This is a genomic window from Streptomyces sp. NPDC048248 (assembly GCF_043201875.1).
GTDB lineage: Bacteria > Actinomycetota > Actinomycetes > Streptomycetales > Streptomycetaceae > Streptomyces.
Genome location: NZ_JBICZL010000001.1, coordinates 280,706 through 337,515, shown reverse-complemented (window position 1 = coordinate 337,515; position 56,810 = coordinate 280,706). Strand labels below are relative to the sequence as shown.

Below are 56,810 nucleotides of genomic sequence, written 5' to 3'. Positions count from 1 at the left end.
CGGCCCACCCTGCATGGCTGAATCCGTCCATTGTCCGCCCTGGTCACGCGGCTCGCTGATCGCCTCCGGACTCGCCGGTCGTTCGACGAGCCGGCCGCCCTCGAACAATGCGCCGGCGCGGACCAGGGCGGCGAGGTGGGTGCGTTGACCGCGCCCGACGGGCCTGGCGGACTCAATGATCGTGAAGGCCACGGCGATGCCTGCGGCGCGGGAGCCGGGTCCCTTGGGTCGGCGAAATTTTCACGTGAGGCCTTCACTTCGCGCGGGTCATGCAGGACGAGGGGCGCGAGCTGCCGATGAACTCCGAGCGCTCGCACGTCTGTGGGTTCCTGGCGACAGAGGATCCGCGTGGGACAGGCGACGAGGAGAACCCTTCAGCGCCCGTTCATACGTGGCGGCAGCATGCGCGTGGGTCGCCTGATGCCCGTGTTTGATGGGCCATCAACTCAAGTTGGTGGTGGTGAAGGTGGGGGCGGGGTGGGTGATTGAGCCACGCGTAAACGTACTCGCGAGCGCGGTGTCCGAATGCCGTTGGTTGTTCGGATAAACACGGCGCAGAGCAAGATCACTGCATCGAAGTAACTCCAATGGCCCACGGGGCGAGCAGGACGTTTCGGCCGTTACTGTTCCCGTTATCCGAATGGATTCCCGGAGATTCGTACTGCTTCCTGCTCCCTCTTTCATCGGTTGGCACCGTGTAGCCGACCAGCACCCTCGCGAAGGAGAGCTCGCTCGATGACCGTTGAGACCAGCCCGGAGGCGCAATTGGCGCCGCCTCGGCAGCCCAGTTCGAGCACCGCTGCCGGCTGCAACCTCGCTACGGCGACCAAGGTTGTACGAGCTGAGCATCAACCGGGATTTCGCCCTTCTCCCCAGGCCCGTCGCCATGCAACGGTTTTGGCCCCACTCCAGCCTGCCCGCGCCCGGGGCAGACGAGCCAGACGAGCTGCACTGCCGCCGACACGGCATCGAGCTCTTCCTCGCCCCTCCCAGGGCGGCGGCTGCGGCCACCGAGCCTGAGATCGACGTCCGGGGCTGGACGGGAGCCACGTCGACCACGGCGGGTGGCAGGAGCGGGTGCCGCCCTCGCATGCGACCGGCGACCCGGCTCACCGGAGTAACACGCATCAGTCCTTGCGGAGGGCCTCACGGGCGTAGGTGAGTAGGCGATCGTCTCGGGCCTGGTCACCACTTGCTACACCGCGTCGCCATCTTCGTCTCCAACGCGTTCGGCGTACTGGAGAACGTGCAGGTCGCCCGCAGGCGCGACTGGAGAACCCGTCCGACGGCCGCGACGGCCCGGACCCAACCGGGTCCATTCCCGGGCGAGCCCGCGATGGACCCGGGACAGCCCACCCACCTCACCAAGGAGCTACGGATGCCCGATCCTGGGTCTTCCCCTCTGCAGTCGAGTCTGCCTGCCACTGCGGCCCGCGGGGCCCACACCCCCCACGCCGACGGCGCCGAAGCCGACGGTGTCGCCCGGCCCGCCCTGCCTTCCTTTCCCGGCCCGCCCTCCATCCCCGCCCCCGTGCCTGCCGCAAATACCGTTCCTGTGGACGCATCCGTGCCCGACGAAGGACCCGGTGGTGACCTGATCGCTGAACACGTGGAGGAGAGCGCTGCCGCGGTGAGGCAGCCGAACCCTGCACTGGAGCGGATCTTGCGAGGCCCCAGTGGTCTGGGCACGACGGGCCTGCACCTGGCCCGGCTCGACGAGCTGCCGGTCTCTCCGGAGCCCGCGACGCCGGTCGAGGGCACGCCGATCCCCGGTCTCTACCACCACCCGGTGCCGGAGCCGGACCCGGCACGGGTGGAGGAGGTCAGCCGCAGGATCAAGGCATGGGCGGTGGACGAGGTCCAGGCGTACCCGGCGGAGTGGGAGGACCAGTTCGACGGCTTCTCCGTCGGCCGCTACATGGTCGCCTGCCACCCGGACGCTCCCACCATCGACCACCTCATGATCGCCACACGGCTGATGGTCGCCGAGAACGCGGTCGATGACTGCTACTGCGAGGACCACGGCGGCTCACCCATCGGCCTCGGCAGCCGCCTCCTGCTGGCGCACACTGCTCTCGACCCGCTGCACACCACGAAGGAATACGAGCCCGGCTGGATTGCCTCGCTCCAGTCGGATGCCCCTCGGCGTGCCTACCACTCCGCCATGGATTACTTCTGCCGGCAGGCCACCCCCTCCCAGGCAGACCGGTATCGGCACGACATGGCTCGTCTGCACCTGGGCTACCTCGCCGAGGCCGCCTGGGCTCAGACGGACCACGTGCCCGAGGTGTGGGAGTACCTGGCGATGCGCCAGTTCAACAACTTCCGCCCCTGCCCCACCATCACTGACACCGTCGGCGGTTACGAACTGCCGGCGGACCTGCACGCGCAGCCCGCCATGCAGCGGGTCATCGCGCTCGCGAGCAATGCCACCACCATCGTCAACGACCTGTACTCCTACACCAAGGAACTCAAGAGCCCCGGCCGGCACCTGAACCTGCCCGTGGTGATCGCCGAGAGCGAGGGCATCTCCGACCGGGAGGCCTACCTCAAGGCGGTCGAGGTCCACAACGACCTCATGCACGACTTCGAAGCCGAAGCCGCCGCTTTGGCCGCCGCCTGCCCCGCCCCGAGCGTGCTGCGCTTCCTGCGGGGAGTGGCCGTATGGGTCGACGGCAACCACTACTGGCACCAGACCAACACCTACCGATACAGCCTGCCCGACTTCTGGTAAGGACGGAAATTTACTGTGACCAGCACCAACACCACCACCCGCAACACTTCTGCCTTCGTCCCCTCCCAGACCTCCCCCTACCAGGGTGATATCGCCCGCTACTGGGACCAGGAGGCCAGGCCCGTCAACTTGCGCCTCGGCGACGTCGACGGGCTCTACCACCACCACTACGGCATCGGCGACATCGACCACGCCGCCCTCGGGGACGCCGCCGACAGCGAGTACGAGAAGAGGCTGATCGCCGAACTTCACCGCCTGGAGTCGGCGCAGGCCGAAGTGCTCCTGGACCACCTCGGCGACATCGGACGTGACGACACACTCGTGGACGCCGGCTGCGGCCGGGGCGGTTCGATGGTCATGGCCCACCAGCGATTCGGATGCAACGTCGAGGGAGTCACCCTGTCGGCCAAGCAGGCCGATTTCGCCAACCGTCGCGCCCACGAGCTCGGCATCGACGACCACGTCCACGCCCGCGTGTGCAACATGCTCGATACGCCGTTCGCCACGGGGCAGGCCGCGGCTTCGTGGAACAACGAGTCGAGTATGTACGTCGACCTGCACGACCTCTTCTCCGAGCACTCCCGTGTCCTCGAGGTCGGCGGACGCTACGTGACCATCACCGGTTGCTGGAACCCGCGTTACGGCCAGCCCTCGAAGTGGGTCTCCCAGATCAACGCACACTTCGAGTGCAACATCCACTCCCGCCGCGAGTACATGCGCGCCATGGCCGACAACCGACTCGTACCGCAGACGGTCATCGACCTGACGGCTGCGACGCTGCCCTACTGGGAGCTGCGTGCGACCTCGTCTCTGGTCACCGGGATCGAAGAGGCGTTCATCAACTCGTACAAGGACGGCTCCTTCCAGTACCTCCTGATCGCAGCCGACCGCGTCTGAGCGACCAGCGACGGGCATAGCCCGACGAGGAACCGCCAGTTGCCGGGCTGAAGCTCGGCGGGCGCCGTCCCACCGGAGACAGCAGGAACCCGGTGGGACGGCGCACGCTGGTTTTTCGGCATGTCGGCCGGGCACCTCAGACCGCCACCTGACCCCCTGTGATTCCCCGGTCGGCAGCGGCACAGGCTCAGCGAGCGACAGTCGGATCGCCACTCGGGAGGCTCGATCGGTTGAGGGGTGGCGATTTCTCCCGCGAGGCGCCCCGACTCGGCCGGCGAGGGAGCCCCGCACCGCTGAGCTGACCGAGCGGTGGCAGCTGGTCCGGTGGGCTGAGGTTTTCGCGGCGATGTGAGGCGGGGCAGTTCGGCGAGCGCGTTCAGTCGATGACGGCGCCGCCGGTGACATTGACCTCTGTGGCGGTCATGGTCGGCGCGCGGTCGGAGGCGAGAAAGGCTGCGGCGTAGGCGACGTCTTCGAGACGGGGCCGGCGGCGGAGCAGAGTCGCGGCCGCCTCAGGGTCATCCTCGGGCGGGTTGGATGGATCGGGCGAGCCGGGAGAGAGCAGCCAGGCTGCCCGGATGCCGTGCGGGCCGAGTTCGCCGGCGAGCTGGCGGCACAGACCGGAGAGGGCGGACCAGGCGATATGGGAGCCGCCGAGGCCAGGGATGGCTTCTCGGCCGCCACCCATGGCCAGGATCACGCCGGTGCGGCGGGGGATCATATGGCGGGCGACGGCGGTGGCCAGAGTCAAGTGGGTGGTGACTGCCTTGGTGACGGGGCGCAGCACGTCTTCGTCGGCCATCTCGACCAGCGGGGTGCCGTGCAGGTCGTCGTTGGAAGTGGCGTTGAAGGCGATATCGATCCCCCCGGAGTGCCGGGCGACGGCGTCGGCGTGCTGCTCGACCGCGGCGCGGTCAGTCGCGTCGAGTGTGGCGACCTCGACGCGAGCTCCGGATGCGGCGATGGTGCCGGCCAGGTCCTCCAGAGGTGGGTGGGTGCGCCCGACCAAGTGGATCGTGGCGCCTTCGGCGGCAAAGACGCGGGCGACCGCGGAGCCAATCGCTCCAGCACCGCCGTAGACGATGGCGGTCTTGTTCTCCAGCAGCATGGCATTCCCTACTTCATCGAAGTTCGATCACCTGGACGACCCCGCGCTCGCACGCCAGTACCCATCAACCGCGTGAACAACCCTCGGGCTCAATTCATCTAGTTGGTCCGATCCCGCCACGCCTCCATCCGCTTTTGGAGCGGTGCGCCCGCCCAGCCCCGGCGTCGACGCAGTCGCTCGACACGTCACGGAAGCGTCACACCGATACGTGCTGTGTACCCGTCGGGGTCGAGCAAGTTTCAAAAACAGGCTCTGGAGGCCCGGATCGTCGTATTGAGCCGCTACGGGCGCAGGGCTGGAGGAAAGGCGCCAGGATCGCGCACCGGGCGGCGGCCTTCCTTGCAGGTGTACTCACGTCGGGCAGATGACGGGGTACCAGGGGAGCTCGGCCGTGCGCGTCGTCGGTCGACCGCGCGATGGTCTCAAGTGTGGCCGGCGGGCGCTGCCGACGGGCCGCCCGCTGCCGGCCCGCACCGCTACTTCTGGCCTGCGCTGTTCGCATGGTCGGCGCGGTGACTCACTCGCGTTGCCGTTCCAGCGTGCATCTTCTCTGGCAATGAAGCCGTCACCCATGGACACGATGAGGTCTACCGGGGATGCAACTGCTTCGGTGAGCAGACGGTTGAATTGGGTTCTGGTGTTGTCGCGGTCGGCTCCCGGAAGCGTGGGCGCGCCCCACGGGAGGCCGCGGGGCGCGCTGACGCATGGCCGGCGGGTGGGGGCGAGACGCCCAGAGGGTCACCTGTCTCCATTGCCGACGGAGGGACGATGCGAGCACGTGCCCAGTGGCGGCGGGCGGGGCCCGGGCCTGCCACCCAGCTCGCGCCCTGGGGCCTGCGGGTCGATGTCCCGCGCAGGCTCTGGTGCCGAGAAGGCCGGGACCGTCACCCGCTCGCTTGGTTCACGACGTGGATCGGCGTGGACGACGCCGTCCGGTCACCGACTTGGAAGTTGAGGCTGGTGTCTCCCGCGGGGGCGCTGTCGGTGGCCGTGACCGCTACCCACGCCCTGGACGTCGCGTCCCTTCCCGCAAGGGCCAGGTCGACATTGGCGAAGGTGAGGGTCTGGCCGTCCGCGGACGACGTCCCAGGGTAGACCTTCATGATCCCTTGAGCGCTCTGGACCGTCAGCTGGTAGCCGGGGTTGCCCTCGGCGACGAACCTGAGCCCCGCTCCCCGGGGGAGGCTGACGCGGACGTTCTGCCGCGGGACCGTGCCGTCCGCGGCCGCGTCCAGTCGCACACCCGGGTAGCCGATGCTGCCGGCGGGCGTGAGCGTCACATCCGGCGGCCCTCCCGGTGACACCGTGAAGGCGGCGCTGCGGGGTGCGGTGTAGCGGTAGTAGACACTGCCGAGCTGGAACGCGTCCTCGGCGTTGGCAGGGTCCCAGCTCAGCTTGCTCACCTTGTCGTCGGCGTCCACCGACTGCGGCCAGACAAGGAAGCGGTAGTACCCCGGGCTGTCGCCCGTCTCCCGCAGATTGATGCGGCCGAGCAGCACCTTGTGCTCTGTGCCGCTGCCCTTGTGACCCACCATGTTTTCCAGCTTCTTCGGAGTGGGGGTGTACGAGGAGGCGGTGCCGTCCTCGTGCACCAGCTGGTAATAGACACAGTCGCTGTGGTTGCTTTCGACGCCCGACTCGCCCTGGCGCGGGTTGACGAGGTCGATGATGAACCTGTCCTCGATGAGGCCGGTGTCCGAGACGCAGCCGAAGCCGGCCTGGCTGTTGGGTTTTCCGCCCCAGCCGGTGTCGTAGGGCAGTCGGACGAAGGGGCGCCCCACCATCCGGCCGTCCCCCTCCCGCCGCCAGTTCGGTACGAGCACCTCGATCTTCGGGTAGGCGTTGCGGACCGTTCCGTCGTCGAGGGTGACCTCCACACGGATGGTGTACGTGCGGCTGTAGGCGGGGCGGGGGTCGGTGTCGACGTTGAGGTCGCCGCGGAGGGTGAAGGTGATGACGTCGGTGTCGGCGAGGAAGGTGGTGTCGATGACCTCGTACTCCTGGTCGATGCCGCCGCGCCCGCGCTCGACCCTGGAGGCGGCGATCATGTCGGGCTTGTCAGTGCCGAAGTACGAGTACTTGACAGCCTTGATCCGTACGCCCATCGGGACGCGGATCCGGCCGTCGTAGCGGAACTCGGAGTCCCATGTGGCGAAGCGGTTCGCGTGGCCGAGGGTCTCGATTCCCGTCTCTTCGTCGGAATCCGCATGGCTGTCGTTTTGGTCTGCGACGGTGGTCGTCATACCTGTCTCCTTCGTACCGAGAGATTCCGGGCGAGCGTGGAAGCCCGATGCCTTCCGTGGTCGTCCGGTGCCGGGCCCAGGCCGGGGCCGATGGCACAGAGGTGGCCCGCACATGGAGGAGCGGCCCTTGCCTGGGGAACTTGCCAAGAGAAAGGCTTGCCGCGGTCCGAACCGTGAACCGATATACCGCTCATGTGAGTTACAAAATGTGATGAGTTCGCCTCACTGGAGGGGCGCGTGTTCCGCCAGGAGGTCAAAGAGCCTGCGCAAGCGTCTTGCCCGGGACCGCGCGAAGGGGCTCGTGAGCTCCACGGGCCTTGCTGTCCTGGACGCCGCGGGGTGCAGCGTTCGGCGCTGAGGGCTGAGTGGAGGGAGCCGCCAGGGTGCGGTTTGCGCATCGCCGGCTACGCCGAAGGCTTCATTGATCCGGGGGCTCACCCAGGCTCGGCCACGAGGGCCAAAAAATCTTGGTCGGCGATGTCGAAAACGCGTGACCGGCTCCGTCCCCGGGGTGAACGTGACCAAAATAGGTCGCACCAGCACCGAGGAGAACCACCATGGCCAAGTACTTGCTGCTCAAGCACTACCGCGGCGCTCCGGCTCCGGTCAACGACGTGCCGATGGACAAGTGGACGCCGGAGGAGATCTCGGCGCACATGCAATACATGCAGAACTTCGCGGACCGGCTGGAGAAGACCGGCGAGTTCGTCGACGGTCAGGCGCTGGCTCCCGAGGGGGCGTGGGTCCGGTACGACGGTGAGGGGCGCCCGCCGGTCACCGACGGCCCGTTCGCCGAGACCAAGGACGTCATCGCCGGCTGGATGGTGATCGACGTCGACAGCTACGAGCGGGCCGTCGAGCTGGCCGGGGAGCTGTCGGCCGCCCCCGGGGCGGGCGGGAAGCCGATCCACGAGTGGCTGGAGCTGCGCCCGTTCCTGACCGCGCCGCCCACCATCACGGAGTGACCTCTCAGGTGACTCAGCTGAACGAGGCCCTGCTGAGGAGCCTCACGCCGAGCGTGCTCGGGATCCTCGTCCGCCGCGGAGCCGACTTCGCGGCGGCCGAGGACGCCGTGCAGGACGCGCTGGTCGAGGCGGTCCGCGTCTGGCCGGCCGACCCTCCGCGGGATCCGAAGGGCTGGCTGGTCACCGTGGCCTGGCGCCGGTTCCTCGACGCGACCCGGGCGGACGCCGCCCGGCGCCGGCGTGAGGACCGGATCGACGAGGAGCCGGCGCCCGGGCCCGCGCCCGCGGTCGACGACACGCTCCAGCTCTACTTCCTGTGCGCCCACCCGTCGCTCACACCTTCGTCCGCGGTCGCGCTCACGCTGCGCGCCGTCGGCGGCCTGACCACCCGGCAGATCGCCCAGGCCTACCTGGTGCCGGAGGCCACCATGGCGCAGCGCATCAGCCGTGCCAAGCGCACCGTTTCCGAGGTGAGGTTCGACCAGCCCGGCAATGTCGCCACCGTGCTGCGCGTCCTCTACCTGGTCTTCAACGAGGGGTACTCCGGCGATGTCGACCTCGCCGCCGAGGCCATCCGGCTCACCCGGCAGCTCGCGGCCGCGATCGACCACCCCGAAGTGGCTGGGCTGCTCGCCCTGATGCTGCTCCACCACGCCCGGCGCGCGTCCCGGACAGCCCCCGACGGCAGCCTGGTGGCGCTCGCCGAGCAGGACCGCGGTCAGTGGGACACCGAGGCGATCGCCGAGGGCGTCGAAATCCTGCAGAGGGCCCTCGCCCGCGACCGGCTGGGCGAGTTCCAGGCGCAGGCTGCCATCGCGGCCCTCCACGCCGACGCGCCGACCGCCGAGGAGACCGACTGGGTGCAGATCGTCGAGTGGTACGACGAGCTCGCGCGCCTGACCGACAGCCCGGTCGTCCGGCTCAACCGCGTGGTGGCCGTCGGTGAGGCCGACGGTCCCCGTGCCGGGCTGGCGGCGCTCGCGGAGCTGAACGACTCCGCGAGCTCTTCGGGCAGGGGAGTCCCCGTCCCCCGCCAGGCCGCGGTGGCGGCATACCTCCACGAGCGCGACGGCGACCTGGCGACGGCGGCACGGTTGTACGCCGAGGCGGCCCAAGCGGCACCCAACCTCGCCGAGCGCGATTACTTGACGCGCCAGGCCGCCCGGCTCAACGCCCGCCGTGGCTCCTGACGGGCCGCGGCCGGGTGCGCGACGCGTTGCCCACGGGGAGCTCGGTGACGGCCGGTACGGCCTCGGCCCTGGCAGCCAACTGGACTGCCGGGGCCGGAAGTTGCCGTAGTGAGAGGAGTGGGTTGATGGCCTGCGCGTCGCCTTCCCCGGGCACCTGCGCATAGGACGCAACCGCGTCACCGGGAGCTGTGGCGGAGTGGCTTCTGCCCGTGTCCCGCAGGTCGCGACGGAAGGTCTCGGGGGACATCCACACCGCGACCTCCAGTCCGCCGCGGAAGCCCACGCGGACCTGTTGCGCGCCATTCGTTCCCGCGACGTCGACGAGGCCACCAGCCTCCTCAGCAGCCACCTGCTGGGAGCCGGCAACCGGCTGCGGACCAGGATGCAACAGGTACGCCAGGCATAGGCGCTCCGGTGTCGCCGAGGGAGGGGTGCGGCAGTTCGGGTGATCACGCAGCCATGACACAGCATCAGTTCGCTGTGCTGCGGGCTCAGTCGGAGCAGCAGCCGCCCTTCGGTTCCGCGGTGTCGAGGCGGCAGAAGCACGACGCCTCGACGGGGACGTCCGCGAGCGCGGTGGCCACGGTGAGTTGCTGGGCGACGATGCGAGCCTCTCCTGTCCTGCCGAGCCGCACGAGGCATTCGTGGAAGCCGTGAAGTGCCCAGACGTTTCCCGGATGCTGCAACGGCCTGGGCAGGGTGTCGTCGAGCCCGAGGTCGGCCCGGTAGACGGCCTCGGCCTCCTCGACCCGGCCCTGTTCCAGCAGGAGCGCCCCGTAGGCGTGGCGGGTCGGCTGCATCCAGCCCCACGGTTCGTCGTAGGGCAGGTTGTCGTCCAGCTCGATGGAGCGCTCCAGGGCAGCGAACGCTTCGTCGTACTCGCCCTTGCGGTAGGCAAGTTCGCCGTCGAGCATGGCGGAGGCGATCGCCAGGATGTCCCGGCACGTGTTGTTGAACAGCATCCGCGTCTCGGGAACCCGTCCGGCTGAACGCCGGAAGAGTTCTCGTTCGGCCTCGGCCTCGGCGATCACGCCAGTGGCGGAGTACGCCACTGCGCGCGCGTAGTGCAGCATCGCCGAGGTGACGCAGTACAGCTCCGGATCGGAGGGCATCGGCTGCGCGAGGACGTCTGCCCACCGGCCGAAGCGGATCAGCACGTGCACCCGCATGGCGAGGAAGCCCTCAAGCCAGTCGGCCATGGGCGGGCTCTCCACGCGCAGCAGATCCTCAGGGATGGAAGCTTCGAGCTGCGTGGCAGTCTCCAGCGCCGTCCTGGCCTGGCCCAGGAACATCGCACCGTAGATCTTGAAGTGGTAATTGTGCGAGCGGTAAAGCGTGTAGAAGTTCATCGCGCCGGCCCGCCGCAGGTACTTCTCATCGGCCCTGATCGCGTCGCTGTTGCCCGACACGACCCGTCGGTAGTCCCCGCACAGCACATCGAGATGCGAGGGCATGTGGTGCAGGTGGCCCGCGTCCGGGACCAGCCCTCGCAGCCGATCGGCGATCGAAAGGGCCTTCTCCGGCGTCGGAGACATCTCCATCAGGTGGGTGTACATGTGCAGTACGCCCGGGTGATCGGAGCCCGTCCCGGCCGCCAACGCACGGTCGAGGACGTCCTTCGCCTCCAGTGTGCGCGCGCCGACGGCGGGCTCGCCCGTGCGCAGGTCCCACAACTGCCACGGGGTGAGGTTCATCAACGCGTCCGCGTAGAGCGTGGCGATGTCCAGATCATCGGGTGCGAGCTCGTAAACGGTGCGCATGGCCTCGGCGTAGGGCGCGTTCCAGACGGAGCAGTCCTCTGCGGCCTGCGAGGCCGGGTAGCGCTCGCGCAACGCCTCGATGAGCGCGCGCTCCGTCGGCGTGACCCCGTCGCACAGCGCGTGGGCCCGTTCGACGGCGGCATGCGTCCGTTCCACTGTGCGCTGCAGATCGGTGTCGTCGAAGAACTCCCAGGGCTTGTTGTAGTTGGGGCCCAGGGCGTACGCGACACCCCAGTACGCCATGGCGCAGTCCGGATCGGCTGCCGCCGCCGCTTCGAAGCAGGTGACCGCCTCTTCGTGGTTGAACGCGTAGCTCCATACCAGGCCACGGTCGAACCAGAGCTGCGCTTCCGCCGAACGGGTCGATACGGGCCGGGTAAAGGACCCGAGGTCGAAGTAGTCCATGAGGATCTCCTGCAGAGGGATGCGACTCGACGACGGCCGGCACCCGGCGCGCAGGTGCCGATCGATGCTTTTGCGGTTGGTCTCCGCGTTGACGAACAGAGCGAACCCGCAGCGGCCTCCGCCTGCTTTCAGGGGGCGCAGACCAGTGACCTCCAGCCTATTTCCGTGATCTCTGCCGGCCTAGCACCACATGCGCCCGGTTCTGTGATGTCAGCACGTGCGAACCGCTGCGGCCACGGCCCTCAGCAGTGCGCTATGGCGATGAGGACGAGGAAGCGCTGCGTTCGTGGTGACCCGCAACCAAGGGGGAGCCGGCCGGTCGGGACCTCGGGCGCTCGACCACCCAGCGGCGGCACCCAGCCGATGGGAGGGCGCGGATGGAGGTCACCTCTTGACCTCTGTGGCCTCAGCCAATACTTTACGGTGGACGCTGATCCATGAATACCGAAAGGAGGCGGCCAGCGGATGAACATCCACTCTGATCTGAGTCGCCTCGCCCACCACACGGTCTGGGTTCCGGGTCGGATCGCGCACGGCTGCTGAGTACGCCGTTCTGATGTGCCCGTTCGTGGCACATTCCAGGTTTCCTGTCACCTTTTTCCGGTACGTCGCTATCGCGTGCCGTTTTGCGCCTGTTTATTTACGTGGCGCGCCTGAACACAGAAAGCTGCCTGAAATTGGCGAACAACATGAATCGACCGATCGCGCCCCGAAACGAAGGCCCGACATGGTAGCGGCACGGATCACGGTCAACGGGAAAGAAACACCGATTTCACCGGCTGCGCCCCACACCACGACGCTGGATTTTCTGCGCGAGCGTGGCCTCACCGGCACCAAGGAGGGCTGCGCCGAGGGTGAATGCGGCGCCTGTTCGGTCTTGGTGGCCCGTCCGGGGGTGGACAAGCCCACCGACTGGGTGGCGGTCAACGCCTGCCTGGTCCCGGCAGCGGCCCTCGACGGTCAGGAGATCATCACCTCGGAAGGTCTTGCCACCGCTGGCGCACCCGGTACGCCGCCCACGCTGCACCCGGTGCAGGAGGAGATGGCGGTCCGCGGCGGATCCCAATGCGGTTACTGCACGCCGGGATTCATCTGCAGCATGGCTGCCGAGTACTACCGCCCCGACCGCTGCGCTCACGCCGACTCGGCCGAAATCACTGACGCCGAGCACGGTCCGAACGGTTTTGATCTGCACGCGCTGAGCGGAAACCTGTGCCGCTGCACCGGCTATCGCCCCATTCGCGATGCCGCGTTCGCCGTCGGCACGCCCACCGACGAGGACCCGCTGGCGCAGCGTCGCGAGCAGTCCGCGCCCGCACCGATTGCCACCGAATACACCCAGGACGACAGCACCTTCCTGCGGAAGAACACGCTGGCCGAAACGCTGCAGATCCTGCGCGACCGGCCCGACGCCGTGGTGGTCGCCGGTTCCACCGACTGGGGCGTGGAAGCGAACATCCGCTCCCGCAGGGCGGATTGCGTCGTCGCCATCGACCGACTGCCGGAACTGCGCGCGCTGCGCGTCGAATCCGACCACATCGAGATCGGGGCGGCGCTGACCCTCACCGAGATCGAACGCCGCCTCGACGGCGAAGTCCCGCTGCTGGCGGAGCTGTTCCCGCAGTTCGCCTCCCGGCTCATCCGCAACGGTGCGACCCTCGGTGGAAACCTGGGCACCGGTTCCCCCATCGGTGACAGCCCGCCGGCGCTGCTCGCCCTGGAGGCGTCGGTGGTGCTCGCCGACGCCGACGGTGAGCGCGAGGTCCCGCTGGCGGACTACTTCACCGGCTACCGGCAGAGCGTGCGTCGTCCCGGCGAGCTGATCCGCGCGGTGCGCATCCCGCTGCCGCTGTCGCCGGTCGTGGCCTTCCACAAGATCGCCAAGCGACGCTTCGACGACATCTCCAGCGTGGCAGTCGCTTTCGCGCTCGACATCGAGGACGGGATCGTCCGCAAGGCACGCATCGGCCTCGGAGGCGTGGCCGCCACCCCGATCCGCTCCCTCGCCACCGAGGCTGCCCTGGAGGGCAAGCCGTGGGCGGCGGAGACGATCGAGGCCGCGGCCCGGGTGCTGCAGGTCGAGGGCACACCGATGAACGATCATCGCGCCAGCGCCGAATACCGCTCCGCGATGCTCGGCCAGAGCCTGCTCAAGCTGTACGCGCAAACCACCGAGGCGGTGTCGTCATGAGTCAACTGTCCGAGCGCCCCGAGAAGCCCGTCGTCGGCGTCTCGATGCCGCACGAGAGTGCCACCCTGCACGTCACGGGCACCGCGCTCTACACCGACGACCTGGTTCATCGCACCAAGGACGTGCTGCACGCCTACCCCGTCCAGGTCATGAAGGCCCACGGCAGGATCACCGCGCTGCGCACCGAGCCCGCGCTCGCCGTGCGCGGTGTGGTCCGTGTGTTGACCGGTGCCGACGTGCCCGGCGTCAATGATGCCGGGATGAAGCACGACGAACCGCTGTTCCCCGACACGGTCATGTTCCACGGCCATGCGGTCGCCTGGGTGCTCGCCGAGACCCTGGAGGCGGCCCGACTCGGTGCGGCGGCCGTCGAGGTGGAACTCGACGAACAGCCCTCCGTGATCACGCTGCAGGACGCCATCGCGGCCGACAGTTTTCACGGTGCTCGGCCCGTGATGCTGACGGGCGACCCCGACGCCGGCTTCGCCGACTCCGCGCACGTGTTCACCGGCGAGTTCCAGTTCTCCGACCAGGAACACTTCTACCTGGAGACGCACGCGGCGCTGGCCTACGTCGACGAGGGCGAGCAGGTGTTCGTCCAGAGCAGCACCCAGCACCCTTCGGAGACCCAGGAAATCGTCGCGCACGTCCTCGGTCTGCACAGCCACGAGGTGACCGTGCAGTGTCTGCGGATGGGTGGCGGCTTCGGCGGCAAGGAGATGCAGCCGCACGGCTTCGCCGCCGTCGCCGCGCTCGGCGCCAAGCTGACCGGCCGGCCCGTTCGGCTGCGCCTCAACCGGACTCAGGACCTGACCATGTCCGGCAAGCGGCACGGGTTCCACGCCGAGTGGAAGATCGGCTTCGACGCCGACGGCCGCATCCGGGCACTGGACGCCACCTTGACCGCCGACGGCGGCTGGAGCCTGGATCTGTCCGAGCCGGTGGTGGCCCGAGCGCTGTGCCACATCGACAACATCTACTGGATCCCCAACGCGCGTATCGCCGGCCGCATCGCCAAGACCAACAAGGTCTCCAACACCGCCTTCCGCGGCTTCGGCGGGCCGCAGGGCATGCTGGTGATCGAGGACATCATGGGCCGGTGCGCGCCGCTGCTGGGCCTGGACCCGATGGAACTGCGTGAGCGCAACTTCTACCGGCAGGGCCAGTCGACGCCGTACGGACAGCCGATCGTTCACCCCGAACGCATCTCCACGGTCTGGCAGCAGGTTCGGGACAACGCCGGCATCGCCGATCGCGCGCGCGAGATCGCTGCCTTCAACGCCGCGCACCCGAACACCAAGCGGGCACTTGCGATCACCGGCATCAAGTTCGGCATCTCGTTCAACCTCACCGCCTTCAACCAGGGCGGTGCGCTGGTGCTGATCTACAAGGACGGCTCGGTCCTGATCAACCACGGCGGCACCGAGATGGGCCAGGGCCTGCACACCAAGATGCTGCAGGTGGCCGCGACGACGCTGGGTATCCCGCTGCACAAGGTGCGGCTGGCCCCCACGCGAACCGACAAGGTGCCCAACACCTCTGCCACCGCCGCCAGTGCCGGGGCCGATCTCAACGGTGCGGCGGTGAAGAACGCCTGCGAGCAGTTGCGAGAGCGGCTGCTGCAGGTGGCCGCCACCCAGCTGGGTGCGAACGCCTCCGACGTGCGCATCGTCGAGGGCATCGCGCGCAGCCTGGGCAGCGACAAGGAACTGGCCTGGGACGACCTGGTGCGCACCGCGTACTTCCAGCGAGTTCAGCTGTCGGCGGCCGGTTTCTACCGGACCGAGGGGCTGCACTGGGACGCGAAGACGTTCAGGGGCTCGCCGTTCAAGTACTTCGCCCATGGCGCCGCCGCGACCGAGGTGGAGGTTGACGGCTTCACCGGCGCGTACCGCATCCGGCGGGTGGACATCGTGCACGATGTCGGCGACAGCCTTTCCCCGATGATCGACATCGGTCAGGTCGAGGGTGGTTTCGTGCAGGGCGCGGGATGGCTGACACTGGAGGACATGCGCTGGGATGCCGGTGAAGGGCCGAACCGTGGCCGGCTGCTGACGCAGGCCGCGAGCACCTACAAGCTGCCGAGCTTCTCGGAAATGCCCGAGGAGTTCCACGTCACTCTTCTGGAGAATGCCACCGAAGAGGGCGCGGTATACGGGTCCAAGGCGGTGGGTGAGCCTCCACTGATGCTGGCGTTCTCGGTGCGAGAAGCGTTGCGGCAGGCCGCCGCCGCGTTCGGGCCGAGCGGCATCAGCGTCGAGTTGGCCTCGCCCGCAACGCCGGAGGCGGTGTACTGGGCGATCCAGGCGGCTCGCCAGGGCGATGCCTCCCACAACGGTCACGTCCGCAGCGGGTTCGCCACCAACGGCCACGTCGCCAACGGCAGGAACCGAAGCGACGCCGCAGCGTTGAGCGGTGCCTGACATGACGTGGGTCGCCGCGGTCGCACGGTTGAGAGCACGCCGGGAGCCCGGGGTGTTGGTGACCGTCGCGACCGTGCGCGGCCATGCCCCGCGCGACGCCGGTGCGAAGCTCGTCGTTGGGCAGAGCGAGACATGGGGCTCGATCGGTGGCGGCAATGTCGAGGCCGTCGTGATCGATCGGGCCCGGGAGATGATCACCGTGTCCAAGCCGGAACCGGAGCTGATTGATTTCGCCCTGAACGACAAGGTCACCAACCAGCACGGCGTGCAGTGTTGCGGCGGCACGGTCTCGGTGCTGCTCGAACCGCTGCCGGTGGTACGGGCGGTCGCGATCTTCGGCGTCGGACACGTCGGGCTGGAACTGGCCCGCATCCTGGCCCGCCAGGACATCGACCTCCATCTGATCGACTCCCGCGCCGACATCCTCACCGACAAGCGGCTCGACGTGCTGGGGGACGCGGTGGCGCAGGTGCACGTGCATCACACGCCGCTGCTGCCCGAGGAGGTGCTGGCAGAGCTGCCGCACGGCACCCACATCCTGATCATGACCCATGATCACGCCGAGGACGCCGCCCTGTGCGACGCCGCCTTGCGCACAACCCATCTCGGCTCCATCGGGCTGATCGGGTCGGCGGCCAAGTGGGTGCGGTTCCACAAACGCCTTGCCACCGAGGGCGGTCATGACAAGGCCACCATCGATCGGATCAAGACCCCGATCGGACTGGCGGACATGACCGGCAAGGAACCCGCGACCATCGCCGTGAGTGTCGCAGCCGATCTGCTGCGCACTTTCGAAACCGACGGGGACTGACGCACCAACTGGTCGACAGGGTGCCCCGCGCTCGTGCGCACAGCACACGTGGGGCACCCTGCCATGCCTGCCACTTCAACAGGCCGGCCCCACTGAGGAGAACTGCGGTTGCGCCAGTTCCGTCCCGCTGACTTCAGGCGCGACAGCGCAGCATCTCCATCGGCGGGTTGGCGCGGAAGTCCGCCCAGAAGTCCGCACCGAACTCGCGCACGCCGACCTCGGACACGTCCAGCGGGAGCCAGGCCAGCTCGCTGAATCCGGCCGCCCGCAGACACTCTTCGTAGACCTCGCGGCGCGGGCGGGTGGTGACGAACCCGATCGGGGGGTCGAGCAGCGCCGTGATCCGGACACGCGGTCCGGTCTCGGCCTCCTCGCCGGTCAGCTCGCTGAGAAAGCCGTACTTGCCCATGGGCGGCCCGTCGAAGCGGTAGTCGGGCGACTGGTTGAGTACGAAGAATTCGCCGCCGGGCGCCAGGCTCCGGTGCACGTTGCGGCACATCCGCTCCATGGTGGCGACATCCTCTGCGTAGTTGAGCAGTTGGACCCCGGTGGCTATGTCGAAGCGCCGCCCGAGGGACCGTAGTTCAGCTACATCACCCTGCTCATACCGCACACCCAGCGGGTTCTGATCCTCCAACTCAGCCGCCACTGCGACCATTTCACCGGAGATCTCAACGCCGAGTACATCCGAGGCACCGCGTCGCTTGAACTCCCTGCTGTAGAAGCCGGTGCCGGAGGCCAGGTCGAGGACCGACTTGCCGCGTACGTCCCCGACCATGGCCAGGAAGCCGGGCACCACCGCGTAGTGCTCCAGCGGCAGGGACTTGAAGCCCTCGTACGCCTCACCGATCTCGTCGTACTGCTGCACGCCCATCGTGCTGTCCTCCCCTGCGCTTCGCCATGTCCTGGGCGCAGGCCCCCGGCTCCCGGGCACTCCGCAGCCACTGGTGGGCAGTCTCCCCGCGCCTCGGCAGACCGTCGTACTGGCAGAAGCCACAAAGATGAGGGCATCGCCCCGTGACCTGTTTCACGGCGGACGTGCGGGCGTGCAAGGTTCGAACGGATCACGGACAACACGGTCCGATCGTCGGCCGGCTCCTCGCAACGGTCCGGTCACCCGGCTCGGCGTGCAGTGGACCATTGGACTTTCTCACAATCACCGGTCCACGGCGCAGGTAGCGGTCGGCTGCCGGAGATTGTGGGGGAGTCCCGAAAGGGGGCGAGCATGACAGCGGCCGCCGCCCGTGGGTGGGCGACGGCCAGTGGGCTGCGAGGGTCACACCTTGGTGAGGCACCAGGTGGTAGTGACACGGTGGTCGTACGAGGACACGAGGCTGCGCACGTACTGCGGCCCGCACTGCTCATTGCCCCCGATCACGTCGCCCGTCTTGTACTGGGCCTCGGACGAGTCACAGTCGACGATGGTCATCTCCACGGCGTCGCCGGAGCCAGTGATCTTGACGCAGTCGCCGACTTTCGCGTTGTGCTTCTCGTCGTATGCCTTGGCCGACGCGGACGCCGAGGCCTCTTTCGCGGCCTTACCGCCATTGGGATCGGTGTTGTAGTCCACCACGTACCAGACCACGCCGCCGATGACGGCCAGGACGATGGCGACACTGAGCAGCCGCTGCAACGCACTTGGCTGCTGCCGCTGCGGGCCGCGTGGCGGCTGCTGTTGACCGTACGGCTGCTTCGGCGCCTGCGGGTGACCGTACTGCTGAGGGGGCTGCTGATACCCGTACGGCTGCTGCTGCTGCGGCGGCGGCTGCTGTTGGTATCCGTACGGCTGTTGCGGGGGCTGCTGGTGTCCGTACGGCTGCTGCGGCTGGTTCTGGTAGGGCGGCGGTGCGGACACGACTTTGTCCCCCATGGTTGACGGCATGAATGATGGTCAACGTGATGTTGACCGGTGCAGGTTACCCTCCAGCGTTTGTCCGTCGGTCAGGGGTACCGGTGGGCACAGCCTCACCCGTTCGCTGCCCGGGCCGTGCCGCGAGGGCGAAGCCCAGCGAGGTCCTCACACTCATGCTCAGCGCCCACCAACGGGCAGCTCCGCGCAAACCGAAGGGGGAAGATTTATGGCGTCCCCGGTGGACGGGGGAGGGGCCCACCTCCTCAGACACCTCAGGACTCGATCGTTTGAGCTAAGGGCCCTCAACGTCTCTACAGCCCGTCGTCGATCGGCGGCAGGACGTGCCCGGGACACGCTGGCCGGGGGCACACTCGGATGCTCGCGGGCGGAGAGGGCAAGGGCCAGGTCCAGGACGCGGGCCGTGGCGTATCAGGGCACTGGGCGCTCCCTACGACGTTCGGTCACAGGCTCGCGAGTAGGTCGTCGAGCGGGGCCGGTACCTGTTCAGGGTCAAGGACCTCCACGAGGAGACGGCCGTAGCGGATCTTGCGGCCCTTCTTCGTGCCGAGGAAGCGCCGCAACTGCTGCTGCCGGGGGCGACCGTGATGCGCCGGCTGGCGCAGGAAGATCTGCCAGGCCCGCAGGTCGCCCTCGGCCCGGAGGATCTCCTCGACCCGCTCTGCGCCCAGCGCACGAATCAGCTCGTCCTCCAGGTCCGCCACGCAGACGAAGAAGTCCTGGTGAGGCGCCCCGGCACGCTTCAGGCCTCGGTCGTAGAAGCGCTGCTCGCCCTCGTCACACAGTCCCTTCAGGTGCAGGCCGAGACCGGGTGGCCCCAGAAGACCGGCGTAGCGGCCGATGCTCATCGCCCCGCCCATCGGTACGACGCACACCCCTTCCGCGGCCAGGTCCCGGCCACGCAGTGCGGCCAGCGCCTCGACGGCCGCGAGGTCGCTCGGCCCTTCCAGCAGCACCGCTGTCCGCACCCCTAGTTGCACAGCCAGATCACTCGCCGGATCGCCGGGGCCGCCGGCCGCCCAGCGACTGACCGCGTCCCGGAATGCTTGCATGTCCGCCATGGAGTGAGTCTGCCCTTCCACCGACCCGCACGGCACGGAATATTCGGGGGAATTGCTGGGGCACGAGCCTGAAGACGTCCCTCCACCACAACCAGGGGACACAGGTCCCGGTAGTCCACTCGGGCGTGTTTGAGGTGTGGCTGATGAGCAGCGTGTTGGCCATCACCGGGGGCGGCGTACGGTGACCGCATGGAGCAGCGCATCACTTTGGTCACGCTGGGGGTTTCCGATCTGGCCCGTGCCAAGGGCTTTTACGAGGCTCTTGGCTGGCGGGGGCAGGAAGTCGAGGAGACCGTCTTCTTCCAGGCGGGTGGCCTGGGGCTGCTCCTGTGGAGCCGCGAGAAGCTGGCGGAGGACTGCGGCCTGGAGCCCGGGCAGGCGGTCGGATTCGGCGGGATCGTGCTGGCGCACAACGTCCGGTCCGATGCGGAGGTCGACACTCTGCTCGCGGCAGTGGAGGCGGCCGGTGGGACCATCACCAAGCCGGCGGCCGTCAACGCCATCGGCTTCTACTCCAGTGCGTTCGTCGACCCGGACGGCCACGCCTGGGAGGTCGCGCACAACCCCGGGTTCCCCCTCGCCGAGGACGGCTCGGTCACCCTTCCCGATTTCGGCACTCTCTAGCCGCGCGGCACCGTGCGGTTACAGCGCGCGGGCGGAAACGGCGATGTGGATGGTGGCTCCGTTGCCGACGGCGAAGTGTCGTACCGCGCCCAGTCGCGTTGTCGGTGGTCGTCGGTAGCGTGACCGCTGTGATGGTGGGCACTGAAGAAACCCGACTCGTGGTCCTGCGCGGCAACAGCGCGTCGGGCAAGTCGAGCGTCGCCGCCGGTCTCCGTGAGCGGTTCGGTCGCGGTCTGGCGCTGGTCGGGCAGGACAACCTACGCCGGATCGTGCTGCGTGAACGGGACCGGCCGGGAGCTGCGAACATCGGCCTGATCGACCTGACCGCCCGCTACGCGCTGGAGGCCGGGTTTCACGTCGTGGTCGAAGGCATCCTTTACGCCGACCGGTACGGCGAGATGCTCGCCAAGCTGCGCGCCGACCACCGCGGCCCCACCCACGCCTACTACCTGCACGTGCCACTCGAGCAGACCCTCGCCCGTCACGCCACCAAGCCGGTCGCCGCCGAGGTGGGTGAGCCGCAGTTGCGGGACTGGTACCGACCGCTGGATCTCCTGCCCGGCGGCATCGAGACCGTCATCGGCGCCGACAGCACGCTGAAGGAGACGGTCGACCGCATCATGTTCGACACCGGCCTGACCGACCTTCCCGCGCTGGAGCGCTGACAGATGATGACTGACTTGCTGGACCCACAAGCTGACGGAGACACACGTTGGTACGGCCCCGGAGAATTGTTGGCCCAGGACATGGCCCCGCCCGGTGGCCAGGCTCCAGCTCAGCCCGTTCAGTCCTTGGCCGTGTCATTGCCCAGGCACGGCCGGCGCTTCGTCCGGACCCTGGCTGACCGTTCCCCGAGGACTGCCGTTGACGCACCGTCATGAAGCCGTCATGTCCACGGAGAACAGCCGGCCGTAGCCGCTGACCTCGGTCGTGGTCGTACCCGCCGCGTGCAGGGCCGCCCACAGCAGGACCTGATTGGCCGTGAGTACGGGGCGCTCCAGTGCGGCCTCAAGTCGCTCGATCGCGCCGACGGCGCGGAAGCCGTTGCCACCGATGACGACGGCCTCGGCGCTGTCCGGCACATGATTCACCGTCCAGTCGTACAGATCGCCCGGCTGGATGAGCGTTTGTCCGCTGGGCAGTGCGCAGGGAGCCGAGAACGGTACGTCGAATCCGGCGTCCTCGTAGTAGACCCGGCCAAGGGCGTTCAGCTCGGCGTCGAACCACGGCGGATCAACCAGGCAGAGGCGACCCACACCCAGGAGACGCAGGGCTCTGACCGTCGCGGCACAGGTGGCGACGACGGGGAGCCCCGCGACGCGGCCCTCAAGCCGGTGCAACATTGCTTCCTCACCTCGGGCGCCGATGACGTACGCGGAGCTGGTGAAGGCGAAGCCGATCGCGCTCACGGGCGCGGCGGCGAGCTGTTCGGCGGCATCGTCGACGTACGGCGGCTCGGCGAAGGCCTTCACCGGTGCGAGCGGGATGGTGGCGTCCATGGCACCGCCGGGCTTCATCGCGCCGAACGGAACCCGGGCCGCATGAATGCCGATGTCGGACGGCGCCATCGCGCGCAGCTCCGACTCGGGGCCGACATCGGCGTGCGGGGTGAGCACCCCGATCCGCGCTCGCACGCCCCAGCCGTCGAACCGCCACATTGTCTGCGCTCCCTGCTGTCAGGCGGAGTACGGCCTTCATCATGCGATCCCGGGTGCGTCCGGGAGGCGTCGACACTCTGGGCTGCCGGCCGGCTGCGTTCGACCGGACGGCTCCGATCAACTCCTCTTCGCCGCGGGCGGGAACTGCCCGGCGCGTGGGCCCGCCCACCAACAGGCCGGCGACGATCCCCGCTGGGCCGGGTGCGAGGGCGTACCGCTCGGACCCGGCGCCGGGGGAGGCGCCGGCCAAGACGGTATAGGCCGACGGGCGTCCCGAGATCCTTGCCGCGACTGCCTTCTCGCCGACGCGACCGACGAGCTCACCAGCAAAGCCGGCCGGGAGCCTCGGCCCGCTGTCCAAGACCCTGAATCGTGGAGAGCGGTGGGCCACAGTCAGCCGCCGTCACCGCAACCTCCACCACAGCCATGCCCTCCACGACCGAAGTCACCGCCCGCGCCCCCGTCGGAAGGGGGGTTCTTGCGGATCTCCCTCTTGATCCTCTCGCTCTCCTGCCGCATCTTCTTCCAGGACTTCTTGTCGATCCCTGGCGGCCGGTCGTTCCAGCCGGACTCCGTGCCTCCGCCTCCGCTGTCGCCTGCGCCGGCGACTGCCAACATGACGAACACGATGATGACCGCCAGCACCAGCAGTTCCACGACTCCCCCCCTATCCGACCGCCACCCGGCGGCCCTTGGGGTGGATATACCCACTCATCGAAGGAGGGGTTCGGGACCTGCTCGGTGGCGCGCGGCTGTGCGTTCTTCGTCGGCTCTGTGGCCAGCGTCGGTCCGGGATCGATCTTCTTGAGGCATGAGACTGTCTGGTCATGTCAGCGACGATGAGTGGGTTGCAGGCGGCTCTGGCCGAGGCTTCGTCTCCCTCGTGGTCGCAGCGTGCTCGTGCCGGGCGTGACCTAGCCTCCTACGCGGATGTTCCTGCAGCTGCAGAGGCGTTGGTGGGTCTACTGCTGGACGTTGCGGATACGGCGGTGACGCGCCAGACGGCAGAGGCGCTGGCTCGGTTGGGGACGCTGGCCGCCGTAAGGCTCACTGCTCTCGCGGTTGCCGAAGCCGATGACAATCATGCCGACTGGATGCAGACCGGGGTGCATGACGCCCTCGCGGGATGGGGCACTGTGCCGGACGTGGCAGCGGCCTGCGGATGGCTCGTCGCCCGTGACCCGGAATCAGCGGTCCGTCGGGGTGCCGCGGAGATCGCGGCGTGGACGAACGACACAAGATTTTGAAGTGAGGCGAACGGCCCTCCGCCGAGCCCGGAGGCGCCAGGGGCCTTTTTGCAGCGCGGGATCGGGTTCGCTGCATCTGGTGGACAGAGCTCACGCGAGCGGCAGACTGACCCCATGACCGCATCCGACCCCAAGGCTGATCTTCACTTCTCTCTGCAGTCCGCCCGCGAAGCCTTGTTGTGGAAACTCGAAGGGCTCTCCGAATACGACATCCGCCGGCCCTCGACGCCGACCGGTACGAATCTCCTCGGCCTGGTGAAACACGCGGCGGGCGTGGAGCTGGGCTACCTCGGCGACACCTTCGGACGGCCGTCCGGTGAACCGCTGCCCTGGCTCGAAGACGGTGCCGAGCCCAACGCTGATATGTGGGCCACTGCCGGCGAGACACGCGAATTCATCGTGCAGCTCTACCGCCGAGCGTGGGTTCACGCGGACGCGACGCTCGACGCGCTGGCACTGGACACGGTCGGCAAGGTTCCGTGGTGGCCCAGCGGCAGGGACGAGGTGACGTTGCATCATGCCGTGGTGCGCGTGATTGCAGATACACACCGGCACGCCGGCCATGCCGACATCATCCGGGAACTCATGGACGGTGCGGTGGGGATGGACAAGGCCAACGACAGCATGGCGCCGGGCGACTCGGCGTGGTGGGAGAGCCATCGAAACCGACTGGAGCGTTCAGCTCAGGAAGCCGACCGGTACTCGTAATTCCACACCAGTCCGAAAGAGATTCCTGACAACCCACTTCTCACTTTGGGCAGGTTTTACCCACCCCCGGACGCCGCCCAGGGGGCCATCCACCGCCGGAGGGGCTCAGCATCTCCAGTCCGTTGGTCAATTGTTCTGTGTGGCCGCGGTCTCCAGCGTCTGCTTGATCACGCGTGCTCCTTGGTCGACCATCTCGGCGATAGGGCTCGCGAGATCGTCCGGCGTCACATCGGTGATCCAGACGAACCGACTGCTTTCCGCGCTGTCGGCGAAGACCTGCATGGAGGCGTGGTGGTGCTTCGGGGTCAGCGATCCACCGACCACCGCGTAGGCGACCCGGCGGGCTTCGTCATCGATGTCGACGAGGAGCTTGTGGACCACCACGCCGTTCGCGAAGGTCACGACCCTGACATCCGCTTCCAGGCGCGTGTGCGTAACCAAGCCGGGCGCCAGGCGCCGGTGCACCTCGCCGAAGTCCCGGACCGCCGCCCAGACGTGGCACGGGGGAGCTGTCGACCAGGAATTCCGCGTGGACGTGAGCCATGTGCGTATCTCCTCGCTGCAGGGTGTCAGTCGCGATTGATAGGGAAGAACAGGAGCCCTCGAAGGGTGGGAGCAGCACCCTCTGGCGGGTCGCCTGGCTGGAACTCCGGCTTCACCGCCCGGTGACGTGACCCCGCCGGTGCGGACGACACGAGGTTGGCGCGGTGGGCCGCAACTGTCTGCCTGGAGCGTCGGCACCGATGATGGCCCCGACCGGCCTCGGGTCGGGGCCATCTGGGTTGCCGGTCAGCGACGGCGGAGGGAGGGCGCGGCACTACGGCTGCCTCGGGGTGGGGTGCGCCGCGCTCCGTTCACGCGCCGCTCAATGCAGATAAGCCGTCCGACCTGCGGGCCGGGACAAGGACGCGGTCCGACACGGATGCGGCCTTCTGGGGTACCGCGAGAGGGCTCCTCGTCGACAACGAACAGGAGCGGTCCTCGGCGCAATCCGTCCCCCGCCATTTGGTCAGATGACGTTGATGGTGGTTGATGGTGAGGTGCGGTCGCCGACGGTGAACTGGAGGCTGGTGGGGCCGACGGGGGTGTTGTCCGAGGCGCTGACGCAGACCCACATGACTGACTGTGATCCGCTCTGGGGGGTTGCCAGGTCGACGTCGGAGAAGGTGAGGGTCCGGCCGTCGTCGGACAGGGTCCCGGCGTAGACCGTGGTGCTTCCGCCTACGGGCCAGACGGTCAGTTGGTGGTCGGCATTGGCCTGTGTACCGAAGCGCATGGCGGCATCGGCTGGGAGGGCGGCGGTGACCGTTTGCAGAGGGATGGTCTCCGTGCCGTCGTTCCGCACTTCCACGCCCGGGTACACGGGCGATCCGTGCCGCTCGGCGGTCACCGGCGCGCCGCCGGGGGACACGCTGTAGCCGGGCCCCACGACGACGGTTGTGGAGGGGGAGGTCTTCCCTCCGACGGTGAAGGTGAGATTGGTGGCGCCGAGGGGGGCGTCGTGACCGGCGCTCACGCCGACCCACATGGTCGTCGTCCCGGGCAGTTTCAGATCCACGTTGGAGAAGATGAGCGACGTGCCGTCCTCGGACAGGGTTCCGGTGTACGGGGTGGCCTCCCCGCCTGCGTTCTGGACGGTCAGCTGGTGGTCGGCGAGTGTGGAGGTGCCGAAGAGCAGGCCGCGGTCAGTGGGCAGGGCGACTGTCACTGTCACTGGTTCGAACGCCATGTCGGCTGCGACGCGTACTCCTGGGTAGCCGGCGGGTCCGCCTCGTGTCAGTTCCACGTCGGGCGGTCCGCCGGGGATAGCCGTGAACTCGGTCCACTGCAGGACCACTTGGCCTCGGTTGCCCGCGTCGCCGACGGGGGACTTGTACAGGGGGTCGTCCTTGCCGCCGGCTTTGGTGCCATCGCCTGGCAGGGTGCGTCCCGCGGTGACTCCGGGGCCGTCCACGCAGCTGCTGCCACCACCCCCACCGCTGTAAAAGGCGCCGTTGTAGCCGAAGGCGATACCGCCTCCGCCGCCTGCGTAGCCGGCGCCTCCACCCGTGTAGGCGCCGTAGCCTGCGCCCCCGCCTCCGCCCATTCCCGGGATCGGCAGCTGGCCCCCAGCGCCGCCCCCCACGTGGGCGCCGCCGTTCTCACCGGTATTGCCGCCACGCCCCCCATAGCCGTTGCCTTTGGAAGTGGCCCCGGCGGCGCCGCCCGTGGAGCCCGATGCTCCACGCGCGGGTGTCCCTGTCCACCCGCCGCCGGTTGACTGCGCTTGTGCGTCAGAGCCGCTGATACCGCCGCCCGCGCCACCGCGCGCCTCGGGGTAGTTCCCCACCAAGCATCCTCCGCCACCTCCGGCGATCAGGAGGGTTTGTCCCAGTCGTTGGCTGTACAGGCCGCTCATTCCGCCGCCACCGGACGTGCCTCCTCCCAAGTCGACGACGACCCGCAGTGTCTCCCCCGGCACTACTGCGATGTCCGCGGTGGCGAAGCCGCCTCCGCCCCCGGCGCTGGCCCCGTGCCCTCCGCCACCCCAGCAGCGGGCATTGATGGTGGTGACACCCGGGGGGACGGTGAGGTTTTGGACGCTGCCGGTGTAGTCGAAGCGTTGGATGTGGGTGTAGGGAGCGAGGGGTGCGCTGTCGCCTGGCTCAATGGCCGCACGGGGCTCGATCGCACTGGCGGGTTGAGGGGAGGCGAGAATCTTTTCTTGGCTCATGGTTTTCTCCTTGCTTCCTTTCCTTGCATATGGACAGAGGTCCAGCCTTTGGCTTTTTTTGCAGACAGACTCGAATCGGTTGTGGAGGAGTCTGCAGGAAGGTGGGAGTGGGTCTCTGTGAGTGAGCCGGCTCGTGAACGACCATGTAATGCCGTTAGGGGGCGGGGTGTTCTCGATTCGGGTTCGCGAGGCCGCCCCCGGTGCTGCGGCGTAGCTCACTGGCGTCGACGAGTGCACCGATTGCGCGCTTGCGGATGCCGCTGCGTGGGCTGGTTTTCCATAGAGATTCGACGGCGTCGCACCAGATGTCGAGGTCGGGAGCCGCACTGAGTTCGATGGAGCGGGCCTTGGCCCGACGGGAGGCACGGGCCCAATTGGTCGGGTCGCGCAGGGAGGTGAGCGCGTGGTTCCAGGCGTTGAGGTCGTCGCGGTAGGCGAAGATGCCGGCCTCTCCCAGGGACTCGACGAGTCCGGGGGTGGGGTGGGCGATCACGGGGATGCCCGAGGCGAATGCCTCCACTGCCACTCGTCCCCAGGACTCGTACAGGCTGGGCATGAGCATCACGCGCGCCCGGCTGTAGACGTGGTCGCGCATTTGCTGTCCGGGAACTCCGTTGACGACTTCACAGTTGGGTAGCCGTGGCGGTGGCATGATTTGCTGCCCGTAGGCGCCGCGGACTCCGAGGAAATTCCATTCCGGTGTCCAGGCGGCGATCTGCCAGAACAGCTCGCCACCCTTATCGGAGTTGAGGTTGACGAGCGTCGCTGCCTCGCCGGGCTCGGTGCGGTATTCCTCCGCGATGACCGGCGGGCGGACGACGATGCTGTGCCGGGGGAGGAATTCTCGTGGGTAGCGGGCGTAGAAGATCTCGCCGTCCCGTCTGATCCATTCGCTGTTGTAGACGACGAGATCGGCGCCGGCCGCGTTGTGGAAGCTGGTGGCGAAGTTGTCGTGGCAGATGACGGCCAGGGGCGTTCGCCGGTCTCGCGCGAGCCCCGCCAGCAGGGGAACGTTCTCGAAGTGGGACAGCAGTACGTCCGCGTTCTGGGCGTGGGCGGCGAAGTCCATGCCTTCTTGGTAGGGGATGACCTGCACCCCGTCGATCTCGTAGCTCTTCTCGGTCCTTCCGGGGTGTGACAGCCAGACCTCGACCCGGTGGCCACGCTCTGCCAGGGGGCGGAGCATCGAGTGCAGCATCCACTCTGAGCCGGCGTTGTGGTCCGGCGGATACCCGTACACCCGGGCAACGAGGGACATGCGCCGCTGTGTGGGTGTCGCGGCCAGTCTGTAAGGGCGGAATGCCGCCGTGTCCAATTGAGGAACTCCTTTTGGATAGGGCGCAGGGCGATATGACGACGTCGTGGGAGCAGTCGGAGCGTTTGCCTTCGCGTGGCCCTGCCTGCCTGCGCGGGGGTGGGCGCGAGCCGGCTACGTGTCGGTTGCGGTGAGCGAGCCGACGGCGAGGATCGTCCTGTGGGCATGCACGGTGAACCTTGAGCTCGCTGTTCACGCAGCGAACTCCCGTGCTCCAAGGGGCGGTTGATGCCCCATGTAAGAGAGGGACGCCTGAGCTACGTGAGGAGATCACGCCCAAAGTCCTACCCGACGTAGTCACCAAAACCCTTAAAGTGACAGGCGTATGAGGTGTACGCGGCTCACGGAAGCGCACCCCGGGACGCGGCTACCGAGGCGCACTCCCGGCGCACCGCCCCGGCGCGGCTACATACCGAAAATACGCACCTCGGCCGCGTAGGTTTTCGTGCTCTGTCGTTGAAGCCGACATGCCGGCCGAGGCATGGCAGTTGCTCGCGTGGTGGTGCCTGCATGCCGCGCTCACCTAAGGACAGGCACCTGGTCACTCGGCAAGAAATGCCACCTCTGCACCGCCCTCGCGGATGGAGGTGTCGCCCCAACTCACGGCGTTGAGACGTCACTTCGTACTGCGTCGGAGTGGGCGGGCTCATGATCAGCTCACGCCGCCGGGAGGTGAGCGTCGGCAGACTCCCACTTGTTCACGCCAGTGAGGACGGCAGTGGCCCGACGGATCCCGGTCTGCTACGTTGACCCGCATGTTCCCCTTCTGTGCATAGGAGCCTGTGCTGACTGCGCCCATCGGGCGCGGCCCTCGTCGCCCATGCACATGTGCGCGCCATCAGCTCGGCGCTCTCTCTCCGGGGAACATCATCATGTCTTCGTCTTCCACGGACCCGTCGTATGCGGCTGTGCTTCGCACCCGCTACGCCGCCCGTACATTCGGTGCGGCCCTGTTGGGCCGACTCTCATACGGAATGGTCTCTCTCTCGCTGGTACTGGCGGTCAAAGAGGCCACCAACTCCTACGCCGTAGCCGGCACTGTCATGGCCTTGTTCGGGCTCACCAGCGTCTTTCTCTCGCCGGCCCGCGCCGGGCTGATCGACCGATACGGGCCGCGCCGCGCTCTGCTCCCCATGGCCACGGTCTACGCACTGTTGCTGACCGGACTGGCCTTCGCGGCCTCTTGGTCAGGCTCGTCAGGAGTCCTTCTCGGGGTCTTGGCAATGAGCGCCGGCGCCAGCACACCGCCGCTCGGACCGGTGATGCGGGCACTGTGGAGCGACCTGGTTCCTGACACACGGCTGCTGCAACGTGCGTACAGCCTGGACTCGGTTGCCGAGGAGCTCCTCTTTGTCACAGGTCCGCTGCTGGTGGGCCTGCTGGTACGAGTGACGGTTCCATCGGTCGGTCTTGCAGTGAGCGCCGCACTCGTGTTGACCGGCTCACTTGCCCTGACCTCCTCTCCCGCGGTCCGCCGCGAGGGTGATCAGAAGAAGGTCTCCGCCGCGGCGCCGGCGCCGTCCCCAGGGCTCGTCCACGCCGTGAAACCCGCGTCGCCGCGCCGACGGCCGCTGCAAGGACGCCCCGGACTGGGTCAGGCAATCGCCGTCTCGGCCGGAGTGGGCATGTGCTTGGGAGCGTTCGACCTGCTTGTGATCGCTTTCGCCGACGAACGTCACGACCCTGAGGCGGTGGCCTGGGTCTTGGCGGCACTGTCCGCGGGCAGCGCCATTGGGGGCCTGATCTACGGTGCCGTCCCATGGCGTGCCTCAGCCAGGCTGCGACTGTCATGCCTTGCCGCAGTATTGGGGCTGACCCTGGCTACGACGGGGCTTTCCCCCCATCCGTATGCGCTCATCGCCTGGGCAGCGCTCGGCGGGCTGTTCGTCGCCCCAGCCCTCACCACCGCCTACCTGATTGCCGATGAGGCCGCCGGTCCGGCCGCCCGCATCCAAGCGGGCGCATGGGTCAACACCGCTTTCAATGCCGGTTCTTCGGGGGCAACAGCTGCTACCGGGCTACTGGTGGGCCGCCTCCCGTTGCCTCTGTGCTTCGCACTTGCAGCGGCCCCGGCAGTGCTGTCCGCTGCGACAGCACTGAACCGGTCCCGTCGACCTGCCGCAGTCACCATCGCCCTGCCTGAGAGGGAAAGGACACCGGACGCAGGGCAGGCAACCCTCAACGGATGAGTCCTCCGAGAACCGGGGCAAGGGCTCAATTCAGGGGCACGGGGCCCCTCCGGGACCCGTCCGCCCGTGCCCTCAAGGGGTGCATGCCTCAGCGATGGACAGGCTGTTCTCGTAGAGGTGGTGTCGTGTGACCCGGCCGTCTTCGACGGTGAGGTGCAGAGCGAACGGGCCCTCGAAGGATTTTCCGGTCGCACGTACGGTCCCCGACACGTGCCCCATCAGTACGGCGTCGGTACCGTCGACGAGAAAGGTGTCGACGGTGGCGCGTGCGTTCTCGGGCACCGTGTACTTCATCAAGTCCGTGAATTGGGCAGCGCATTCGGCGGCGGTGGACCGTGGGCGGATCCATGGGACGGCGACGTTCTCGGCGAGCAGCCAGTCGACCTCGTCGGCGAAGAGCTCGACGAGCCGTCCGGTGTCCCCGGCGACCCGGGCGGTAAGGAATTCCTGGACGACGGCCCGGGTCGCCTCGGCGACGGAAGACGCGGTGACGGCTGAACTCGCCGTGGCGGGGGACTGGACGGGCATGGCGCTCTCCTCGCGGCTGCGGCCGGGTCCCGGCGGGGCCCGTCGATGTGCTCGACCTTGCCGGGAAAGGGGAGCGCCGTCGATTACCCCGGGAGTAATGACCCCCGGCCGCAATTTTGCGGCTGGTGGCCGAGCGGGAAGTTCGGGGCAGTCGTGTCCGACCCCAGGCCCTCCCGGCCATGCCGGCTGGCCCCCTGGAGGAACATCGTGCAGCTCGGCGATGCTTGGCCGACTCTGGAACGGCCGACCTGGCGCCTCGACACCCGGGCCGCCGTGTCGAAGCCGCCTGGCTCGCGTCTCGGTGCTGGCTCGCGACTGCAGGTCGCCCCGCTACGGCGGAGCAGCCACGCCCTACGAGCCGGTCATTCGCGGAGTGCGAACGAGGCCCGCTCTTGCCACTGCACGCCGTCGTGCACCATGAGTTCCACTGACGAGACACGGGTCATGAAGGGAAGTTTGCTGAGAAGGTCGGCCTCCATCGCGTCCAGGACAGCATCATCCGCCGGACCGTCAGCGATGGTCAGGTGAGGTACGACGTCGGTGAACTTGCCGCCGTATGGAGGAGCTTCGGGCCATCGATCAGCGATTGCCTCGGTCAGCCGCCGCAACTGCGTGTCCGGCTCAGGAACGAGATAGAGCACATCCGGAAACCGCCGACAGCTCTCGAACCGCAGGTCAAAGGAACGATGTTGGCCGAGAACCGCGGCGAGAGCCGAGCAGACGGGCGAACCTATTCGGCTCTCGTCGAGGAAGGGGAAAAGTACGGTGACATGTGCCGGAACCCCTGCTCGGGCTGACGGATCGAACCGTTCACGCCATGCTCGGACGGCCGCCTCAGCGTCTGGAACCTTGACGATGAGTCCCGTCCGGCCTGCCTGAACCCCACTCGTGCTGTCGTCTGTCATGACACAGATGCTGCCACCTCCGCGGAGGACGACAGTGCTGATTGTGCGCCGGTGATCAGGGCCGTTCTGCGATACAACGTTCGCGAGGCGAAGCGGGCGGGGCCGGACCAGGTATGGCGTCATCTCCCGAGAACATCCGACGGTCGACGAGCACCAAGCGCCGTCGGAACTCAAGTTCTGGCGCTCTCGGTTGAGATGAACGAAGTCACAAGTCGTCGGCGAGACAACCGTGTTGCAGGACTTCTGCTCCAGGGCGTAGCAGCAACAACCACCGGTCGGGCGGCCCAGGCCCGGCGGGGGCTGCGGCCCCGTGACAGGGCCCCTGCCACGCGGATGTGATGATGATGTCGACCTCGACACGCGCACAGACCGCGGCGCGGCCCCCGAGACAACGAAGGCACAGTCAGTGAGTACGTGGAACAGAGTTCTTGATGCCGCGGAAATCCGCTCCCCGCACCTGCGCAGCGACTTCACCCGGCAGCGCAACCTGGTCCGGCGGTACAAACCGCAGCACTATGTCGCGACCCGCCTGCTGCTTCCCAGGGCCCTGATTCCGCACGTCGTCGTCGCGACGGCATTCATGCACCACACGGACAACCTTCTCGACTCCGGGCCCCGCAGAGCGCGCTCGGGCGCCTTCGACCGCTGGAATGATGAAGTCCGTGAGGCCTTGGGTACGCGGCACAGCACCCACCCTCTGATCCGGCCTCTGCTGCACGCCGTCGCCACACACCCCTGCCTCGCAACCCATGTCGAGGAATTCCTCGACGGTGCTCGCACCGACCTCAACTTCACAGGCTTCGCCACAGAGGCCGCCTTCCAGCACTACATCGACCAGTACTCGCTCCCTGCGTTCATGGTCATCGCCAACCTCCTGGCCCCGACAGCAGACCCCGACGGCTACCGCAGTGCATGCCGCCGCTACATCGATGGCAGCCAGCGACTCGACTTCGTCAACGACTTGAGTGAAGACCTCCGCGACGGGCGACTCGCCATCCCGCTGGATGCGATGGAGCGCCACGGAGTGACCCGGACGGACCTGGAGCATGCGCGGGACACCGCACAGGTGCGCGCTCTGCTGCAGGACCTCCTCGGCGAAGCCCGCCGTACCCTCGCCTCCAGCCGAACCATTACGCAGCTCGTCCCGCCCGCACACCGCCCCCTGGTCAGAACCTTGATCGCCGTGGAAGAACGAACTGCTGACGCGGCAATAGGCAAGGGCGCAGCCCTGCTCTCCGCCCCCGCTCGCCCACCCGTACCCACCATGATCGCCCTGCTCCTCGGCGAATACCGACATGCCTGGAGCCTCCGTCGAGCGGCCAAAGCAACCTGAGATCGGGTTCGACAACGGCTTGGCCGGGACCAGTCCTGTGATGCAGGGGCCCCGCCCTTAAAGGGCTCACGCCGCCGAGTTGGTCACCGAGCCGGCAGGCTGGAGCAGAGCAGCAGCAACCGCCACCTTGTGGACGCTGCGGAGGCCGACTCGCTGCTGCGCGTGGCCGCCGAGGACCCTTCAGAGGACGGCACGTCGTGGTACGACGTGAACGATCCGGAGAGGGTGTCGCGGATGCTGAATCCCCGAAGGGGCCAGCGGCCGTCGAGGAGGCGTACGGCGGCAGGCTGAGTGGGGACCCCTCAGGCAGGACTTCGCCCGACGCCCGGGCCCAGGTGCGACAGTGGTGCGCGGGCCACGGCATCCCTGCCGCCTGTACTGCCCGGCTCCTGCCGCTTGAGCTCTGTAGGAGCATCCGCCCCAACTAGTCAGACTGTTCCTTTTCGGCCAGCTCCTCTGGTGTGCCGACGAAGGCGCGACCGCAGCCTGGCGGGAGCCGTTCGACCACCATGGCGATGGCGGCCTCCGCGGTCTGTGCGGGGCCCACGCTCTGGGACCGTGAGGGCCCGCCGACGAGGAAGCCGCCGCCCATGATCGGGGCGATGAACGGGACGTCCCAGGTCCAGCGCAGCTCTGTACACCGGCTGAAGTGCAACTCGCCCATGCCGACCCAGGGGAACAGCTGCCGTAGTCGGGGCTCGGCGTAGGCGGCGCGTAGCAGCCGGCCGTCCACTCGATGGGTGGTCAGCAGCTTCTGCCATGCGGTTTCGATGACGTCTTCCTTGCACGCTTCCTCCGTCATGCCCCGCATTCTGCTTGACACCGAAAGATTTAGGCCAGCTCGCGGTGATAACTCTTGGCTGCGTTCCGGGGACGCTCAGCTCCGAGGCGAGCGACGGTGGCTGCTGCGGAGCCATCGCCAGGCGGGTAATCGCGGGCATTTGCCGCGACCACCCCGGGCTACTTCAGATGGTCGAGAAGGTCATCGAGGGCCTTGTTGAGGGCTTCGGAGTTGGCCGGGCCGAACCATGTGGTGCGGATGCGTTCGTTGTTTCCGTTGGGGGTCTCGTGGTCGGCGGCGAGCTGGTGCAGGGAGCGGGTCTCGTCGCTCAGGGCGCGACCCACCCCTTGGAAGAGGCCGCGAACGTAGCTGTCCGCGTCGTCGGGGGCGATGCCGTGGCCGATGGCCCACGACGTCAGGGTGGCGAGGTACCAGTAATGGGTGGTCAGCGTCCCCGTCAGTGCGGAGAAGACGTTGAAGGCCGTCTCGTCCGCGACCGGGAGCACGCCGCCCAAGCGTTCGAAGAGGGAATCCACTACCGGGTGCGATGGGTATGTCACCGTGACGGAGCGCCGTTCGCGTATGGCGGGCAGGGGGATGGCTCGTACCAGCGGGGCGTCGGTACCGAGTGTCCGGCGCAGGTCGTCGTTGCCTACGCCGGCCATCACGTTGACCACGATCTTGTCGTCGCTCACCCTCAAGCCGGCGAGTGCCTCCTGCCGGTCTTGGCGGCGTACGGCGATGAACACCACCTCGGAGCGGTCCACCACCTCCTGATTGTCGACGCACACCATCGCGCCCTCGTAGCGTGCGGAAAGCTCCGCAGCCGTGCGGGCTCCCCGAGGCGAGAGGAACACCTCTGGCGACTCGTCGCCCCCGTCGAACAGTCCCGTCACGAGGGCCCGGCCGATCTCGCCCACTCCGATGACGCCGATGCGCTTCACTGTGTCTTCCTCCGTGGTGCGTGGTGGTCGTGACCCGTGGTGGTCCGATTCTGTGATGTGGAGCCCGGGTGGGTCGAGTGCTTGTCGAGGGCCCGGCTTGCCCTCCTGGTTCGGCCTCCAGGGGCGTAGTGGGCGGGCGGATTGGGTGTCAGTCGTCGATCGCCTGATAGAGCGTGGTCCAGAAGTCATGGATGAGCCTCGCCGGATCCGGAATGGACAACCCGACCTGGGTGAGCAGGATTCCGGTGAGCTGGTTGGCCGGGTCGGCGTACGTAGTGGTGCCGGTTCCGCCGTCCCAGCCGAACTGGCCGAGGGGTGCGTAGTCGCCGCGGTAGGTGCGCACCGCCATCCCGAAGCCCCAGCCGCCTTGCTGCCCCTGGCCGAAGGACACGTGGACGGAGTTGCGGGCCAGGGCTGATCGGGCGGTCTCCTGCTCGGGCGTGAGGCGGTTGGTGGTCATCAGCTCAACAGCGGGGCGGGACAGGATGCGTTCGGTTCCGTGCGTCCCGTGGTTCAGCAGCATCCGGAAGTAGGCGTGGTAGTCGTCGACGGTGGAGACCAGCCCGCCGCCGCCTGCTTGGAACGCCGGAGGGGCGCTGTACTGTCCGCCCACCGCCTCGTCCCACACGGTGAACTCCCCGGTCTGCGGGTTGGGTGCGTAGCTGGGCGGCAGCCTGTCGATCTTGTCGGCGGGCACGTGGAATCCGGTGTCCTTCATCCCCAGCGGATCGAGGATGCGCTCGCGCAGGAAGGTCTCGAACGTCCGGCCCGTGACCCTCGCGACGAGCACGCCGAGCACGTCGTGGCTGAGGTGGTAGTGCCAGTGCTCTCCGGGCTGGCGCATCAGCGGCAGCGTGCCCAGACGGCGCATCCACTCGTCCGGCTCGGGCAGCGGCTGCGCGCCCTGGCTGAAGACGCCCCGCTCGAAGATGGCGTTCATGATCGGAGAGCCCATCGCCGTCAGATCTATGCCGAGCCCGAACGTGGAGGTCAGCAGGTCCCGTACGGTGATCGGCCGTCGTGCGGGAACGGTCTCCTCCAGCGGACCGTCGATCCGCTGCAGCACCTGACGGTCGGCGAGTTCGGGCAGCCACTGCTCCACCGGGTCGTCCAGTCTCAGTCTGCACTCGTCGAGCAGGGCCATCACCGGCGCCATCGCGACCGGCTTGGACGTGGACGCCATCCGGAAGATCGTGTCCCGGCGCATCGGCGCGCCACCGTCATGGCGCATCGTCCCGATCGCCTCGACGTGCGTCTCATCACCCCTGCTGACCAGGGCGACGAGCCCGGGGATCTTGCCGGACTCGACATGCCGTGCCAGCACGTCGCGCACTCGGTGCAGCCCCGCCTCGGAGAAGCCGCCGTTGTTCTGTCCCATCATGAATCTCCTTGCGTGCAGCGTTCGATCCGCGCGACCCGTCCCGGCGTGGCGCTCATGGTCTCGGTGAGCTGGAGCTTGCTCATGGGACCCCCTCATTGCGTTTGCCACTGGCACTCGCAAGTGTTCGGGAATCACTGAACGACTGGGACGCTACATTGCGTTCATTGTTTCGTCAACGAGCAATTAGGCGTCTACTGTGAGCTGTTGATGGGTACTTGTAGGCTCAAATTGCAATGACCTTGGCGCCGAATGCAATGGGCGATCAAGACTCACATTGCAATGGGCTTCGTGTGAATGCAGAATGCGGACTGCGCAGTGCGGCGTGCGGACGCCGAGCCCCGCGCATGTCGACAGATGGGAGACGAGCACCGATGCCCGGAGGCAGACTCACCAATGAGGACCGTCAGCACATCGCCGCGGGGCTGAACGAGGGACTCGGATACACAGAGATCGGCCAGCGCATCGGGCGTCCCGCATCGACCATCATGCGGGAGGTCGCCCGCAACGGTGGACCGGACGGCTACCGGGCGGACCGGGCGCAAGAGGCCACACGGCAGCGTGCGCGCCGGCACAAGCAGGCTCAGCCTCCGGCGCTCCCCGTCCTTGACAGTGGCCATGGGCGGGACCCCAAAGTGGTCCATGAGTTCACCGAGTCCTTCACCGCTCTCCTCGAACAGCAGGGGCTGCCCCGGATGATGGCCAGAGTGCTGGCCTGCTTGTTGATCACCGACTCAGGCACCCTCACGGCTGCCGATCTCGTCCAGCGGCTTCGCATCAGCCCTGCGTCCGTCTCGCACGCCGTCACCTTCCTCGAACAGCAGGGAATGCTCAGGCGGGAGCGGTCGCCCGGCGGGCGCCGCGAACGCTATGTCATCGACGATGAGATCTGGCTCCGGTCCACCCTTGCGGCTCTGCAGATGAACGACGCCCTGGTGGCCGCATCGCGCCAAGCAACCGAGATTCTCGGGGCCGCAACCCCGGCCGGCGCCCGCTTCGAGTCCTCCGCCGAATTCCTTGACCTCGTGAGCGAGTCCCTCCGGGGCGTGATGGAGCAGTGGCGGCAGAGTTTGGCCGCCCGGAGCGCCGGGGGGCGGTAGAGAGCTCTCCCAGCGATCGGTGCGGGGCCGGGGAGGTGTGCGAAAGCATCGGGCCTCTCGGCGTTCCGGGCCATGACGGGCCTTCAAGTCCCTTCGCCGACCGACGCGGACCTCCTCGCGAAGCGGCCGCTGGAGATGCTGCGCTGCAGTGCCTGACCTGCCGGCCGGCCCGATCGCGTACGGCCCCGCCCTGCGGGCCCGCCCGTGCCTGGCGGCGCTGTGCCCGGGCCGCCTTGGATCCGTCTTGGCGACGGCTGTTCCGGGACAGTCGTATCCACATGGAACGGGAGAACGCTGCAGGGCCCAACTGCAGTGCATCGCCGAGACGGTAAGGGCAGCTTTGCTCGTGCCGAGATGCTTCACCGCGTCATCGGTAGCGCGCTCTGATATCTGATGCCCAAGCACGGCGCCCCGCACCGGGATGGGGGCGGAGCGCCGCGTAGCTCAGTCAACCGGTGTCACATGCGGCTCTGGAACCAGGCCACGGCCAGGGCGATGAGCCCGCTTCCCGCGGCGTACAGGGCGCCGCGTACCGGCTCCTGCCACATCGGGCGGGGGCGCGAGCGCTGTCCACGGGGGTGGCGCAGTCGCTGCTGACGGCGGGTGCGGCGCTTGCCGGTGCCGTCCACGGGCAGGGTGGTACCGTCGTTTTCCATGGGTGTGCCTCCAGAAATCGGGTCTGAGCGACCTGATGGATGGGTGGTGCGTCGCGTGGAGAGCCCCCTCGAACCAGTTGCCGTAGGAAGCCTGGGGCGAGGTAACGGGCTCTCTTTCGCGTTGTGACTGATGGTATCGAGCGCTTGGCTGGGTGCGGCCAACTCCCCTGCTGTGGAGAGCTCCTGGGGGCGTCCGTCCAGGCATGCTGAGGCCGCCCTTCTTCTCTTGATCGAGTCTGGCCAACTCCAGCGCCGGCGAGCAACATGTCCGCCCGACCTGCACCTTTACCCGGTCCTCGGCCGCTGTCCCTGCGTCCCTCGTCACCGTCGCGGCTCGTCGGCGGTGAACGTCATGGAGCAGTGGTGGTCGAGTGCACGCGAACGCCCGTGGCCGGCAGAGGCGTGAACGGGGCACGCAGCTTGTCGCGCGGGCAGGTCCCCAGGATCTGTAGCAGGTCGCGGCCGTCGTGGTGCTCGCCGTCGAGCTGCTCCACGCGTCGCCTTCACCCGGCGCGGAGACCAGCTCGTATTCGCGGTAGCCCAGGAAGGTGAAGTGGTGGGCCGACAGCCACCGCAGCAGCTCGCGGGCCTCGTCGATCTCCTGGTCGCGCAGGTCGTCGGCGGTCGGCTCGGAGGGCAGCTCGTCGGCGATGCGCAGCGCGGCGCCGCGCATCTTCTCCCAGTCCTCGACGGCCTCGCGGACGTCGGACAGCACCCGCAGCAGATCGGCGGTGATCTGCTGGAGGTCCTCGCGGTCGGTCTCCCGGTCGATCTCGACATGGATCCACGACTCGGTGACCGCGTCGTGCGGCAGCTCCGCCGCCTTGCCCTTGCCGGTGTTGCCGTGCGCCTCGCAGGTGGAGTCGTAGACCTCGATGAGCTTGCCGGTGACATCGCGGCGGACGATCACCTGCGGGTGGATCACCAGGTGGATGCCGCGGCCCTGGCGGGAGAGCTCGTTGGTGACCGAGTCGACCAGGAAGGGCATGTCGTCGGTGACGACCTCCACCACGGAGTGGCTACGCGCCGGGCGGGCCGCCAAGGGCACGAGCCGTACGAACGCCTACGCCCTCGGCCGAAGCGGGGCGCGCTGGGCTGTAGCCGAAGCGACGGGCATCGTCCAACTAACCCCCAGCTCCGGGTGCTGAGTGCCAGGGTCCGTGGCGAATGCGCCCGAACGACTTTGCGCCTCCGTCGGCGTGCGCGACTGCGGGGGACGCGCCGGGCTTTCGTCCTCTTGCAGGGCGGGGGAGTTCACGTCAATGTGTGAGCGGGCGCGGTGGTGGGTCCTGCGCGCCCTAGTCTCACGTCGGGAGAGAGCGTGACTCCGTTCGCCTTACCTCATGGCCTGCACGGGTCGGGACCGCACAAGGTCATCGCCGTTCACGGGTGGTTCGCCGACCGGTCCGCCTTCGAGGCTCTGCTGCCGGACCTCGACCAGGATGCGTTCCAGTACGCACTGGTCGATCTGCGGGGATACGGAGAGGCGAAGTCGGCGGCCGGTGCGTACACCACGCAAGAGGCGGCGGCCGATGTGCTGGCGCTCGCCGATCGCCTGGGCTGGGACCGCTTCTCCCTGATCGGGCATTCGATGGGCGGCAGCGTCATCCAGCGCGTGGTGGCCGCGGCGCCGAACCGCGTGCGCCGGCTCGCCGGCGTCTCACCCGTCCCTGCATCCGGGCTGCCCATGCCCCCCGAGCAGTGGGAACTGTTCACCTCCGCGGAGCACGATCCGGACAGCCGGCGAGCCATCCTCGACATCACCACCGGCGGACGCCGCCCTGCGGCATGGCTGGACCGGATGGTGCGGCGGTCCCTGGCGTGCAGCGACCCGAAGGCGTTCCGGGCCTGGCTGGACTCCTGGGCGGGGGAGGGGTTCCACACCGAGATCGAGGGCTCCTCGGCCCCGGCGCTGGTGGTTACCGGCGCGCTGGATCCGGCCCTGAACGCCGACCTGGCGCGGCAGACGTGGATGCAATGGCACACCGACGCCAAGCTCGTCGAACTGCCCTCGGCGGGCCACTACTCCATGGACGAGACGCCGCTGGAACTGATCCGGACGGTGGAGGACTTCCTGCGAGAGGACGATGCCGGGCGGGTCGACGACGGTAACGGACAGGCCGAGGGCGCCGGGCGGGGCGGAGGCGAAGGGCCGGGGGCGGCTGGGTGACGGTGCCGTCCGCGGGCGCGGCGGCCACCACGGACCCTGAGGTGCCGAACGTCTTCGACCCTCGCGGCTATGTGCACGGGCTGCCGCACATGGCGTACCGGCTGCTGCGTGACCGGCACCCGGTGGCCTGGCAGGAGGAGCACGAAGTGCTCGGCTGGCCTGCGGGGCCCGGCTTCTGGGCCGTCACCCGGCACGACGACGTCGTACACGTCCTCAAGGACGCCCGCACGTTCTCCTCCCACCTGGGCGCGACCCAGATCCGCGACCCCGACCCCGCCGACCTGCCCTTCATCCGGCGCATGATGCTCAATCAGGATTCCCCGGACCACAACCGGCTGCGACGCCTGGTCAGCCGCGCCTTCACTCCGCGTCGAATCGAGCGCTTCACGGTCGCCGTACGCCGACGGGCCCGTGGCCTGCTGGCGGCGGCAGCCGACGCGGCACGCTCCCGGGACGGCGTCGTCGACATCGTCACCGCCGTCACCGACGAGTTCGCATTGCTCAACCTCGGCGACCTGCTCGGCGTCCCGGCCGGCGACCGCGGACTGCTTCTGGACTGGACCCGCCGCGTCATCGGCTACCAGGACCCGGACGAGGCGGGAACGTCCCCGCCCGTCTCCGCTACCGCGGTGTCGTCGCAAGCGCCGCCCATCCCGCCCGTGAATCCACGTTCTCCGGCGATGCTCGGTGACATGTTCGGCTACGCGCGAGAGCTGGCAGCCCACAAGCGACGGCACCCGGGCGACGACGTCCTGACCGTACTCGCCCTTGATGAGGAGCTGCCCACCCCCGAACTGGAAATGTTCTTCTTCCTGCTGACCATCGCGGGCAACGACACGGTGCGCAGCGCCGCCCCGGGCGGACTGCTGGCACTGGCCGAGCACCCCGAGGCGTACCGCGGTCTGCGCGCCGGAGCGGCGCCCACTGCCACCTGTGTGGAGGAATTGCTGCGCTGGCATCCACCGGTGCTCAGCTTCCGCCGGACCGCAACGTCCGACACCGAGCTGGCCGGCCGACTCATACGTGCCGGGGACAAGGTCGTCGTCTTCCACGGGGCGGCCAACTACGACGAACGGGTCTTCGCCACCCCGCACCGGCTGGACCTGACCCGTACCCCGAACCCCCATGTCTCCTTCGGTGACGGCCCGCACACCTGCCTGGGCGCGCACTTCGCCAGGCTGCAACTGCGGACGCTCTATGAGGAGACCTGCCACCTGCTGCCCACCTTGGCGGTTGCCGCCCCACCTCAGCGGCTGGTGTCCAACTTCATCAACGGCCTGAAGTCGCTCCCGCTACGGCTGTTTGACTGAGGTCCGTCGGAGCTGTCGGCCGACCAGCCCTGTCAGTCGTCGTCCGCCGGCGGCTGGGTGACGAGAGAGCGCCGGCCGCACGACGTCCGCTCGCTGCGAGGGTGAACCGTGCCCGCCCGGCTCTCAGCAGGACGAACACACCGCGCCATCCTCAACCGAAGCCAACTGAAGTGACGGGCCTCCGAAACGAGGGGCCTCAGAGCCGGGTGTACTCAAGCAGCAACCTGTCGGGGCTCCTGGCAGCGAAGCGGAATCCGGCCTCTTCCAGCAGTCGGTCGGCCTCCTGTTGTGAGCGGAGGCGGAACGGGGAGCGTTGGTGCGCCACCACCTGGCCTTCGCGCAGAACCGTGTAGTCCTTGACGTACCGCCCATCGCCCTGGTCATGGATTTCCTGGGCGTAGACGAGCCCGCCGGGCAGCGTCCGACGGTAGGAGCGGTGTTGCTCCTGGAGAGTCAGCAGGAGTGTCCCGCCAGGCGGAAGGGCACATGCCAGATTGCTCAATCCCTTGAGGTCCTCGGCCTCACCCGGGAGATGGCTGCCCAGCCAGCTGTGCTCTCGGTCCTGGACGCCGTACCAGATGCCACCGACCGAGAAAGCCGCATCGAAGGTCGGCGGGAGCGACATCTCCAGGATGTCCTGTGCAAGGAGACGGACCCGGTCACCGAGCCGCTCGCGTGCCACGGCAAGCATGCTCTCAGTGTGGTCGAGTCCGGTGATCCGCAGATCCGGCGGTCCGAGTTCCAGCAGCTTCTCGCAGACCAGCCCGGTGCCCACCCCCAGCTCCAGCAGCGCCTTGCGACTACCGATGCGTGCCAGCAGGGCCCGCGTGAATGCGTCGTAGTCGTAGTACCCCGAGGTCATGATGAGGTCGTAGTAAGGCGCCAGTCCCGCATACGAGTTGGCCATGCTCGGAACCGTAGCCACCACCACGTACTCGGGGTAGAGGGCGTTTCCGGAGATGCCGCGAAGCCCGAGACACCTCGGCACCCGCTCCGGGCGGCTTCAGCCGGATCGCTGATTGTCGCCGGTAACGGTGGTCCAGCGCGGGTCGACGCGGCCCAGCCATGCGTCTTGATCGTCGGCCAGTGGCTGCGTCAGGGGAAGTGAGAGGAACCGGCAGGCGAACGTGAGGCCGTCGTCCTCTCCGTCGCCGTGGACTTGGTGCTCCCACGCATCGAGGGTGTCTGCGGGAGCCTGGACGTAGAAGAAGCTGGTGCGCCGCGGCAGTCCGGAGTCGGGGTGAGGCTTGTCCTCCACAGCGATCCGCCGGACCACTGTGGCTGTCAGCAGACCGGTCTCCTCGGCGACCTCTCGAAGAACCGCTGCTTCCAGTCCTTCGCCTGATTCGACGCCTCCGGCAGGGACCTGGGTGCCGGCCTCCGGCATATCGACGTGATCGAACACAAGTAGCTCAGGGACGACAAGATTCCGGATCACGTATGCGGCGACACGGATTCTGGGGCGGGTCATCCCGGCATTGTCCGTCATCGTTCGGTGCCGTCGGCGTCCTCAGCTCCTCGACCACCAGGCCCCGCATGCCCACCGTGGCGTTCCCCGTGGTGGTGGCGGAGGTGAGCAGAGGGAGCCCATGGCTGGCTTCGCGTGGTCAGGAGATGTCTGCGAGCTGGAATCCGCCGAGTGTCAGGACGAACGCCACCAGGAGGTACACCGGCACGGACAGCAGCGGCGCGAAACCGATGAGCGCGAACGGAATACGGCGGCCCTCCTTGAACCTGCCGTTCGGGCGCTGCACCTCCGCTTCCAGGGTGAGACGTTCCGCGGCGCGCCCGGACACGGTTACGCCTGCCTTGGCAGGGCTGTGGAGCAGCGCCCTGCGCACGGCGGCGTCGACGGTGTCGCGGCCGCCCTTGAGCTTGTTGAGGATGACCCGCACGCCGTGGACGTCGGTGAGGATCAGCCGGTCGTCGGTGGGGCCCTGTGCGACCACCTCGATCCGTCCGACCTTGCGGAGCCGAGCGAGGTCGACGGTGCGCCGCCCGGTCGCGGTGCGCACGGACAGCAGGTCGCCGTCGTGCAACCGCGCGTGCCAGCCCAGGTGGGGGTAGAAGCACACCAGGGCGCTGAGGACGGGCGAGACCATGTTGAGCATGACGAACCCGTCGTCGACCAGCCGGGCCCGCACCAGCAGGCCCGTCACCACCAGGATCGCGGGCGGAAGCAGGGCTGCCACGAGGTCGAAAGCCCTTCGGCCGGTGCGCCCCTGGCCGGCGAATATCGTGATGCTGTCGCCGGAACGGGCAGTGCCCTGCGCAGAGTTGGCCGTCATGGCCGTGCACGCTATCGCGCCTTCGCTGTGGCCTGGCCGCCGGGTGGGTTGCCGAGAGCTCGATGGGCGGGTGTACTGGGAGCCGGCGTGACGCTGAGCAGGACAGCCGTGATCAGCTTGCTGCACGCCCCTGCTGCACGCCCTGGGTTTGCGGGTATCTCCGGCACCTTAGCCGTTCGAGGGCCCGCTGAAAGCACACCAAGAACACACCCTCATCCATGCCCGGAGGCCCCCTGCCTCGACGCCTCCGTAAAGAGGTCCGGCTGGGTGCCAGTGGGCTGCACCCGCAATGCACGAAAGGTTTCTGATCATGCGACGGTACGTTCTCACCGGTACGCCGGGAGCGGGTAAGACATCGATCCTGCGGTGCCTGGCTGAGCTTGGCTACAGGGTCGTCGAGGAGGCGGCGACTGCAGTCATCGCGCAGGCGCAGGCGCACGGAGAGGACGCGCCGTGGACTCGGGCGTCGTTCATCGACGACATCGTTGATCTGCAAAGACTACGACAGCTGGAAGCCTCCGCCACGGACTCCGTCCAGGTGTTCGATCGCTCTCCGGTCTGCACGTACGCGCTCGCCAAGTACTTGGGGCTGCCGGTATCCCGCGCATTGACTGCGGAGATCGAGCGGATCACCGCCGGACAGATCTATGACCGCAAGGTGCTCTTCATTCGAAATCTGGGCTTCTGCGAGCCCACCGGTGCCCGTCGGATCAGTCTCCAGGAGTCATTGGTTTTCGAAAGGGTCCATGAGCAGAGCTATCGCGCCTTCGGCTACGAACTCATCGATGTTCCAGCCGACCGCCTGGCCCGCCGGGTCGCCGCGGTCACCTCGGCGATCTCGTAGCCGGCTGCGCGAAAGGGCACCGCCGACAGACCTCACCCGACAACGCCGAACCTCGCACAGCCGGTGCAGCGCAGGCACAGTTTCCGTGAAGTAAGCACACTGCGTGATGGCTGATGCTCGGAACGGCCTCCGGGAGACGGCCGCACCCCGGCTGGGCACTCAACTCCGCGCCGGTCCAGCGGCCGTCCACCGCCACCTGCGGGTCAGATGACCACCTTGCTGACATCTTGGATGCTGATTGTTTCCCCATCGCGTAGACATCGATGCGGCAGTCCGTGGCCGGTGAGATGAGCGGTGGCTCGTTCCGCACCTTCCGCTTCCGGGTGTTCGGATCGCCAGTGAGGAACGATTCGGTAGGGGACCAGACCCAGGCATTCCGGTGCGGTGGTGGACGGATACCCGTCGGGAAGTATCGTCGGGTCGTCCATGAGGTCGATGCCCTGTAGGTCCGGTCCGGTGACGCATGCCCCTGCTGAGTAGCCGCCGTAGGTGAACTCAGACCGATGCGCCTGCTGCTTCAGGGCATCGCCGAACCGACACCGAGTCATGGCGCGGGCCAGCACGAACGCGTTGCCCCCCAGAGCCCAGACCAGGTCCAGGTCGGTCAGACGATGGGTGAGACCCTCGGGGGCGGAGAAGTAGTCGCGCAAATCCAGTTCTTCGCAGGAGTAGCCGAAGGTCTCCAGGGTGCGGCTCTCGCGGGCGAGGTTGCGGTTGCGTGAGCGGCCGTGTTCATCCAGAGCGTTCATGACGATGGCTGCCCTGCCGGTGCGCAGGTTGCCGGGCAGCGCCGGTGGCCGAGTGTCGGGGGTCAGAAACCATGAGCTCAGCAGCAGCCTCATCAGTACCTTTCGACTTACGGGCCCGGCAGAGATGCCCTCTCATGCTGCCCAGCGGCCAGGACGTTCGACAAGGTGGCCGTGAGCATCGACGTCGATCTGTGCCGCCTCGCGGGCGACGGTCGCCTCCGGGGTGGCCGGGCCTCGTCTTCGGCGGAGCACTTTGAACGCCGGGGTGGCCAAGCGCGGGATGGCGGGGGAACCTCGTACTCGTCCCGGGAGTCTGATCACGAGAAGACGATCAACGGGTGTATGCGAGGGTTGTGGGTATGGCGATCACATTGGCCGAGGAGATCATGTTGCTGTCCCTGGACGATGAGTCCGGGTCGGCGAAGCAGCGACAAGCCGCGGGGTGGGCGGTCGCGGGAGGGATCCTGCTGGAACTCGTCCTGGCCGAGCGGGTAACCGTTGCGGGCAAGTACCTCGAACTGACCGACACGACGCCGACCGGAGATCAGCTGCTCGACAGCCGGACCGCACTGATCGAGACCTGGCTGCGCGGTCGCAAGCAGCGACGGGTGACGGAGTGGCTGACGAAGGACCAGGCCAAGGCCGTCGGTGCGGCCCTTGAGAGCCTGTGCACCCGAGGCGTGGTCGTGGAGGAGAAGCGCAAGGCGCTCGGCGTGTTCCCCATGCGCCGCTATCCCGAGGCCGATGGCGCCGTCGAGGCTGAGCTGCGGGAACGGCTCCGGGCCGTCGTACTGGAAGGCGCCGAGCCGGACGTACGGACAGCCGGCCTGATCGCGTTGATCCACTCTGCCAAACTGCACGGTCTGGCCTTCCCCGAAGGCCCGCGCAAGCAGGTCGCCGCGCGGATGGCGCAGGTGGCCGACGGACAGTGGGCGGCCGAAAGCGTCCACGCTGCCATCCGCGACATGCAGGCGGCGATGATCGCGATAACTGTCGCCACGACCGCCACGACCGCCGCGGCCGGGAACTAGAGCGGCCGGGTCCGGCGAGCCCGGCCGCGCAGAAGGCGGAGAAGCGCCGGGCACCCACCGCAGCTACTCGTTCGCGGTCAACGAGGACCCGCCAGAGCTGTCCGACCGGCACGGCAGCGCAGAGCCCCGGAGACTTGAAGCTGTCTCCGGGGCTTCGCCGTTGGTGTCCTCGGATTGACTACCTCACGAGAACGACGGAGTTGATCGGGGTCATGTTGTACGGCGCGGATTCGCCCGTGCCGCGCATCACGACGGAGCAGTTGACGCCGTTGTAGCCGTAGCAGACCTGGAAGCCGGCGCCGCCGGTCTGATTGTTGACCAGCACCCGGTCGCCGGTGACATTCGACAGGTTGTGGGAGCCGTAGCTGTAGAAGATGTTCTTGCTGAGGATGTTGCCGTTCGTCTCACGGATGCACACTGCTCCGCTGGGACAGGGAGTCGCCGCGCTGGCGCTGGGGGCTACGGCGAGTCCGAGCGTGCCCACAGCGAGAGACAGTCCTGCGGCGGTTAAGGCGATCTTGCGCATACTTTCTTCCCCCTTGTCTTGATCCCTCTGGTTATGAGGCATCTTGCATGAGAAAGTAGCCCCGCCTAATGGGCGCTGTCAGAAACTCGGCGAAAGTTGTGCACAAACGAGTACCGTGCCCCGGAGTCTTCGGGGTGCGAACGCGGGGGCGGCGTTGGCCGGTAGGCCTCGGCCTCTGGCCGGCGAGGGGCTTATGTGGGAGGTGCGATGCGGGAGCGATGCCGACGTCGCGTGGGCCCGGGCAGAGTGTTGCCCGGACCCACGTTGATCGAACCGTCAGCGGCCCGTCAGCGGCCCATCAGTGCGAAGACTCCCCAGCCGAGGTACTCACGCTCGTACCGCGCGTAGCGGGCGGGGGCGGTGACGAGCTCTGTCCGCACCGTGGCGGCCAGTTCGTCGTCGGGGTTCCGGTCCAACCAGCGGCGGAGATTGAACCACTGTGCCGCCCGGTACCGGTCCCAGCTGTCCTGATCGGCCAGCACCATTTCCACGACGTCGTAGCCGAGATCACCGAATTGCTCGATCAGCTCCGGCAGCAGCGCGAAGTCTGCCCTGCTCGCGGCGTGACAGCCTTCGACGGCCTCCTGATTCGGCGGTTCCCGACGCCAGAACGGCTCGCCGATCAGCATCAAGCCGCCGGGGCGAAGACTGCGACCGAGCAACTCGACCGTGCCGGCCACGCCGCCTCCGATCCAGGTGGCGCCTATGCACGAGGCGAGATCGACCGGCTCGTCGGTGACGTAGCCGGCGGCGTCGCCGTGGATGAAGTCGACCCGGTCGGCGACACCCAGTTCGGTGGCGCGGGTGCGGGCGCGCGCGGTGAACGCCGTGCTGATATCCACCCCGACCCCGGTGATGCCGTGGTCCCGCGACCAGGTGTTGAGCAACTCGCCCGATCCGCACGCGAGATCAAGCGCGCGCGTCCCGGGTGCCAGGTTCAGCGCCTGGCCCAGGGTGGCGAGCTTGTCACAGGTGAACGGGTTGTGGATGCGGTGACTGCTCTCTTGGATGGTGATGAAGCGTGGCAGATCCACAGGAAGGATTCCTTGGGTTCGATGAGGTCATGGCGTTTGCGTAGGACAGTCGGCCGTAGCTGACCGTCGTTGCCTGAACCGTCATCAAATGCACCCCGCTGAGATATGTGGACCTTGAACGGAGGGAGGCTAGAGCGAGCCAGGCGCATCTGTCCATCGATTTGTCCGGCCGCCATGCTGCCATCGAAGAATCCGACACCCGCCTTGCGGTTCCAGTTGCACAGCCTGGGCGGTTCAAGCACGCGATCGCGGAGCAGACAGGCAGGTGGGGCCCCGGTCACGATCGGGCTATTCGTCGGTGGGCTTGGTAGCGGAGATCAGGCAGTCGACGACGTCGTTGAGTGAGCTGCGGCGGGCGTGGGCGGCTCGCTGGCGGTCGGCTCCGTTGCCTCCGGTGATGAGTCGTGAGCCGTAAGTCCCCACGTAGGAGGCGTCGTTGAGGGGGAGGGCTCTTTCGGCATCGGCCAGCAGACGACGCACTTGGCTGATCGCGGGCACGAGGTGGCCGGTGGTCAGGTCGACGGCTTCCCCGGCAAGGCCGTCTCGGGCGGCGCGCCAGCTCGCGGCACGCAGCATCTCCTGCTGCGGTCGAGGTGCGGGCGTCCCCTCGGAAGTGGCTTTGAGCGCACGGAGGGCCAGTCCTTTGACCACTCCAGCGAGCAGCACGGTGTCGTGGACGGTCGAAGCGGCATCGGCGACACGGACTTCCACCGTCGGCACGTGGTGGGACGGTCGAATGTCCCAGTACAGGCCGCCTCTGTCCATGATCGAGCCCGTGGCGATGAGGCTGTCGACAAGGTCTTCGAAGTGGCGGGGGGACTCGAAGAACGGGGGTGGACCCGCGATCGGCCATCGCCACCACGTCACCGTCCGCCAGCTCGCGTATCCGGTGTCCCGAGCCTGCCAGAACGGTGAGTTGGCAGACAGAGCAGTGAGTGTGGGCAGCCACGGCCTGAGGTGGTTGCTGATGTCCAGGGCCACCGTCAGATCAGGAACACCGACGTGCACGTGGCAGGCACAGACGCTCTGCTCGTCATCGAGTGCACGGAACGTCGAGACGCTCTGTGCATACCTGGGGCCGGAGGTGATGGGCGGCGGCGTCTGCTGGCCGAGAACGGGAGAACCGCTGGAGATGATCCGCAAGCCCAGGCGCGCTGCGGCCCGTGCCACTGACGCGCGTAATGAGCGCACATCCTCGGCCAGTCCGGCCAGGGTCTGGTGCGGGCGGGTACGTACCTCGATCTGGTAGGCGGTGAGTTCGGTGGTGACGCGGTCGCCGAGTTCCGCAGCGGCTTCCTCCACGACTTTGCCGGCCTCCGTACTGAGCTCCCGGGAGACCGGATCGACCAACAGATACTCCTCCTCCACGCCCACCGTGACGGGCGGGAGGCTCGGCGTGTCCCGAGGATGCGAGGCACTGTCTGCCGGGGCAGGACGCCCGGTCCCTGCGGCTGATGGCCACATTTCGCTCTGCATGGTGACCATCGTGTCACCTAGAGTGGCAGGCCGCGCTGACGAAGGCCGCTCCTCGAATTTCTGGAGGTTGTGCATGCCGGAGGAGACACAGATCCTGGTCGTCGGTGGCGGCCCCGCAGGCTCGACGGCCGCCGCGTTGCTGGCCCGGCAGGGCTTCGGTGTGACGCTCCTTGAGCGTTCCCGCTTCCCGCGCTACCACGTCGGAGAATCCTTGCTGCCGTCCCTCCTGCCCGTCCTGGAGGCCATGGGCGCGAAGGAACTGGTGGAGCGACACGGTTTCGTCCGCAAGACGGGGGCCTTCTACGGCTGGGGCGGGCAGGACTGGTCGCTGGCATTCGACGACCCGGGCAGGCCGGCCACGTACAGCTTTCAGGTCATCCGCTCCGAGTTCGATCATCTCCTGCTGCAGCACGCACGCAGCCAGGGTGCCGATGTCCGCGAGGGCGTCAAGGTACGCCACGTAGCACTGCACGACGGCCGCGCGGCCACGGCGTCCTGGACGACGGAGGACGGTCGCGAAGGCGAGACCTCCTTCCGGTACCTCATCGATGCGTCCGGCCGTGCCGGAGTCCTCGGCGCACGTCAACTGCGCACCCGCCGCTTCCATGACGTCTTCCGCAATGTGGCCACCTGGGGTTATTGGCGTGGCGCTGCACCCCTGCCACAGGCACCCGAAGGCGCCATCGGAGTCTTCTCCCTTCCCGACCACGGCTGGTTCTGGGCCATCCCGTTGCACGACGGCACACTCAGCGTCGGCCTGGTCACCGACACACGCTCCTTCAACCGGTGGCGGGTGCAGGCAGGTTCGGTCGAAGCCGTCTACCGCGAGGCGCTCGACCGCAACTCCACCCTCACCCGTGTACTCCAAGGAGCACGCATGGATGCACAACTCAGGGTGGAGAGCGACTACTCGTACGTCACCGACCGCTTCTGCGGGCCCGGCTACTTCCTCACGGGGGACGCCGCCTGCTTCCTCGACCCCTTGCTGTCCACGGGAGTGCACCTCGCCATGTACAGCGCGTTGCTCAGCGCGGCCTCCATCGCCGGCGTCCTGAGCGGAGACGTCGAGGAGGTCGCGGCCCGCCGTTTCTACCAAACCGCCTACCGGCAGGCGTACGAGCGGCTCCTCGTCCTCGTCAGCGCCTTCTACCGCATCCATGACGGCCGGGACGCCTACTTCCGTAGAGCTCAGTCCCTCAGTCGTCGCGACCAGCAGGACCTGCGTCTGCATGAATCCTTTCTCAACATCGTGACCGGGGCAGATGATCTGCACGATGCCCAACAGGACGCGGTTGGGCTGATCCAGGAGAAATTGACCAACCCGCTGGCCGGGCATCCCCGCCGCGGACTCGGTGGACACGGAACGAGCCATATGGTTCCCCTCCCGATGGACCCCGGCCAGGCAGCGGCCGGGCTCTACCTGGTCCTCGCGCCCCATCCGCATCTACGTCACGCATGATTCCCCTCGCGCGAACGTGGGCGTCCGTGACCCAGCCATGACGCTCCCGTTCCGTGGCAGGCAACCCTGGGACTCGATCAGGCATTTCGGCCGGTGAGCCGGAGACGAGGGGCTCCTCAGCGGTACCTGAGCAGGCCCCCGATCCGGTGCCCGCGCGTGACGCCGCGCAGCCGTTCGAGCGGCGGCGCAGGGCCCGGCCCGTCGCCCAGCCCAAAGTCCGGAGCGCGGCGCAGTCAGCGGGCGTCCGGTCCGGGGATACGGATGCCGGCGGAGCGGAGCTTGGCCTCGACAAGCGCCCGGGCCGCGGCCGCTCCCTGCTCTTCGCCGTGGTGGGCGATCAGGTTGTAGCGGGTCGCGGCCTCGGTACGGGCTTGCAGGCCGGTCACGATCTTCAGCAGTGCGGGGTTGGCGAGGTAGTGGTCGGCCATGGCCGTGGCGAGCTCGGCGATGCGCGGGTCGTCCGGTTCCCAGGCCGCGGCTTCGGCTCCGCGCCTGATCAAGGCGATGAATTGGGTGTCTTCGAGGGCGTGCTCGACATGGTCGAGGTAGTCGTCGAAACCTTCTGGGACCAGAGCCTTGGCCAGCACCCAGCCCTCCCTGGCGGCCGCCACCTCGTCCGCGCTGAAGCCGAGGCCGGGCAGCCGCTCCAGCAGTGCCACAGCGCGGTCGGGCAGCAGAGCCCGGTTGCCGTCGGCGAGCCGGTGCAGCGTGTCGCGCCGCGCGGTCAGCTCCTCGATACGTTCGGTGAGCTGCCGCTCGACGTCAGTGAGCGCGGCGGCGAACCCTGTGGCGTCGGCGTCGAGCAGGGGCCCGATCTCGGCCAGCGGCACCCCCGCGGCGGCCAGTGTCCGGACCTGCACCAGCTGCAACAGGTCGGCCGATCCGTACCGCCGGTATCCGGAGCTGTCGCGCTGCGGCTCCTGGACCAGGCCGAGCTTGTGGTAGTGCCGCACCGTCTTCACCGTGACGCCGACGAAAGCCGCCGCCTGCCCGATCGTGACTCCGTGCATCATCCGCCCAGCCTGCCTTGTGCTCTGGCTCGGCGGCTACGCACACCACGGCCGAGCGTTGGAAGGGCGACGTCGCGGTCGTTGAACTCGGCGTGGCCCGCCTCGTGTTCTACCCGACGCACGACCCGAAGGGGCCGACTCTCCAGGCGTACGGGGCGCAATCGTTGCTCAGCTCGTCGGCTGCGCCTGCTCCGTCTGCCCGCCGCAGAACACCTCGTCGACGAGCCTTTGTTGCGCGTTCAGGAACGCTGCTGCCAGGGACAGGCCGGCGTCGTCCACATAGTTCAGCGACGCGGTCAGGGTCTTGCTGCCGTCGGGCGTGCTGTACATCAACGCGGCGTGGCCACCTGCGCCGCCGTTGTGGAAGAGGATGGTGTCGCCGTCGGGGCCCACGTCCTGCACACGCAATCCCAGGCCGAAGCCGCTCCTGGGGTGCGGCTTGCACATCTCGGCCAAGAGCGGGGCCGGCAGAAGATCGCCGCCCGCCAGCGCGGAGATGAAGGTGCGGAGGTCCTTGGTGGTCGAGATCATGTCGCCGCCGGCGGAGATCCATGAGGGGTTGTGGCGGGTGACGTCGATCGTCTTCTGCCTCCCGGCGTCCTCGTACCGGTAGTACGCGTGGGCGTGCGGTTCGGGGATCTCCGGCGAGGTGCCCGGCATCACGGTGCCCGACAGGCCGAGCGGCCCCAGGATCCGCTGCTTCGTCTCCTCGGCGCACGAGCGGCCGGTGACCTTCGCGATCAGCAGCCTGGCCAGCACGTAGTTGGTGTTGGAGTAGCTCCAGTCCGTCCCTGGCTCGAACCGAGCAGGCTTGGACAACGCCAGTCGTACCAGCTCCTCGGGTCGGTAGGTCTTGAACCGGTTGTCCACCCACTCCTTGCCCGTGATCGTGGAGGGGATCCCCGGTGTGACCGTCCCGTCGCCGTTGAGCTCACCGGTGAAGTTGAACACCCCGCTGGTGTGCTGCAGCAGCATCCGCACCGTGATGCGCCGGTCCAGCCCGAGATCGGGCAGGTAGTCATCCGCCGGGGTGTCCAGCCCGACCTTGCCCTCGGCCACCAGTTGCAGCACCACGGTCGCGGTGAAGGTCTTGGTGTTGCTGCCGATCCGGACGTGCCCTTCGGTCGGCGGCTTGGCGGTCTGGCCCAGCTTGGCCACGCCGGCGCTGCCGACCCACTCGCCCCGCTCATCGTGCACGCGCATCTGCACCCCGGTGATACCGGAGTCGACGATGTCCTCGATGGCCTTGTGCAGCTCCGGACGATCCAGGTCGCTGAGGGTGATGGACATGGCGGTTTGCTCCTTCAGATGGGTGATGCCCGGGTCGGCTTCGAGCCGCTGCGATGAGCTTCCACCCTGACCCAAGGTCAACCTCAAGCGTGATCCAGATCACACTCTTTTGGGGGTTGGGGCAGCAGGTCCGGGAGCGGGACGACGCCCCCGTCGAATGACAGCCGTGCTGACCGTGATCCGCCTCCGCGCTCGGGAAGGGCGGGCGAGCGCCCGCCCGAAGGGTCGGCTCGTTGGTGGAGCGTGACGGGGATGCCTGCCGGTTCCGTGAGCCACCGGTCGCCCTCCTCGACATCGCCACCTGGGTCGAGGTGGAGTCCTTGCTGATGGGAGGTCGCTTGCGGGTGGCGGGAAGTGGGCTCGCTCAACTCCTCGGTCGACAAGGTCATCAAAGAAATCTTTGATGAGAGCTTTGTCCATTGTGGTGACGCCAAAGGCTTGTTAGCTTCCCGGCCATGTCGAACGAACAGGCCGACTTTCGTCCCGGCGTCGGTTCCCGGCTGCGCCGTCGCAGGCGTGCCCTCCACCTGACGCTCAAGGACCTGGCCGACCAGTCCGGGCTCACCGAGGGGTACCTCTCCCAGGTCGAGCGCGACCAGGTCAATGCGAGCGTGCGCACCCTTCAGCGGGTGTGTGAGGTACTCAAACTGACCGTTGGCGACCTCTTCGACCAGGGGGGATCCGCGGCCGGCCCGGTGCTGCGGTTCCGCGACGCCCACGGCATGTCGTTCGGTGAGGGCGCCACGAAGATCAAGCTCACCCCCGGGGCCTTCGACCACCTCGAGGTGCTCCTCGGCCACTTCACTCCGGGCGGCTCCACCGGCGTGGAGCCCTACACCCACGGCAGCTCCGAAGAATTGCTCCTGGTCCTTTGCGGCGAGGTGGAGGTGTGGGTCGGCGAGCAGCATCACCGGCTCTCCGCCCTGGACTCGATCCACTACCTCAGCAGCCAACCCCACCGGGTCGTCGAGAGCACGGGCACGGAGGAAGCCCGGGTCCTGTGGGCGATGGCACCCCCTACTTACTGAAGCCCCGCCCCCGGGCGGCTCCGCCGGCCACCACCGCAACACCACGCGTCGCCCATCGTTGGAGACACCCATGACTGCGTATCGAAACGGCGAGATTTCGCATTGGATGACGGCTTCCCGTGCCGCGGACGGGCCGGCCGACCCGGCGCGGCGCCGTGCGGCGGGTCTCCCCGAGGAGAAACAGGACCTCGTCATCATCGGTGGCGGCCTGACCGGCCTTTGGTCCGCCTACCACGCCGCCGTGGACCGCCCTACAGCGAAGATCACTGTCCTGGAGGCCGAAGAGGTCGGCTACGGCGCCTCCGGGCGCAATGGCGGCTGGCTGTCGCCGCTCATCCCCGGAAACCGGGCCGTGTACGCCAAGGCGGCGCGCAAGCGAGGGCAGGACGGTGCCGCTGCCGTCGCCGCCTTCCAGCGGGAGATGACGGGAGCCATCGACGACATCCTCCACGTCCTTGAGGACGAGGGGATCCAGGCGGATCAGCACCGGGGTGGGCACCTGCGCGTGGCCACCACCCCGGCCGCGATGAAACGCCTCGAACTGACCCTCGCTGCGGACCTCGCCAATGGATACCGTACGGAGGAGCTTGAACTCCTCGATGCCGAAGCCGTGGCGAAGCGGATCGCGATCCGGTCGGCGCTGGGTGGTCTCCTCACCCGCTCCACGGTGCGAATCGACCCCGCCAAGCTCGTCCATGGCCTCGCGGCAGTCGTGGAAGCCAAGGGCGTACGCATCCTCGAAGGGACACGCGCGACGCACATTGCGCCCGGGGTCGTGACCACCGAGCGCGGGTCCGTGCGTGCCACGACCGTCCTGACCTGCCTGGAGGCGTACTCCGGACAGATCCTCAGTGACGCCCGCGGCCTCGGCAAACGCGACATCATCCCCGTCAATTCCTCGATGATCGTCACCAACCAGCTCCCCGAGCACGTCTGGGAACGGATCGGCTGGCAGGGCCGGGAATGCCTGGGCGACGCCGCGCACACCTTCGTCTACGCGCAGCGCACCGCCGACGACCGCATCGCCATCGGCGGCCGCGGCACGCCCTACGCCTTCAATTCCGGTACCCCGGGCCAGGGCAGCGTGGACGCCCGCACCGTACGTACCCTGAGCGACCGCCTCCGACTGTTCTTCCCCGACGTGCAGTTCACCATCGACCACGCCTGGCGGGGCGCCATCGGTGTGACCCGCGACTGGTGCGCCGGAATCACCTTCGATCCCGCCACCGGGATCGGCGTCGCGCGTGGATTCGCCGGACACGGTGTGACCGCCACCCACCTCGCCGCGCGGACCCTCCTGGACCGGGCTGCCGGACGCGACAGCGCGCTGACCAACCTGCCGTGGAACGACCACGACTCCGGCCGCTGGGAGCCCGAACCTCTCCGCTGGCTCGGCGTCCACAGCATGTACCGGCTCTTCGGCGTCGCCGACCGGTGGGAGGAGAGCCGGCACTCCCAGAACACCTCCCTCATCGCCCGTTTCGGCTCGCGACTGGCAGGACTCAGCGAATGAGAGAGACACCGCACCAGACCACCACGGCAGTGGAAAGCAGGGTCGGCGAGACACCGGCCGATCTGTCCGGAACGTCTTCCCGACGCAGCCTGTGGAGCATGGCCTTCACCGAACTGTGGGAGCGCTACTCGTTCTACGGCCTCCAGGGAATCCTCTCCTTCTACCTGCTCTACGCGCTGTCCGACGGCGGTCTCGCCTTGGACCCTGCCGCCGCCGCAGGCATCGTCGGCGCCTACGGCGGCGCCGTCTACCTGTCCCAGATCCTCGGCGCTTGGCTCGGTGACCGGCTCGTCAGCCCACAGAACATGGTGCTGTACGGCGCCGTCGTCATCACGGGCGGACATGTGGTGCTCGCCTTCGCGCCCGGCCTGGCCGGGCTGGCCGTGGGCCTGACGTGCATCATCCTCGGCACCGGCGCTCTGAAGACGAACATCACGTCGATCTTCGGCTTCGTCCTGGACCAGAACCAGGACGAGCGCTACCGGGATGCCAGCTTCTCCTACTTCTACATGGCCATCAACATCGGCGCGGTGGTCGGACCGCTCACCACCGGCCTCGCCCAGAACGAACTCGGTTTCCACTACGGATTCGGGTTGGCGGCGATCGGCATGGGCGCAGCGCTCGTCCAGTACGTAGCCACGATGAAGAAACTCCCCGAGCGCGCCCGGACCATCAACAACCCCCTCCCCACCGACCGCCGTCCGCTCCTCGCACTGGCCGCCCTCGCCTGCCTCGCCGCCATCGGCCTCGCCGTTGCCACCGGCCTGCTCCGGGCGGCGAACCTGTCCACCGTGGTGACCATCGCCGCACTGGTGGCCGCTGCCATCTACTTCCTCACCATGACCACGTCGTCGGCGGTCAGCCGCGACGAGCGCCGACGCATCCTCGGCTACCTCCCCCTCTTCCTGGCGTCCGGGGTGTACTTCGGCTTCCTGTTCCAGAAGTTCACCGCGATCTCCATCCTCATCACCGAACGCATCGATCTGCAGATCGGCGGCTGGACGTTCCCGGTCGCCTGGATCACGACCGTCAGTCCGCTGGCGGCCGTCCTCATCACGCCGCTGATCGCCAAGATGTGGAACACCTTGGGGGAGCGCCAACCGGGGACCGTGGCGAAGGTCGCCATCGGACTCACCCAGATCGGCTGCGCCTACCTGTTCCTGCTCATCATTTCCGAGGCCACAGGCAAGGCGGAGATCCCGCTGGTCCTCATCCTCCTGTTCATGATGGCGGCCGGCTCCTCCGAAGTTTTCGTCGGGCCGATCGGGCTGTCCCTGGCCACGCGGATCGGCCCGGCGAAGTTCCGCTCCCAGATGGTGGGCCTGAACTTCCTCACCCTCGCCCT

The 56,810-nt window shown here is 68.0% G+C and carries 49 protein-coding genes and 1 pseudogene (2 of these 50 running past the window's edge); 24 read left to right on the top strand and 26 right to left on the bottom strand.

Translation table 11 applies throughout. The features are described from left to right. The 4 genes from ACGFZW_RS01625 to ACGFZW_RS01610 all read left to right on the top strand — a co-directional run. Positions 1–21, top strand: partial view of a dihydrofolate reductase family protein gene (locus ACGFZW_RS01625; RefSeq protein WP_393891276.1) — the end only. Its footprint begins 558 nt before the window's first position; the window shows 21 of its 579 coding nt (coding positions 559–579); the start codon falls outside the window, past its left edge; its stop codon occupies positions 19–21. A gap of 721 nt (positions 22–742) precedes the next feature. Next, positions 743–1,162 carry a hypothetical protein gene (locus tag ACGFZW_RS01620; RefSeq protein WP_393890956.1) on the top strand — a complete coding sequence of 140 codons (420 nt, stop codon included), beginning with the start codon at positions 743–745 and terminating at the stop codon, positions 1,160–1,162. A 216-nt stretch (positions 1,163–1,378) separates the two neighbouring features. Further along, positions 1,379–2,734 (top strand): family 2 encapsulin nanocompartment cargo protein terpene cyclase, encoded by a 1,356-nt coding sequence (locus ACGFZW_RS01615; RefSeq protein WP_393890955.1) that lies wholly within the window; start codon positions 1,379–1,381, stop codon positions 2,732–2,734. 15 nt (positions 2,735–2,749) lie between these two features. Next, a complete protein-coding gene (locus ACGFZW_RS01610) occupies positions 2,750–3,631 on the top strand; it encodes a geranyl diphosphate 2-C-methyltransferase (protein ID WP_393890954.1) in 882 nt (293 codons plus the stop codon). A gap of 376 nt (positions 3,632–4,007) precedes the next feature. Here the strand turns inward: ACGFZW_RS01610 and ACGFZW_RS01605 are convergent, their stop codons facing one another. Both ACGFZW_RS01605 and ACGFZW_RS01600 read right to left on the bottom strand, forming a co-directional pair. Beyond that, positions 4,008–4,739: an SDR family NAD(P)-dependent oxidoreductase gene (locus ACGFZW_RS01605; RefSeq protein WP_393890953.1), complete on the bottom strand. Its 732-nt coding sequence runs from the start codon at positions 4,737–4,739 to the stop codon at positions 4,008–4,010. An 884-nt stretch (positions 4,740–5,623) separates the two neighbouring features. After that, the gene (locus ACGFZW_RS01600) at positions 5,624–6,982 is read right to left on the bottom strand and encodes a hypothetical protein (protein ID WP_393890952.1); all 1,359 of its coding nucleotides are present in this window, start codon (positions 6,980–6,982) and stop codon (positions 5,624–5,626) included. A gap of 557 nt (positions 6,983–7,539) precedes the next feature. Here ACGFZW_RS01600 and ACGFZW_RS01595 point away from each other — a divergent pair. From ACGFZW_RS01595 to ACGFZW_RS01585, 3 genes are all read left to right on the top strand, one after another. Further along, positions 7,540–7,947, top strand: coding sequence for a YciI family protein (locus tag ACGFZW_RS01595; RefSeq protein ID WP_393890951.1), 408 nt, complete (start codon positions 7,540–7,542; stop codon positions 7,945–7,947). A gap of 17 nt (positions 7,948–7,964) precedes the next feature. Beyond that, entirely contained in the window at positions 7,965–9,137 is a 1,173-nt protein-coding gene (locus ACGFZW_RS01590) for an RNA polymerase sigma factor (protein WP_393891275.1), read from the top strand. A 196-nt stretch (positions 9,138–9,333) separates the two neighbouring features. Next, complete coding sequence (locus ACGFZW_RS01585) at positions 9,334–9,543, top strand: FCD domain-containing protein (protein WP_393890950.1); 210 nt, start codon at positions 9,334–9,336, stop codon at positions 9,541–9,543. Between the two features lie 85 nt (positions 9,544–9,628). Here ACGFZW_RS01585 and ACGFZW_RS01580 read toward each other — a convergent pair whose 3' ends face one another. After that, entirely contained in the window at positions 9,629–11,302 is a 1,674-nt protein-coding gene (locus ACGFZW_RS01580; RefSeq protein WP_393890949.1) for a tetratricopeptide repeat protein, read from the bottom strand. Between the two features lie 727 nt (positions 11,303–12,029). Between ACGFZW_RS01580 and ACGFZW_RS01575 the strand changes: the two genes are divergently transcribed. The 3 genes from ACGFZW_RS01575 to xdhC are packed head-to-tail and all read left to right on the top strand — an operon-like array spanning position 12,030 to position 16,727. Then, positions 12,030–13,493: a xanthine dehydrogenase small subunit gene (locus ACGFZW_RS01575; protein WP_393891274.1), complete on the top strand. Its 1,464-nt coding sequence runs from the start codon at positions 12,030–12,032 to the stop codon at positions 13,491–13,493. Continuing rightward, positions 13,490–15,916: a xanthine dehydrogenase molybdopterin binding subunit gene (gene xdhB, locus ACGFZW_RS01570; protein ID WP_393890948.1), complete on the top strand. Its 2,427-nt coding sequence runs from the start codon at positions 13,490–13,492 to the stop codon at positions 15,914–15,916. Before ACGFZW_RS01575 ends, xdhB begins: the two co-directional genes overlap by 4 nt. Position 15,917: 1 nt before the next feature. Further along, positions 15,918–16,727, top strand: a complete 810-nt coding sequence (gene xdhC, locus ACGFZW_RS01565) for a xanthine dehydrogenase accessory protein XdhC (RefSeq protein ID WP_393891273.1) — start codon at positions 15,918–15,920, stop codon at positions 16,725–16,727. A gap of 133 nt (positions 16,728–16,860) precedes the next feature. Here xdhC and ACGFZW_RS01560 read toward each other — a convergent pair whose 3' ends face one another. The 3 genes from ACGFZW_RS01560 to ACGFZW_RS01550 all read right to left on the bottom strand — a co-directional run bounded on the left by ACGFZW_RS01560 (position 16,861) and on the right by ACGFZW_RS01550 (position 19,658). Continuing rightward, positions 16,861–17,601 (bottom strand): class I SAM-dependent methyltransferase, encoded by a 741-nt coding sequence (locus ACGFZW_RS01560; protein ID WP_393890947.1) that lies wholly within the window; start codon positions 17,599–17,601, stop codon positions 16,861–16,863. Positions 17,602–18,003: 402 nt separating this feature from the next. Next, entirely contained in the window at positions 18,004–18,597 is a 594-nt protein-coding gene (locus ACGFZW_RS01555) for a hypothetical protein (RefSeq protein ID WP_393890946.1), read from the bottom strand. Positions 18,598–19,040: 443 nt separating this feature from the next. Further along, on the bottom strand, positions 19,041–19,658 hold the full coding sequence (locus ACGFZW_RS01550) for a TOPRIM nucleotidyl transferase/hydrolase domain-containing protein (RefSeq protein ID WP_393890945.1): 618 nt from the start codon (positions 19,656–19,658) through the stop codon (positions 19,041–19,043). A 189-nt stretch (positions 19,659–19,847) separates the two neighbouring features. On the opposite strand from ACGFZW_RS01550, the gene ACGFZW_RS01545 reads away from it, so the two are divergent. Both ACGFZW_RS01545 and ACGFZW_RS01540 read left to right on the top strand, forming a co-directional pair. Next, positions 19,848–20,282 (top strand): VOC family protein, encoded by a 435-nt coding sequence (locus ACGFZW_RS01545; RefSeq protein ID WP_393890944.1) that lies wholly within the window; start codon positions 19,848–19,850, stop codon positions 20,280–20,282. Positions 20,283–20,413: 131 nt separating this feature from the next. Further along, complete coding sequence (locus ACGFZW_RS01540) at positions 20,414–20,947, top strand: AAA family ATPase (RefSeq protein ID WP_393890943.1); 534 nt, start codon at positions 20,414–20,416, stop codon at positions 20,945–20,947. A 210-nt stretch (positions 20,948–21,157) separates the two neighbouring features. On the opposite strand, the gene ACGFZW_RS01535 is transcribed toward ACGFZW_RS01540, so the two are convergent. Both ACGFZW_RS01535 and ACGFZW_RS01530 read right to left on the bottom strand, forming a co-directional pair. Further along, positions 21,158–21,940: a maleate cis-trans isomerase gene (locus ACGFZW_RS01535; protein ID WP_393890942.1), complete on the bottom strand. Its 783-nt coding sequence runs from the start codon at positions 21,938–21,940 to the stop codon at positions 21,158–21,160. 393 nt (positions 21,941–22,333) lie between these two features. Continuing rightward, positions 22,334–22,597 (bottom strand): hypothetical protein, encoded by a 264-nt coding sequence (locus ACGFZW_RS01530; protein ID WP_393890941.1) that lies wholly within the window; start codon positions 22,595–22,597, stop codon positions 22,334–22,336. Positions 22,598–23,301: 704 nt separating this feature from the next. Between ACGFZW_RS01530 and ACGFZW_RS01525 the strand changes: the two genes are divergently transcribed. After that, positions 23,302–23,895 (top strand): DinB family protein, encoded by a 594-nt coding sequence (locus tag ACGFZW_RS01525; protein WP_393890940.1) that lies wholly within the window; start codon positions 23,302–23,304, stop codon positions 23,893–23,895. A 126-nt stretch (positions 23,896–24,021) separates the two neighbouring features. On the opposite strand, the gene ACGFZW_RS01520 is transcribed toward ACGFZW_RS01525, so the two are convergent. The 3 genes from ACGFZW_RS01520 to ACGFZW_RS01510 form a co-directional block, all read right to left on the bottom strand. After that, positions 24,022–24,672, bottom strand: a complete 651-nt coding sequence (locus tag ACGFZW_RS01520) for an SRPBCC family protein (RefSeq protein ID WP_393890939.1) — start codon at positions 24,670–24,672, stop codon at positions 24,022–24,024. A gap of 232 nt (positions 24,673–24,904) precedes the next feature. Next, on the bottom strand, positions 24,905–25,981 hold the full coding sequence (locus ACGFZW_RS01515) for a hypothetical protein (RefSeq protein ID WP_393890938.1): 1,077 nt from the start codon (positions 25,979–25,981) through the stop codon (positions 24,905–24,907). A gap of 781 nt (positions 25,982–26,762) precedes the next feature. After that, the gene (locus ACGFZW_RS01510) at positions 26,763–27,866 is read right to left on the bottom strand and encodes a glycosyltransferase family 4 protein (RefSeq protein ID WP_393890937.1); all 1,104 of its coding nucleotides are present in this window, start codon (positions 27,864–27,866) and stop codon (positions 26,763–26,765) included. A gap of 929 nt (positions 27,867–28,795) precedes the next feature. Between ACGFZW_RS01510 and ACGFZW_RS01505 the strand changes: the two genes are divergently transcribed. Then, a complete protein-coding gene (locus ACGFZW_RS01505) occupies positions 28,796–30,112 on the top strand; it encodes an MFS transporter (protein WP_393890936.1) in 1,317 nt (438 codons plus the stop codon). Between the two features lie 72 nt (positions 30,113–30,184). Here the strand turns inward: ACGFZW_RS01505 and ACGFZW_RS01500 are convergent, their stop codons facing one another. Both ACGFZW_RS01500 and ACGFZW_RS01495 read right to left on the bottom strand, forming a co-directional pair. Further along, positions 30,185–30,640 (bottom strand): nuclear transport factor 2 family protein, encoded by a 456-nt coding sequence (locus ACGFZW_RS01500; protein ID WP_393890935.1) that lies wholly within the window; start codon positions 30,638–30,640, stop codon positions 30,185–30,187. A 362-nt stretch (positions 30,641–31,002) separates the two neighbouring features. Continuing rightward, positions 31,003–31,545 carry a 2'-5' RNA ligase family protein gene (locus ACGFZW_RS01495; RefSeq protein ID WP_393890934.1) on the bottom strand — a complete coding sequence of 181 codons (543 nt, stop codon included), beginning with the start codon at positions 31,543–31,545 and terminating at the stop codon, positions 31,003–31,005. A 406-nt stretch (positions 31,546–31,951) separates the two neighbouring features. Between ACGFZW_RS01495 and ACGFZW_RS01490 the strand changes: the two genes are divergently transcribed. Further along, on the top strand, positions 31,952–32,878 hold the full coding sequence (locus ACGFZW_RS01490) for a phytoene/squalene synthase family protein (protein ID WP_393890933.1): 927 nt from the start codon (positions 31,952–31,954) through the stop codon (positions 32,876–32,878). A gap of 424 nt (positions 32,879–33,302) precedes the next feature. Here the strand turns inward: ACGFZW_RS01490 and ACGFZW_RS01485 are convergent, their stop codons facing one another. The 3 genes from ACGFZW_RS01485 to ACGFZW_RS01475 all read right to left on the bottom strand — a co-directional run bounded on the left by ACGFZW_RS01485 (position 33,303) and on the right by ACGFZW_RS01475 (position 35,981). Then, entirely contained in the window at positions 33,303–33,680 is a 378-nt protein-coding gene (locus tag ACGFZW_RS01485) for a DUF6193 family natural product biosynthesis protein (protein WP_393890932.1), read from the bottom strand. A gap of 158 nt (positions 33,681–33,838) precedes the next feature. Then, positions 33,839–34,603, bottom strand: a complete 765-nt coding sequence (locus ACGFZW_RS01480; protein ID WP_393890931.1) for an NAD(P)-binding domain-containing protein — start codon at positions 34,601–34,603, stop codon at positions 33,839–33,841. 148 nt (positions 34,604–34,751) lie between these two features. Beyond that, a complete protein-coding gene (locus ACGFZW_RS01475) occupies positions 34,752–35,981 on the bottom strand; it encodes a serine hydrolase domain-containing protein (protein ID WP_393890930.1) in 1,230 nt (409 codons plus the stop codon). A 374-nt stretch (positions 35,982–36,355) separates the two neighbouring features. On the opposite strand from ACGFZW_RS01475, the gene ACGFZW_RS01470 reads away from it, so the two are divergent. Beyond that, a complete protein-coding gene (locus tag ACGFZW_RS01470) occupies positions 36,356–37,081 on the top strand; it encodes a helix-turn-helix domain-containing protein (RefSeq protein WP_393890929.1) in 726 nt (241 codons plus the stop codon). 1,155 nt (positions 37,082–38,236) lie between these two features. On the opposite strand, the pseudogene ACGFZW_RS01465 reads toward ACGFZW_RS01470, so the two are convergent. Beyond that, positions 38,237–38,758 (bottom strand): annotated as a pseudogene (locus ACGFZW_RS01465) (NAD-glutamate dehydrogenase); the annotation flags it as partial. 300 nt (positions 38,759–39,058) lie between these two features. Here ACGFZW_RS01465 and ACGFZW_RS01460 point away from each other — a divergent pair. Both ACGFZW_RS01460 and ACGFZW_RS01455 read left to right on the top strand, forming a co-directional pair. After that, positions 39,059–39,907 (top strand): alpha/beta fold hydrolase, encoded by an 849-nt coding sequence (locus ACGFZW_RS01460; RefSeq protein WP_393890928.1) that lies wholly within the window; start codon positions 39,059–39,061, stop codon positions 39,905–39,907. Beyond that, on the top strand, positions 39,904–41,217 hold the full coding sequence (locus ACGFZW_RS01455; RefSeq protein ID WP_393890927.1) for a cytochrome P450: 1,314 nt from the start codon (positions 39,904–39,906) through the stop codon (positions 41,215–41,217). The genes ACGFZW_RS01460 and ACGFZW_RS01455 overlap by 4 nt, the downstream gene beginning before the upstream one ends. A 196-nt stretch (positions 41,218–41,413) precedes the next feature. On the opposite strand, the gene ACGFZW_RS01450 is transcribed toward ACGFZW_RS01455, so the two are convergent. The 3 genes from ACGFZW_RS01450 to ACGFZW_RS01440 all read right to left on the bottom strand — a co-directional run bounded on the left by ACGFZW_RS01450 (position 41,414) and on the right by ACGFZW_RS01440 (position 43,505). After that, positions 41,414–42,124 carry a class I SAM-dependent methyltransferase gene (locus ACGFZW_RS01450; protein ID WP_393890926.1) on the bottom strand — a complete coding sequence of 237 codons (711 nt, stop codon included), beginning with the start codon at positions 42,122–42,124 and terminating at the stop codon, positions 41,414–41,416. A gap of 96 nt (positions 42,125–42,220) precedes the next feature. Further along, the gene (locus ACGFZW_RS01445; protein ID WP_393890925.1) at positions 42,221–42,688 is read right to left on the bottom strand and encodes an NUDIX domain-containing protein; all 468 of its coding nucleotides are present in this window, start codon (positions 42,686–42,688) and stop codon (positions 42,221–42,223) included. A gap of 136 nt (positions 42,689–42,824) precedes the next feature. Next, complete coding sequence (locus tag ACGFZW_RS01440; RefSeq protein WP_393890924.1) at positions 42,825–43,505, bottom strand: hypothetical protein; 681 nt, start codon at positions 43,503–43,505, stop codon at positions 42,825–42,827. Between the two features lie 310 nt (positions 43,506–43,815). Between ACGFZW_RS01440 and ACGFZW_RS01435 the strand changes: the two genes are divergently transcribed. After that, a complete protein-coding gene (locus tag ACGFZW_RS01435; protein ID WP_393890923.1) occupies positions 43,816–44,349 on the top strand; it encodes an ATP-binding protein in 534 nt (177 codons plus the stop codon). 203 nt (positions 44,350–44,552) lie between these two features. Here the strand turns inward: ACGFZW_RS01435 and ACGFZW_RS01430 are convergent, their stop codons facing one another. Next, complete coding sequence (locus ACGFZW_RS01430) at positions 44,553–45,191, bottom strand: Type 1 glutamine amidotransferase-like domain-containing protein (RefSeq protein ID WP_393890922.1); 639 nt, start codon at positions 45,189–45,191, stop codon at positions 44,553–44,555. A gap of 266 nt (positions 45,192–45,457) precedes the next feature. On the opposite strand from ACGFZW_RS01430, the gene ACGFZW_RS01425 reads away from it, so the two are divergent. Continuing rightward, entirely contained in the window at positions 45,458–46,129 is a 672-nt protein-coding gene (locus tag ACGFZW_RS01425; protein ID WP_393890921.1) for a GPP34 family phosphoprotein, read from the top strand. A gap of 178 nt (positions 46,130–46,307) precedes the next feature. On the opposite strand, the gene ACGFZW_RS01420 is transcribed toward ACGFZW_RS01425, so the two are convergent. The 3 genes from ACGFZW_RS01420 to ACGFZW_RS01410 form a co-directional block, all read right to left on the bottom strand. After that, positions 46,308–46,547 (bottom strand): hypothetical protein, encoded by a 240-nt coding sequence (locus tag ACGFZW_RS01420; RefSeq protein ID WP_393890920.1) that lies wholly within the window; start codon positions 46,545–46,547, stop codon positions 46,308–46,310. 395 nt (positions 46,548–46,942) lie between these two features. Next, positions 46,943–47,689 carry an SAM-dependent methyltransferase gene (locus ACGFZW_RS01415; RefSeq protein ID WP_393890919.1) on the bottom strand — a complete coding sequence of 249 codons (747 nt, stop codon included), beginning with the start codon at positions 47,687–47,689 and terminating at the stop codon, positions 46,943–46,945. Between the two features lie 288 nt (positions 47,690–47,977). Next, the gene (locus ACGFZW_RS01410) at positions 47,978–49,057 is read right to left on the bottom strand and encodes a glutamate--cysteine ligase (RefSeq protein WP_393890918.1); all 1,080 of its coding nucleotides are present in this window, start codon (positions 49,055–49,057) and stop codon (positions 47,978–47,980) included. A gap of 181 nt (positions 49,058–49,238) precedes the next feature. Here ACGFZW_RS01410 and ACGFZW_RS01405 point away from each other — a divergent pair, with 181 nt between their 5' ends. After that, entirely contained in the window at positions 49,239–50,624 is a 1,386-nt protein-coding gene (locus ACGFZW_RS01405) for an NAD(P)/FAD-dependent oxidoreductase (protein WP_393890917.1), read from the top strand. Positions 50,625–50,857: 233 nt separating this feature from the next. Here ACGFZW_RS01405 and ACGFZW_RS01400 read toward each other — a convergent pair whose 3' ends face one another. Next, complete coding sequence (locus ACGFZW_RS01400) at positions 50,858–51,637, bottom strand: MerR family transcriptional regulator (RefSeq protein WP_393890916.1); 780 nt, start codon at positions 51,635–51,637, stop codon at positions 50,858–50,860. A 165-nt stretch (positions 51,638–51,802) separates the two neighbouring features. Beyond that, positions 51,803–52,924 carry a serine hydrolase domain-containing protein gene (locus ACGFZW_RS01395; RefSeq protein WP_393890915.1) on the bottom strand — a complete coding sequence of 374 codons (1,122 nt, stop codon included), beginning with the start codon at positions 52,922–52,924 and terminating at the stop codon, positions 51,803–51,805. Between the two features lie 455 nt (positions 52,925–53,379). Here ACGFZW_RS01395 and ACGFZW_RS01390 point away from each other — a divergent pair, with 455 nt between their 5' ends. The 3 genes from ACGFZW_RS01390 to ACGFZW_RS01380 all read left to right on the top strand — a co-directional run. Then, on the top strand, positions 53,380–53,952 hold the full coding sequence (locus ACGFZW_RS01390; protein WP_393890914.1) for an XRE family transcriptional regulator: 573 nt from the start codon (positions 53,380–53,382) through the stop codon (positions 53,950–53,952). Positions 53,953–54,022: 70 nt separating this feature from the next. Then, entirely contained in the window at positions 54,023–55,465 is a 1,443-nt protein-coding gene (locus ACGFZW_RS01385) for an NAD(P)/FAD-dependent oxidoreductase (RefSeq protein WP_393890913.1), read from the top strand. Between the two features lie 98 nt (positions 55,466–55,563). Continuing rightward, positions 55,564–56,810 carry the 5' portion of a peptide MFS transporter gene (locus tag ACGFZW_RS01380; RefSeq protein WP_393890912.1) on the top strand. 160 nt of this gene lie beyond the right edge of the window, so only the first 1,247 of its 1,407 coding nucleotides appear in the window; it begins with the start codon at positions 55,564–55,566; the stop codon falls past the right edge of the window.

Excerpts from the sequence above, each read along its gene's own strand:
- ACGFZW_RS01385 (WP_393890913.1), top strand. The coding sequence starts at position 54,023 with ATGACTGCGTATCGAAACGGCGAGATTTCGCATTGGATGACGGCTTCC.
- ACGFZW_RS01395 (WP_393890915.1), bottom strand. The coding sequence starts at position 52,924 with ATGTCCATCACCCTCAGCGACCTGGATCGTCCGGAGCTGCACAAGGCC.
- ACGFZW_RS01440 (WP_393890924.1), bottom strand. The coding sequence starts at position 43,505 with ATGACGGCCAACTCTGCGCAGGGCACTGCCCGTTCCGGCGACAGCATC.
- ACGFZW_RS01540 (WP_393890943.1), top strand. The coding sequence starts at position 20,414 with ATGGTGGGCACTGAAGAAACCCGACTCGTGGTCCTGCGCGGCAACAGC.
- ACGFZW_RS01475 (WP_393890930.1), bottom strand. The coding sequence starts at position 35,981 with ATGGGACAGAACAACGGCGGCTTCTCCGAGGCGGGGCTGCACCGAGTG.
- ACGFZW_RS01575 (WP_393891274.1), top strand. The coding sequence starts at position 12,030 with ATGGTAGCGGCACGGATCACGGTCAACGGGAAAGAAACACCGATTTCA.
- ACGFZW_RS01390 (WP_393890914.1), top strand. The coding sequence starts at position 53,380 with ATGTCGAACGAACAGGCCGACTTTCGTCCCGGCGTCGGTTCCCGGCTG.
- ACGFZW_RS01505 (WP_393890936.1), top strand. The coding sequence starts at position 28,796 with ATGTCTTCGTCTTCCACGGACCCGTCGTATGCGGCTGTGCTTCGCACC.
- ACGFZW_RS01400 (WP_393890916.1), bottom strand. The coding sequence starts at position 51,637 with ATGATGCACGGAGTCACGATCGGGCAGGCGGCGGCTTTCGTCGGCGTC.
- ACGFZW_RS01550 (WP_393890945.1), bottom strand. The coding sequence starts at position 19,658 with ATGGCGGACATGCAAGCATTCCGGGACGCGGTCAGTCGCTGGGCGGCC.
- ACGFZW_RS01510 (WP_393890937.1), bottom strand. The coding sequence starts at position 27,866 with ATGTCCCTCGTTGCCCGGGTGTACGGGTATCCGCCGGACCACAACGCC.
- ACGFZW_RS01470 (WP_393890929.1), top strand. The coding sequence starts at position 36,356 with ATGCCCGGAGGCAGACTCACCAATGAGGACCGTCAGCACATCGCCGCG.
- xdhC (WP_393891273.1), top strand. The coding sequence starts at position 15,918 with ATGACGTGGGTCGCCGCGGTCGCACGGTTGAGAGCACGCCGGGAGCCC.
- ACGFZW_RS01495 (WP_393890934.1), bottom strand. The coding sequence starts at position 31,545 with ATGACAGACGACAGCACGAGTGGGGTTCAGGCAGGCCGGACGGGACTC.
- ACGFZW_RS01435 (WP_393890923.1), top strand. The coding sequence starts at position 43,816 with ATGCGACGGTACGTTCTCACCGGTACGCCGGGAGCGGGTAAGACATCG.
- xdhB (WP_393890948.1), top strand. The coding sequence starts at position 13,490 with ATGAGTCAACTGTCCGAGCGCCCCGAGAAGCCCGTCGTCGGCGTCTCG.
- ACGFZW_RS01515 (WP_393890938.1), bottom strand. The coding sequence starts at position 25,981 with ATGGGCGGAGGCGGGGGCGCAGGCTACGGCGCCTACACGGGTGGAGGC.
- ACGFZW_RS01605 (WP_393890953.1), bottom strand. The coding sequence starts at position 4,739 with ATGCTGCTGGAGAACAAGACCGCCATCGTCTACGGCGGTGCTGGAGCG.
- ACGFZW_RS01525 (WP_393890940.1), top strand. The coding sequence starts at position 23,302 with ATGACCGCATCCGACCCCAAGGCTGATCTTCACTTCTCTCTGCAGTCC.
- ACGFZW_RS01425 (WP_393890921.1), top strand. The coding sequence starts at position 45,458 with ATGGCGATCACATTGGCCGAGGAGATCATGTTGCTGTCCCTGGACGAT.
- ACGFZW_RS01560 (WP_393890947.1), bottom strand. The coding sequence starts at position 17,601 with ATGGGCGTGCAGCAGTACGACGAGATCGGTGAGGCGTACGAGGGCTTC.
- ACGFZW_RS01500 (WP_393890935.1), bottom strand. The coding sequence starts at position 30,640 with ATGCCCGTCCAGTCCCCCGCCACGGCGAGTTCAGCCGTCACCGCGTCT.
- ACGFZW_RS01545 (WP_393890944.1), top strand. The coding sequence starts at position 19,848 with ATGGAGCAGCGCATCACTTTGGTCACGCTGGGGGTTTCCGATCTGGCC.
- ACGFZW_RS01615 (WP_393890955.1), top strand. The coding sequence starts at position 1,379 with ATGCCCGATCCTGGGTCTTCCCCTCTGCAGTCGAGTCTGCCTGCCACT.
- ACGFZW_RS01430 (WP_393890922.1), bottom strand. The coding sequence starts at position 45,191 with ATGAGGCTGCTGCTGAGCTCATGGTTTCTGACCCCCGACACTCGGCCA.
- ACGFZW_RS01595 (WP_393890951.1), top strand. The coding sequence starts at position 7,540 with ATGGCCAAGTACTTGCTGCTCAAGCACTACCGCGGCGCTCCGGCTCCG.
- ACGFZW_RS01450 (WP_393890926.1), bottom strand. The coding sequence starts at position 42,124 with ATGGCCAACTCGTATGCGGGACTGGCGCCTTACTACGACCTCATCATG.
- ACGFZW_RS01445 (WP_393890925.1), bottom strand. The coding sequence starts at position 42,688 with ATGACCCGCCCCAGAATCCGTGTCGCCGCATACGTGATCCGGAATCTT.
- ACGFZW_RS01600 (WP_393890952.1), bottom strand. The coding sequence starts at position 6,982 with ATGACGACCACCGTCGCAGACCAAAACGACAGCCATGCGGATTCCGAC.
- ACGFZW_RS01535 (WP_393890942.1), bottom strand. The coding sequence starts at position 21,940 with ATGTGGCGGTTCGACGGCTGGGGCGTGCGAGCGCGGATCGGGGTGCTC.
- ACGFZW_RS01580 (WP_393890949.1), bottom strand. The coding sequence starts at position 11,302 with ATGGACTACTTCGACCTCGGGTCCTTTACCCGGCCCGTATCGACCCGT.
- ACGFZW_RS01485 (WP_393890932.1), bottom strand. The coding sequence starts at position 33,680 with ATGACGGAGGAAGCGTGCAAGGAAGACGTCATCGAAACCGCATGGCAG.
- ACGFZW_RS01520 (WP_393890939.1), bottom strand. The coding sequence starts at position 24,672 with ATGGCCCCGACCCGAGGCCGGTCGGGGCCATCATCGGTGCCGACGCTC.
- ACGFZW_RS01555 (WP_393890946.1), bottom strand. The coding sequence starts at position 18,597 with ATGGGGGACAAAGTCGTGTCCGCACCGCCGCCCTACCAGAACCAGCCG.
- ACGFZW_RS01405 (WP_393890917.1), top strand. The coding sequence starts at position 49,239 with ATGCCGGAGGAGACACAGATCCTGGTCGTCGGTGGCGGCCCCGCAGGC.